The organism is Anaerococcus sp. NML200537 (assembly GCF_026131715.1).
Taxonomy (GTDB): Bacteria; Bacillota; Clostridia; order Tissierellales; family Peptoniphilaceae; genus Anaerococcus; species Anaerococcus kampingae.
In genome coordinates, this window is the sequence record NZ_JAMXSL010000018.1 from 1 (window position 1) to 40,922 (window position 40,922).

Consider the following 40,922-nt stretch of genomic DNA (forward strand, 5'->3'; position numbering starts at 1 on the left):
ATATTACTTTCATAAAAATCATACATTAAAAATATTACTAAGATTAAATTTACTGTCTGTAAAATATAAACAAGTGCCTTTATAATAGATGATAAGAAGATTTTAAGCTTCAAAAACTTACATTTATCTATAAAAAACATAGCTTTGTCAAATCTATTCTTCATAAGCCATATCATCTCCTAATCTATTAAAATATTCTCTATATTCACTTGAAATATTTATTAGCTCTTCATGATTACCCGAATAGATAATCTGTCCGCCTTCCATATAAGATATTTCATCAAAGTCTTTTATGGTTTCTAATCTATGTGCTGTTTGAATTACAGTTCTTCCCTTGAACAATTCTTCTAAATTAGAGATTATTCTAAACTCATTTTCTCTATCAAGTGAGCTTGTAGGTTCATCTAGTAAAATTATAGAGGCATCTCTTAAAAAAGCTCTTGCTATTGCAATTCTGCTTTTCTGTCCACCTGATAGTTCAAAGCCCCCTTCTCCTACTTTTGTATAAATTCCATCGCTTAATGAAGATATAAAATCGTAAATGTTAGCCTTTTTCAAAGCATCTATAACTTCATCCTCAGTAGCATTTTTCTTAGATATTCTTATATTTTCAAATACTGAGTTGCTAAATATATGATTTTTTTGCAAAATAATACACATTTTGCTTTTTATTTCCTTTAAATTACCTGTCGCCGCTAAATCCAATCCAAATACAAAAGCTTCACCTTGAAAATTATTTAAAAATCCACTAAGGCATTTTATTATTGTGCTTTTACCAGAGCCACTGCTCCCAATTAGAGCTAACTTATGTCCCTCTTTTATTCTTAGATTAATATTTTTAAGAACACTATCTTTGCTTTGAGGATATTTGTAAGATAAATCCTCGGTAAAAACAATATAATCTGAATCAGAAATAATTTTATCTGTTTTATCTAAACTTCTATAATCTTCAGAACACTTGATATAAGTCGAAATTTTTTCCTTGTATACCTTTGCCTTTGCCATTTTTAAAAATGACCCATGAAGTGTGCTTATTGAGTTGTAAATAATAAACAATATGAATGCATTTGTAGCAACTATATTCATATCAAATTTCTTAATTATCATATATCTAAATAAAATTATTAATGATAGTAATTTTATTATGTTCATTACTACGTCTTTAAATAATTGTGATAAAGTCGTAAGATGAACAAAGCCCATGGATGCTTGTTTAAGCAATTTAGATTTATTTTTAAGTTTAGATTTGTAAAAATCTACACCATTTAAAGACTTTAATGTTTCTGATCCATTCAATGCTTCCATCGACATCATAGAGTATTCTTCATTGATTTGCCCTTCCTTTTGGCTGCTTTTGGAAATTAGTGGGTCAAATAACTTCTCAAGTAAAAAGATAATTGTTAGCGTTGCAACAAATAACAAGGCAAGTTTGTAATTTACATAAAGCATATACACAATCCCACATATTAAAAGAGTTAGCTTAAATATTAGATCTGGCAAGGCTTCAAAATAATAAACCCCCATCCATTCTATGCCCATCCATAAGTCAGTGGTTAGTTCTCCAGTATGCTTTGAATCATCAATGTTCTTAGTAAGAAAAATAGCCTCAATAAATTCTCTTCTAATCTTATTTTTGAATTTTCCGTGCAAATCTTCATTTTTTCTTTTAAGATAGAATATGAGTACATATAAAGATGCTTTTAATATTAAAATATACATTAACATCTTAGTATTGGCAGAATTATTGCTCCAAACTAGATCGTAAGAGATATTAATAACAGCTATATTTAAAATGCAGTCCAAAATCAAAGACAATAAATATAAAATCATTAATATATTTTTGCTACTTTTTTTCAAAATCTTCATATTACACCTAATGAGGGTAATCACCTAAAAACAAATCTGTATATTTAACTCCCTCATCTGAATATCCCATAATTTTTTTAAATTTTAACATTCTATTACTTGGGCATAATAGAGGTTCAGACACTATTTGTATATCACCAGTTACTACTACTTTTACTGAAGGAATTCCTCCTAGATTTTGATTTGTTAAATCAACAAAAAGAACATCTCCATTGGTCGCTTTATTTACTTTTGAAACAACAAAATTTAATGTTTCTTCTAATGTTTCAAATTTACTTTGTTTGAACTCATCCATGCTTTTCATTTTTTCTGAATTAAGATCCATATCTTTGAATTTAAAATACCCTAAATTAAAGATACTATCTCTGCTATTAATCAAGCCTGTAAGGTTTTTCCTCCCATACTCTGTAATTCTAGATTGAATAGGTGGTAATTTACCTTGGACAGCTTCAGTAATAGATCTCTCTAACGCAATCTCCGGATCTATAGATGATCCAAATCCATTTGTTGCATACTCTATATAATTATTTTCATCAATAATCCATGTTCGTATTGTAGGTATATCTATATCATTGGTATAGTCTCTACTTATAATTCTAAATCCTTCATTCTGTATTTTGCTGATAAGATCTTTTGTAGTTTCTTTTTTTACAGTAGAATAATCTATTATTGGTAATTTTATAATATTTGATTGTCCAATACACCAAGCATCATGTTCTATAACTTCAAAAAGTCCTTGTAATATTGCATCTTCAATAGTGACTCCAGAGGATAATCCTGATGAACCGACTGGAACAAAGTCTCCTTTGAACTTAACTCCAGTTAAGAAGACTCTTGAAGCAGGTATAAGTTTAGGCTGATTGCTTATTAATGACTGCCCCCATACCCAATCTACTTCCATATTTTCATCATAGTCTTCATATCTATCATATATTTGCTTAATTTGATTTGTTGTAGATGAAATATCTATAATATGATTTTTAATATCACTTGGTTTTGCTCGTAGTAAAGGTATATCACCATAATAATGAGAGCTTAATCTTTCCATAAGCTCAAACGTGCACGAAAACAAAGCTTGCTGCTCTGTTATTCCCTTGCCAAATGAACGCTGATATTGAATAAAATAAGGAGTGTTATTCTTATGTGTTACATCCACATTTGCTCTATATACTGGAAGTATATTTTTTAATTTGTTATTAACTCGTGTAAGGTTAATATTAATATTTATTTTATTTAATGCTTTCTCTATAGTATTTTGTGTTTCTTCAGGACTTACGCTTCTAAGACCACCTTTAAAATATTTTATCTCTTTACTGCTATCACTAAATAATTTAATTGATCTAGGAACTACTACGTTTTTACTTTTATCAATCTCTATTAATTCTCTTGTCATTCCATTACAAGCACTACAATTAGTCGTTGGATAGTATACGCATGTTTTAAGCTCTTTACTTTTCAGATCCCAGATTTCTTCTTTTTGGAAATAATAAAAGTTAACTTTATTCTTTCTTAAATTAAGAATATCGCTTTCTATTTTATTTAAACATAAATTAAATAAAGTTTTGTTGCTATAAAAATCTAGATTTTTAGACACATAAAGATTTTTTATGTTTTCTATGCTTATTTTATTTTCAGAATTTTCATTTAATCTATCTATATGGTGTTGTATAATGCACTCATAACAGGCACTTTTCATTGGGAATATAAATGGCCCACTAATTAAATTAACTCCATCATTTCTTAAAATTACAAAAGGAATATTAGCATTAATCAATAATTTATTTAACCATATTACATCTTTATATTTAATATTTGATTTTATTAAAAAAACACAATCAAAATCAGATGATTTTATTGCTTTTTCTACTGCGTATACATCATTTATAACATCAACATCGATTTTGGAAACAAAAAAATCTTTGATTTCTTTGTTTATCTCTGTATCAGAAATAAGTAAAATATGAGATTTATCATAATCGTGTGTCGAATTAAGTTCTTTGGAATTCAATAGAATGCCCTCAGTAATCAACACGTCAATAAATTGATCTATTTCCTCAATCGAATAATATTTGCCAAATTTCTTGTATATTTCTTCTCTATTGCCAAATTCTTTTACTAAATGTAGTATCTCATTCAGTATTTCGTAATCGCATTCAAGGGTTTTGAAACAATTATCTTGATAAATAGTGATTTGATTATTGTTAATTTTAGATACCGAAATTGTATCATTTACTTTAAGATTCACATCTAACCTCCTAATATGATAGTTAATTTGTGGCATTTAAGATTTAATTTTTATTAATTAGATCTCAGTGTGTGAGAACAAGAATCAACGCTTGATTGATTATAGTTAACATTTTTTTCGCTGTTCACTTTTATTGTCATTCCCGCATACCTCCTTTATTAAATTACAAGTATTATTTTAAATAATAGTATCTACATTTGTTTTTATTAATCTTAAATGCCACATTTATATTTGGTTAAATGAATGATACTATCATTTAATTATAGATTATAGCATATTTCGCTCCTGATATCAATAATTATTATCATTTAATAAATTTTATGAATTAATCTCTCTTCACGAATATTAGTTATGATCCTGATTTTTATCTGCAATTTGCTATTTATCCCAATAATATCTATTCTTCTCTAATTTGAAAACTATCAACTGATAGAAAAGCACACTCATCTAAGGGTTATGAAGTCTGGTCAAGAAAACATAATATCAAAACAATGGCTGATTCAATAATAAAATTAAGAGAACAAGGAATTAATTCAATTACCCAACTCGATGATCTAATAAAAAAATCTGCCGATGATAGACAAGACTTGTTAGATAAAATAAAGGCAGTCCGAAGACTGCCGATATTTACCTCTCTGCACCTTTGCTATGTTCTTTCTTATTAGACTTAGTTTTGTCATCTATACTTAAAGCTTTTTATTTTACCAGTCCCTTGATCAACATTTTCTTTAGCTTCATCAAATCCTAATACTAATTTCGCATAATCCATAACTTGAACTTCTGTCCCTAAAGTCATTTACTATTCCTCTTCACTAAAATTGTCTTCAAAACTTATAATATCATTAGGCGTACAAGATAGAGCCTTACATATTCTTTCTAAATTTTTAAATGTAATTGGTTTATCCTTTCCCATTTGTGCCATAACATTTGTTGTAAGTCCTGCCATAGCTATTACATCTGTTTTCTTTAGTCCTTTTTTTGCTAACTGTATCCATAATGGTTTATAGTTAAGTGCCATAATATCCCTCTTTTTTTCTTTATTAGATTTATTTAATTATAGCATAAATATTGATTTCATTCAATCTTACATTGATTAAGCGATTTGTTTTAGAGAATTTGTTGTGTTATTCCGTCCTTATTTTGCCATAAATTGCTTAATACCTTGAGATTTAGCACCAGATAGTGATAGGTAATCCTTTGATGTTATCTCCGGATTTTCCCCCACTTCACACCGTGCATGCGACTTTCACCGCACACGGCGTTCCATCACAAGAAAGATTTTCACGTTTTAACTAAGACTTACACACTTCGTAACAAATTATTTTTTTCTAAATTAGTGGCAATCCTGCCATTTTTCTAAGCTTATTACATTTCTCGATCTGCTTGACCGTTAAGCCAAGCTCTTTTATATATTTTTGGATTGTATCTTCTTTTGTTGCATGGATAAGTATATGAACTGCTTCTGTAACAAGAATTAAGTTGCTATAACTGTCTGTACCGCCTTGTTCAAGCGGTATCTTGTGATGGCAATGTATATCGTTTGGTGTAAGTTTTACACCTGTTACCCCACATCTGCCATATTGAGCTGCAAAGAGCGAAATTCTGTTGTCTGCAAACTCTATACTCTTATCAAGTACAGGATGTCTCATCAACCAAACAAGTGTATCTACATCAATTTGCAGATTTTTATGAATAAAAGCTCTGCCCTTTACAGTGTATTTATTTACAACCTTTTTCTTGTGTTTTGCGTCCTTTGTCCTAATATATCCAACTGGAATTAGCGGATGTCCATTAAGGAAGCGAAGCTGTTTACTTTTTCCATATTTTTCTTTGATAAATCCTTTGTTTAGCGTTCCACTGGTTTTAATATCAAGTCTGTTGTTCATCTGCTTTTTAATGTGAAAGGCTATTTTAGCAAAGTCCAAACTTACATTTGTTGCTATTTGGTAGTAATTATGCAAGCCTGAAACAGTGGCATTATACTTGGCTATTGCTTTGTACTGTTCCTTTTTGTTTGCAGGTCTTTTTATATCCGCAACACATTTAGAAATATCTTCTTTTGCATTTTTCAGTGCCTTATCACTTATATGCGACTGTACAACAAACTTTTTGCCTTTTGGTTTAACCTTCAGCTTGAAACCTAAGAACTCCGAATACTTTTGTTTTAGATTTGTTATTTTAGATTTTTCTTCACTTACATTTAGTTTTAATCTGTCTTGCAACCATTTTGTAACTGCCTGATAGGTTCTTTTTGCATCGTAGTAATTACGGCAAAATATCTTAAAATCATCAGCATACCTTACAATGTATATTTCTTTTAGGTTGCTTGTTCTTAAAGCTCTGTAGGTATGGCTTTTTATCTCTGTTCCTTGACTGTTCGTTCTCTGTTTATATGGATAATGCGTGGGCATTGTCAGCCATTGAGAAGAAACCCACCAATCTAATTCGTTCAAGACTACATTAGATAGTAGCGGTGATAATATACCGCCTTGTGGTGTTCCCTTTGTTGGTGTAATTACCTTTTTATCGGGCATAACTATGTCTGCTTTCAGCATTTCCTTAATGATACAAAGTAACTTTTTGTCATGGATTCCTAAATTCCAAAGCTGCCTTATGAGCTTTGCATGATATACGTTATCGAAAAATCCTTGTATATCAATATCGACTACATAGTGTAAGTGCTGTATCTGCATTAGTCTTGCACATTCTGCAATAGCGTGTTCCGTACTCCTGTTAGGTCGAAACCCATAGGAACTGTCATGAAACTTAGCTTCACATATCGGCTCTAATATTTGCAAGATACATTGTTGTACAATTCTATCTACAATAGTTGGTATTCCTAAAGGTCTAATTTTCCCATTAGGCTTTCGCATTTCCACTCTCTTTACAGGGCGTGGCTTATACCAATGAAACTGTTTTTGTATGAGAGAAATGTATTCTTCTTCATTTAGCCTTGATAGATGTTTTATTGTTCTGCCATCTACCCCAGCCGTATGACTTCCTTTGTTCCCTTTTATACTACGATAGGCAAGTTTAATATTTTCTCTTGAAGTTATCAACTCCATTAAATTTGAAAATACTTTATTATTACCGCTATCTTCATATAAATCATCAAGGACTTTTTGCAAGTCATAGTATTCCGTATAACGGATTTTGCTTTGTTTCAGTGTTTGTTTCGAAGTGGACACAGTCACCATCTCCTTTCGGATTTGATTTTCTTTGTCATACTCGAAGCTGTGTTTGTCTTAATTTCAGTTCTTGTACTTTCATGTGACTGGTGGCTATCCCTCCACGAACTTATTATTTTCGCTTCATAGGTACTGTGCCACCACTTTCACCGAGATAAAGAATGGTTATATGCTGTTTTTTTCAGTCATTTTCCCATTCAACACTTCATTAGCATTAGACTGCTTCCATGCTCTTGGCTTACCACGTTCCGACAATCTTATCTTTGAATACGTTTAGGTTCTTCCTCTAAGCCTGTGTTTAGTTTTCACCATATCGCCTGTAACGATATATGGATTTTCATAACAACCATTCTTACTCATCCACAAACACCCCATCTTTGATGGGAATTGCCGTTAGGCAAATTCAAACGTTTAGACCCTTACATTCGGAAGTACGTCAGTGCTTTGGTATACACATTCTCACCATGCGTATTCGACACCCGACATATAGGTAGCACCGTCCACCTCTGAACAGCTTTCGTGTCTGATGTTAATATCAGTCTTACGGCTACTCTCTGCCGACTTCACCGAGCTTTTGACAATGAAATAGTCTAATATTCATTGCCAATCGGAGTATCAGTGTAGGCATTTCAGGGCGTTACCCCGTCATTCTACCTATCAGATTGCCAGTTCTCCTAAGTTTTGAACTTTCAGTCCTTCGACTTAGTGCATAAGCTTTTCACTTATGAACGTGTCGCACGGTTATCATTACCATAACCTTCCATCAAGTTAATAACTCCCCATGCTCCTAAACCTGCACCAATTGCAGTTACAAGTGTCTTTAAAACTCCAACTCCAGCTGTAAAAAATTCCATATTATTCCTCCTCGTTTTCTTTCTTATTTTCTATTTTGTTTAGTGATTTAACTATAAAATTCTTGTAGACCTTATCTCCTTTTTTGTTTTCTTTGAAATATCCAAAGACATGGATTAGATCTCCTTTTTTAAATTCTTTTACAATTTCTACCTTTTCTCCATATACTGAGCAATTTGTATATTCCTTGCCCTTTCCATAATTTTTAACAAGAGCAAAATTTGCTACTTGAACACTTTCTCCATCTTTTTCAAATTCTGAAAATTCAGCTTCCTTAACTAAATTTGCATTAATATTTATCATTTCTCTATCCATTAATTTCTTCTCCTTAATCTATAAATTTCAATTAAAAAAGCGACTGAACCTATGATTCAATCGCTAAATGCCTAATATATTAAATTGTTTTAAGTGGGACTTCTTATCCTTACCATTTAAACCTCCTAATTTTGAGTATAAAAAAAGGCGATAGAGTTTTTAATTTCTATCGCCTATCAACACTTTATTTCTAGTCTTCTAAAATCGATACTTCAAGGTCTATCGCTTTAAATGTAACAGTTATTCCTACTTCTTCTTTTACTATTTTTTCAAATAGCTCAGCTATATCATATGGGGACATATCGTATATATCTTCATACCATTCATTACTTTCATCGTACATTGTCTCACATATTGCTTCAATATAATTTTTCTTATCCCTTGTAAGTTCTGTATAACTTTCTAGAATAAACTGCTCTCCATTTATATTTAATATAATTAAAGATGATTTTCTATTTTCACACATTTTGCTTTCTCCATAAACTCAAATGTTTAACCTATTTATCTTATAACTTGATTTTAACTTTACCTTATCTCTATTTGTTAAATACTCTTCCACATCAAACAAGTTTTTCTTATCATAATCTTCCAACAACTTGTAATTCTTATGCTTTGTAATATCGAATTTATCAGATAGAAAAGGTCTTACTCCTCTTAACTGATAAATACACTTACCGCCATCCATTACAGTTATTTCATCTTGACTCATAAGTTCCTTGCCAGTTTTTTGGTAATTTAGACCAAAAGATTTTTGATTGGATCTTGTTTCTGATGTGTTATATAGGTCTATGGTTTCTTTTCCTAAGGTTTCAGATAATTCTTTTACTGTTGTTTTTTCTTTTCCTCCTAAAAAGAGTGTAGAGTCGCAGTTACCAACTATTGTATCTGCATGGTCTTTATAGATTGCTTTTAATTGAGATTGTGCTTGCAGTATTATGCTTGCCGATATTTCTCTTGAACGAATTGTTGCAATCAATTTTTCAAATTTAGGAATTAATCCTATATTTGCAAACTCATCAAGTAGACACCTAACATGAACTGGAAGTCTTCCACCATACACATCATCTGCCTTATCACATAGAAGATTAAATAGTTGAGAATACATTATTGAAACTACAAAGTTAAAGGTATCATCTGTATCTGATATTATTACGAATAAAGCAGTTTTTCTATCTCCAATTTTATCAAGCTCTAATTCATCTTCGCTCATTAGTTCTCTAAGCTCTCTTATATCAAAAGGTGCAAGTCTTGCTCCACAAGATATTAGAATTGACTTGGCAGTTTTTCCTGCTGCCAGTTTATATTTCTTATATTGCTTAACTGCAAAATGACTTGGATCTTTCTTTTCAAGAGCTTCAAAGAGCCTATCAATTGGGTTCATATAGGTTTCGTCATCTTCTCTGACTTCACTTGCGTCAATCATATCCAAAAGTGTCTTAAAGTTCTTTTCTTCTTCTGGTGCTTCATAATAGATATAACCGACAAGGGCAGTGTAATATAACTTCTCAGCCTTTACCCAGAAATCTTCTCCTGCCTTTACTCCATCTCCCTTGGTGTTAGCAATTATTGTTTGCACAAGTTTTAAAATATCTTTTTCACTTCTCAAATAAGCAAAGGGATTGTATTTCATAGATTTTTTAAAGTTTATTGTATTTAAAATCTTTATGTCATATCCATTTTCATAAAGCATTTTCCCACACTCTAACACAAGTGTCCCCTTAGGGTCTGTTACTACATAAGAAGAGTGCATTTGCATTAGATTTGGCTTTACATAAAATCTTGTCTTACCTGATCCAGAACCACCAATTACTAATACATTTTTATTTCTAGCATATTTAGGATTTTTAGGTCTTGAGTTCATTGTAAGTCTTTCGGTATTAGTTATTAGTACATTGTTTTCAAACTTAGGGTCAATATATGGAGCAATATCCTTACTTTCTCCCCATCTTGCAGAACCATATTCCTTACCTTGCCTATATTTCTTTTTATTTTTACCTTTAATATAAACAATTAGCTTAACAAGACCAGCAACTGAAATACCTACTAACAAGTCCCTTGGATTAAGGCTTGGTATATAGGATAAAGTTCCTATATCAGAAATTCCCACCATTATTCTATCTATAATATCTCCTCCTACATAAGAATTGATGTGTTTAGAAAATATATTACCAATATAGAAAAATGATAGATAAGGAATGTTTGATAATATAAATTTCTTTGGGTTGTCTATTTTAATTAAGTTTTTAATATCAGAAAGAATAGCTTCCAATATCTTATTCATCGTAGAAACCTTCGCTATCTAATAAAATTAGTAGGTAGTGTCTTCCCTTTGGTGTTATAAATGTTTGTATACCTACAAGTGTACCTAGTGGATCAACCCATTCTTTTACTTCAAAATATCCCTTATTCTTATCTGCATAAGGTAAGAGTTTCTTTTTCTTATCTCTGTAAATTAATCCTTTATCTATTAAAAAACTTATAAATTGATTTTGTGGTATTCCTAACTCTTTGGCAGTATTTCTAAAGTTTGTAAGTAGGTTATAATCTACTAATTTGTCATAATAATCTGCCTTTGGTCTTAATTCTTCAATTTCTTCTTCTCTTTCAGCAATAATTCTATTGGCTACAAGAATTGCATCTGCAAGTAGATCTTCATTAGTTTTCTTTTCTTGCCCTACTATATATCCTCCGTTTTTTCTAATACTTGGTAAGACTTCTCTAGTTACCCAAGCTTTGAATATTTTTGCTTGTGGTAGTTTTGATGAGAGGATAAGTGAATACAATCCTGATTCGTTAATTATTGAAATATTCTGTATTCCTCCAGGGGTGTTCCATTTCGTTACACCCTTATCTTCTTCGTCTACATGGTCATAAATAGCTTTTCTGGGATTGACATATCCTAGCATAGTTGCTACTTCATTTGCTATAAAGAAAAACTCACCATCTTTTTCAATAACAGTGAGTTTCCCAAAATTCTTATTTTCAAATGTTTTTAGATTACTTATCATAAGCTTTGCTCCTTATGTTTATTTTTAACTTTATCTTTACTAATGGTGTCCTTAGCCATATCTTTAAACTTATTTATAGTCTTCGTTATTGAATCTTTTCTATCGGCCTTTTTTTCAGAAGCCTTAACTGCTTTTTTAAAGGCGTGTTCCATTACTTTTATATCCTTAGATTGAAAAAACACAGAGTGGTTACCAGTTTCCTTATCTTTCATAACAGAAAACTTCACTCCGTGTTTGTTTAAAATTTTCTTTAATTCTTTTAACTCAGGATCTTTTAGATTAATTTCTTCTAACTGTCCCTTTTTAACCATATCTTTTAGTTTTACTTCTTCTCCATTATTTTTTATTACATTTTTCAAGCCTCCTTGATCTTCTATTTGCTTGTGAACTTTCTTTAAGGCATCAAGAATTGCTTTACTTGTTGCTTTTGCAAGCCTTACTTCAAGGTTAAGACTCGACCTAGATACTTCTTCATTAATCATCTATTCCACCTCCATATAAAAGTAACTCTTTGTATTTTCTTAACTTCTCTTGATGGATTTTTCTTCTAAAATCTTCTCCCGTAACTTTAACTGGTATTGTCATTTCAAGTATTCTTGAATATATCCTCTGATACTCAAGTTCAATATTAGGATTTTGAATAATTTCCAATGATAAGTTTGTAGTAAAAATTGTCGGCCTACCTTTTAAGTATCTTGAGTTTATAATGTTATATACTTGTTCTCTTGCATAAGATGTATCCCTTTCAATTCCAAGATCATCTAAAATTAACAACGGAATGTTTGATAGGTTATCTATAATTTCATTTGAATCTAGCTTAAATGCTGATTTTTGTATTTGATTTATAACCTGAGATAAATTCATAATCTTAACTTTAACTTGTTCTCTTTCAATTAATTCATTTGCAATAGAACAAGCAAGATAAGTCTTTCCACTGCCAACATCTCCATGAAATAAAAGTCCAACATTGTCTTCCTTCATTTGTTCAAAGCTTTTAGCATAATTGTAAGCAACCTTGTAAGCTTGACCTTTTTCATTTAAGAATCTCTCAAAATTATATTGGTGTTGGAGTGGCGATGAGAAACAATCTCTTTTTAGCGATGATATTTTCATTAGTCTTTCTCTTTCTTCATTTTCCTTATCTCTTTTTATTTCACATTCACATTTAATTCTGGGAATAAACTTTGTAAAGCCAAGGTCAAGTAATTCTCCATCGACTCTTTTATCACATACCTTACAATAAATATGTCCATTTCTTTCAATATCATTTTCTCTTAATACAAAATCTTTTAAGTTCTTCATAAACTCTCTCCTATATCGTAATTCATTTTCCTTGTTGTATTATCATTAATGTTTTTTGCCTGATCATTAAGATACCAGTTAATTATTGTTGCCTTGTGATCTTGATACACTCTGTTATTTGCTTTCATATACGACGACAATCTATCAATGTATTCATTAATTCTACTTCCTAACTCATTTGTTAAGTCCTTATATTCTTCATCAGTCAAAAATATGTTTTTATATATTCCATAAGATTTTTGCCCTTTACTAAAATCATTATTTCTTAACTCATTATTATTAATATTGTTATAGTTACCTTCCGATTTTCGAAAATCTTGACTTTCGATATTCGAATCTCTTGAATTTCGATTATCGAACTTCTGGAATTTTGTTTTTCGAACTTCTTGATTTTTTAATTCCATATTATTAAATATGCTCATAAAGTCTTTAACATAAATTCTGTTAGGCTTTCCCAGTCCTTGTCTTTTCTTTTCAATCAGTCCTATTCCTGATTTAATATCAAGCTCAGCTATTAATTTATTCGCTTTTTCACTTGCACAATTAAATTGATCTTTTATGCTTTCAATTGTGTAATAAATAAAGACTTTTCCGTCTTCATCTATCCAGCCATTTTTATATGAAAGACCCATTCGATTAAGCATATATGAATACAAAACTTTAGCTTCAATGGAAATGCTCTCAAAAATCTCATCTTCCATTAATACCATAGGTAACCTAATGAAGTTATACATCTCAGATTGCCTATTATAAAAATAATCAAAATTCATTCCTGCCTCCTTTCTTTGAAATAAAAAAGACGACAGAATTATTACTTTCTATCGTCTGAGATTTGCATATTAAATTTTCATCACAAAATAAGACTCTTTAAAGAATCCTTTGTTTTATTGGTATGCTATTTACAATACCCATTGTTAAAATGGATACTCTAAGCAGCACACCAACTATTTATTTTTTGAGTTTTAAACTTTGGTAGAAGTCTTGAACTCCTTATATTTACATAACTATTTGCCTCTATCACTATTATGACACGAAACCCGCAGGCTGGGTCTACGATTATATCATCTGCATTAGGTTTTGTTATGGCTACCATCATTTTGATGATGTGTCTTGGGGTACGGAATTGACCATTGGTGCCTGATGTGGCTAGTTTTGATAGGAGGTATTCGTAGATGTCTCCCTTGATATCGTTGTCTGTTGTTGGTAGGTCGTCTATGGCTGTGACTACCTTTTGGAGGGTTTGGGCCTTGTTTATGTTGAAAGTTGCATCTTTCATGTATTTGGAGAAGGCTGCATCTTCATCATTTGCCTTGAGATTTTTGATGAAGGAAAATATTTCTGCTTGCATGAGGTCAAACATCTTGCCTGCATCTCCTATGTTTTTGAAGACGTGCCACCTGTATTCTGGCTTATCTTCAGGAAAGATTGATTCATGGCTTAGGCCTAGGAGGTTTGAGTCTTCTTCTTTGGCTAGTTCGCTTTCGTCTAATCCTTTCATGAATAGTAGGTAGGTTATTTGTTCTATATTTACAAGGGGCTGGGTAGATCCTTCTGTCCATAGGGTTGTCCATATGGAATCGACCTTGTTTCGTAATTCTCCTGTTAGCATTGTTTCTCCTTATTTATTCGCTGGTGTTTAATTATTAACATTATACGTTTTAGCTTTATTTTTTCATTTGCTTACTATATACAATGACAAATGCTTTGGTCAAGAAAAAAAGCTTGAGTCTTGCTCAAGCTCTGGTGCTAAAATATATCAAACTTCTCAACATGGAGGTCGTTTTCTAGGAAGGTGATGAAGTTGTTTAGTTCTTCCTTATCTTTTGGGTAGATGTTGAAGTTGAGGATGAATTTGTCATCTTTGAATCTTAGGTTGTAGCCTTTTTTGTGGAGCTTGTTTTCTTCGACGTAGGTGTCGATTTTTTCTAGGATTTTGGAGTCTTTTGATTCTATTAGGGCGGTGTATTGGGTGTGTCTTTGGAAGATTTCTCCTTTGAACATATAGGATTGGAAGAAGACTATGAAGCCTGTGGCTATGATTCCTATGAAATACATACCGGCTCCAAAGGCCATGCCTATGATGGATGTGGTCCATATGCCTGCTGCTGTGGTTAGTCCTGTGACTCCGTAGTTTTTTACAAAGATGAGGCCTGCTCCTAAGAACCCTACTCCTGATACGATTTGGGCTGCGACTCTTGCTGCATCGAAGTGTTTGACATCGTAGAAGCCGTATTTGGATATTATCATGGCTAGGCATGCTCCTAGGCAGACTAGGGTGTGGGTTCTGGATCCTGCTGATTTATTTTTGTTTTCTCTTTCTGTTCCTATTATGAAACCTGATGCCAGGGCGAGTGTCATTCTTGCTAGGAGGTATAGGTTGAAGATATATGATTTGTCCATGGTGCCTTCCTTTATTTTTTAATAAAAAAATTTTCTAATAAGAAAAGCTTGAGTTTTTGCTCAAGCCTTTTGTTTTTTAGTTTTCACCTTCTATATGGTAGCCAGTGTGGGTTTTTACTGGTTCTACTGTTAGTCTAGCTATATTGTAGGCGTGGTCTCCGATTCTTTCCATAGTTGATAGGATGTCGTTGAAGACGTAGCTTGCCATTGTTGTGATGTCTAGACCTTGTTTTAGTCTCTTGTAGTGGGACTTTCTTAGCTTTACTTCCATTAGGTCAAGGGCGGCTTCGTCTTCTTTTAGCTTGTTATATTTGGCTAAGTCTTTTAGCTCGAAGACTTCTACTGCGCTTGCTATGTTGTTTATTACTAGATCGTAGATTTCGTTTAGGTCTGCTACCGCTTCTTCATTGTAGGATGAACCTGATTCTAGGATTTCGTTGAAGTATTCTGCTAGATTTTCTCCTAGGTCTGATATTCTTTCGACGTTGATTTGGACTTGTAGGTAGGATTGTAGCTCTGCTTCTATGTCTACTGGAGCCTGGTTTTGGGCAAAGTTTAGTAGGTAGGCTTGGATTTTGGTGTCCATATCGTTGACCATTGACTCAGCTTCTTTGACTGTTTGGTAGTATTTTTTGTCTTTGGTGTTTAGGTATTCCTTGCTGGCCTTGATTGTTTCTAGGGCTACTACTGATTCCTGGATGATGGCTGTCCTTATTTGATCTAGGGCTGCCGCTGGGAATTTTTCGATTAGCATTTCATCAAGTTCTAGGTTGCCTAGGTCGGTTAGGATTGAATCCTTGCCTGGTATTATGTGTCTTAAGAGCCTTGCTGTTTGGCTGATTAGTGGTAAGAAGACTACCATACCTATGAAGTTGAAGGTGAAGTGTCCTACCGCTATGGTCATGAGCTTGTTGGCTCCTATGGCCCCTGCTATGTGCTCTACTAGTATTTTGTATGGGTTTAGGAAGATTAAGAAAATCAATGATACTGACACATTAAAGAGGATGTGAAAGAGTGATGTTCTTTTTGCTGATAGGGATCCTCCCAGACTTGCTAATATTGCTGTGATACAGGTACCTATGTTTGCACCAAACATGAGGGCTAGGGCGACGTTTAGGTCGATTGCCCCTGATGCAAAGAGGGACTGGGCTATACCGATGAAGGCTGATGATGATTGGATTAGGGCTGTAAGGGCCGCACCGATTATTACTGCTATTATTGGGTTTTGGGCCATATTTGCTACTACATCTTCAAATCCTGGCACATCCTTTAGTGCTGTGAGAGATCCTCCCATCATTTCTAGACCTATGAATAATAGACCAAAACCGACTAAGATTTCTCCTATGTATTTATTTTTTCTTCTGGCTGAGAACATGAAGATACCTACACCGATTAGGGCTATGAAGTAGGCGAAATATCCTAGATCAAAACCTATTAAGATTGATGTGACTGTGGTACCTATGTTTGCTCCAAGGGTTATACCTATGGCTTGTTCTAGGCTCATGATGCCTGCTCTTACGAAGCTTATGGCTATTACTGTTGTTGCTGATGATGATTGGATAAGTCCTGTTATAAAGATTCCGACAAAGACACCCTTGATTGGATTTGAGGTGTATTTTTCTACATAGCCTCTTAATTTTGGGCCTGCAAAGTTGGTTAGGGCATCACCCATTAAACTTATACCAAATAAGAATATGGCTAGCCCACCTGCGATTAGGTTCCATTCTAGGCTAGACAGTGACGATAATTGCATATTTCCTCCAAAAAAAATTTTGCGATTTTCGCTAAGGACTTTTGAATCTGGTCCACTAAATAAAAAATGTTTAGATTATCTTAATAAACTATACTTCTAATATATCATAATTTAGCCCTAAAACCAAAGATTTTATCAAATTTTTTGATAAGATTTCATATTTTTTTAAAAATTCTTTACAAAGGGCTTGGTTCTATGATTTATAAGTCCTGTAAATGTTGACAAATTCCTATTTTCTATTATAATCCTTATGTTAAAGACCACTAGTCAAAGTAGTGGATAATCACTAATTTTATAAGGAGGAATGATGGCAAGTACAATAGCAGCTATATCTACTCCAGCAGGGACTGGTGGGATATCAATTGTCAGAATGAGTGGGGATAAGTCCCTAGAGATTATTAATAAGATTTTTAGGCCTATTAACAATAGGCCAGTTGACCCTGATAAGGACAATAGGTATTTGCGTTATGGAAATATCGTAAATAAGGGTGGGGATGTTATAGATGAGGTGATGGTGGCCTTTATGAAGGGGCCTGGCACCTATACTAGAGAAGATGTGTGCGAGATTAATTGTCACGGATCTTTTATTTCTGTAAGAGAGATTTTAAACCTGCTCTTAGATGAGGGCTGCGTACTTGCAGAGCCTGGTGAATTTACTAAGAGGGCCTTTCTTAATGGAAGGATTGATCTTTCTCAAGCTGAGGCTGTTCTTGATATAATTAATTCGACCAATAAGCTTTCAGCAAGTCAAGGTGTCAGCCACTTGCAAGGCTCTCTTAGTAAGAAGATAGAAGATATTAGAAATGACCTAAAGGAGGGCCTTGCCCGTCTAGAATATTCTATTAATTTTACTGAAGATGGGGAAGATTTGCCTGTATCAGATATAGAAGCCTATTTGATTAAAGCTAAGGATAAGATTGATGAGCTTTCCTCAACTTCTAATAAGGGTAAGCTTGTGAAAGATGGTATAAATACTACAATTATCGGTAAGCCAAATGTGGGCAAGTCCTCTCTTATGAATGTCCTTCTTGATGAGAATAGGGCTATTGTTACAGATATACCAGGCACTACCCGTGACCTTATTACAGAATATATTTCCCTGGGAGATTTTACCCTTAAGATAAACGACACGGCAGGTATTAGGGATACTGATGATTTGGTTGAAAAAATCGGAGTTGATAAGTCAATTGACTTGGTAGATAAGTCTGACCTTATCCTTGCGATTTTTGACCTATCTAGGGATTTTGATGAAGAAGACCAAAAGATTTTAGACCTTATCAAGGATAAGAACGCTATAATTATCCTCAATAAGACTGACCTTGACCCTGTTTTTGATGAGAAAGTTTTTGATCTAAATCTACCAATCATTAGGACATCTATGACCGATTTTTTGGGTATAAAGGAATTGGAAGATACAATTAGAGATATTTTTGATACCAAGGATTTAAATAGGGAATCAGTCCTTATTACCAATACTAGACATGAAAGGCTCCTAGCTTCTGCTAGAGAAAAGCTTGCTTCATCCCTTCACGATATGCAGATGGGAGTGCCTATAGATGCTTGTGAGGTGGACCTATCTTCTGCCTATGAAGATCTGGGTCTAATAATTGGTGAGAGTGTATCAGGAGAGATAATGGATAAAGTATTTAAGGAGTTTTGCGTTGGAAAATAGAAAATATAAGGCTGGATCCTACGATGTAGTTGTCGTTGGGGCTGGCCATGCAGGATGTGAAGCGGCGCTTTCCGCAGCTAGACTCGGCATGAAGACCCTTGTCCTTACCACATCTATGGAATCAGTGGCAGATATGCCTTGCAATCCAAATATAGGTGGTACCGGCAAGGGCCATATAGTTAGAGAAATCGATGCTCTAGGAGGGGAGATGGCAATAAATATTGACAAGACCTTCATCCAATCAAGGATGCTCAATACCTCAAAGGGACCTGCTGTTCATTCGCTTAGGGTCCAGGCTGATAAAAGACGCTACCACGAAGAGATGAAAAAGGTCTTAGAAGATGAGCCAAACCTTGATTTATTTGAGCAGGAAGTAGATAAGATTAATTATGAAGACGGAAAAATTGTTTCATGTGAAACAGTTCAAGGGGCAATCTTTGAAACAAAGGCTCTTATAATTTGTACAGGCACCTACCTTAATGGAACAATATTAATCGGTGATTATGCTAAAGTAAGTGGTCCTCATGGCTTATCAGCAGCGACTTACTTAAGCGATTCCTTAAAGGAAATGGGATTTTATATCCGCAGATTTAAGACAGGAACACCAGCTAGAATTCATAGGTCTTCCGTAAATTATGAAAAGACTACAGTCCAAGCGGGCGATAGCGAAGTAATATCATTTTCCTTTATAAATGAAGGCAAGGACTTTTCTGATAGGCAGCAAGAAAATTGCTTCCTTACCTATACCACAGAAAAGACCAAAGAGATCATCATGGATAATCTTGAAAGGTCACCAATTTATGGGGGCAAGGTCAAGGGAATTGGTCCTAGGTATTGTCCGTCAATTGAAGATAAGATGGTAAGATTCCCAGATAGGGATATCCACCAAGTCTTCATCGAACCAGAAAGCCTTTCGACAAATGAGATGTATGTTCAAGGGGTATCTTCATCCCTTCCACAGGAGGTTCAGGAAGAATTTTACAGGACAATTATCGGTCTTGAAGATGTAAAGATAATGAGACCTGCCTATGCTATTGAATATGACATGATCGATACCAGACAGCTAAAGAGAACCTTGGAATCAAAAGACTATGACGGCCTATATTTTGCAGGCCAAATCAATGGCTCATCAGGATATGAGGAAGCTGCAGGCCAGGGCCTTGTGGCAGGGATCAATGCAGCCCTTAAGATAAAGGGTGAAGATGAATTTATCCTAGATAGGTCAGATGCCTATATAGGGGTCCTAATTGATGACCTAGTCACAGAAGGAACTAACGAGCCTTATAGGATGATGACTTCAAGATGCGAGTACAGGCTCACCATGAGACAGGACAATGCCGACCAAAGATTATCCAAAAAGGGCCACGACATAGGCCTTGTATCTGATGAACGCTATCAAAAGATGCTTGATAAGAGGGCTATGATAGAAAATGAGATTGATAGGCTTAAAAACGTCCACATTACTCCAAAAGATGAAACAAACAAGGCCCTAGAAGAAATGGGTTCTACTGTTCTTAATAAGGGCCTAAGCTTATATGAGCTTATAAAAAGACCTGAAATCACCTATCAGATGACAGAAATTTTTGACCAAGAAAGGCCAGACCTTCCTAAGTATATAAAAATCCAAGTTCAAACAGAAATCAAATACGAAGGCTATATCAAAAAGCAAATGGCAGATATAGAAAAATTCAAAAAGCTAGAAGGTCATAAATTATCAGCAGATATCGACTACAGCCAAATAAAAGGACTTAAGAAGGAATCAGCAGAAAAGCTTAACGAAATCAAGCCAGAATCAATCGGCCAAGCTAGCCGTATATCTGGAGTAAGCCCAGCTGATGTTAACGTGCTTTTGATTAGACTAAAGACAGGAGAGCTTTATGGATAAGAAGTATCAAATCTATACAGACTATCTTTTGGAAGTCAATTCCCACACCAACCTAACAACAATCACAGACCCGGATGAAATTGAGCTAAAGCATTTCAAGGATTCCCTTACAGTTATAGACTATATTAAGGAAGGTGACAAGGTCCTTGACATAGGTGCTGGGGCTGGTTTTCCTGGTATACCACTAAGGATTGAAAAGGACTTTGACCTTACTCTAATAGATTCTGTGAACAAAAAGGTCAATTTTATGAACCAAGTAATAGAAAAGCTTGACTTAAAAAATGCTAGGGCCATCCACACCAGAGCAGAAGATTTTGCCAAGGACCATAGGGAGGGCTTTGACCTTGTCGTATCCCGTGCTGTGGCAAATATGGCAACCCTATCAGAGTTATGCTTGCCTTTCGTCAAGGTCGGTGGACTTTTTATTGCCCTTAAGGGGCCAAAGGCAGATGAAGAAGTGAAAAACGCATCTCGTGCCCTTGAGATATTGGGCGGAGAAGTTATAAAAATGGATCAGCTAAACCTTGCTGGCAATGAGAGGGTAAATGTCATTGTCAAAAAGGTAAGATCTTGCAAGAAAAGCTACCCAAGGGGACAAAATCTCCCAAAGAGAAAACCCCTTTAATGTTTCATATGAAACAAAGGAGTAAATATGAAATTTTTAAAATCATTCCTTGTTATAGTATTATTTCTAGCCTTTAATATAGTAATAGATGCTCTTACAGGTGTCTTTATTCCAGGCCTTATAGCAGTCCTAAAAACAGGAGACTTCCTTAAGTCTGCTAATTATATGGTCTACGGGCTCTTGGCAGGGCAATTAGTAAAGCTCACCATCCTTGCCATATATATGGATAAGCGTGATAAGACATTTTATAGAAATTTTACTCAAAGGTATATAAAAAATGAAAAACTTGAAAGGCCTCTAAGATTTGTAGGAATCGGCTTAGGTACAGTTGGCTTTGGTCTACTCTTAACGAATATTATAATGAAGGCCATGGCGGGTACAGAACTACTTACATCAGCCCTAAACCTTATGGAAAATGCCTTCAATGCTCAGACTAATCTTGATGGTCTAGTATTAATACTTACAGTTGCTGTTGGGGCACCAATAGTCGAAGAGCTTCTTTTTAGGGGAGTCCTCTTTGAAGAGCTTAATAGGTTTGTTTCTGTAAAGACAACAATCTTTCTAACAGCGTTGATTTTTAGTTTGTATCATTTTAATATACTCCAGTCCCCAAATACTTTTGTTATGGGTTTGGTACTGGCATGGACCTATTATAAGACCAGATCCATAAAAGCTTCTATTATAATCCACGCTACAAATAATATCCTAGCCTTGATACCGATAATCGACCAAGGTCTTAGCCCAATAGGCATTGGTATTTATATAATATTTATGGTCATAGGAATATATTCACTTACAACACTTAGGCATAAGGCCTAGGTGTTTTTTGTTTCACAAAATTAGATTTTATAAGCTTATGAAGTAAAATATAAGTATAAAAGTTTCACGTGAAACATTAAGGTGGTTATAATGAAAGCTATAATTTATTCGGTAGGTACAGAAATCCTACTAGGATCAATATTAGATACAAATTCTAAATTTATTGCAGAAAGGCTCCAGGACCTGGGCATAAATTTATATAAGATGGAAACCATAGGTGATAATCCGGATAGACTTTATCAAGGGCTTAAGGAAGCTGATGGAGTCTATGACTATATATTTATAACAGGTGGCCTTGGACCGACAGAAGATGACATTACAAAAGAAGTGGCAGTAAAAGTCTGCGGGCTTGAAGATGAGATGGTCCTTGACCCATATTCCTATGAAGAACTTAGGAGATATTTTGAAAATAAAAATAAGGCTATGGAAGTTAATAGAAAACAAGCCGTATTTCCTAAGTCAGCGGTGATTTTAAAAAATACCCAAGGGACAGCACCAGGTTGCATCTTAGAATCAAAAAATAAGTCTAAGTACATACTTATGCCTGGGCCACCAAACAAGATGAGAAATATGTTTGATACGGAAGTAACACCGAAGCTTGTAACAGATAGGCATATAAGGTCTATAAACTGCAAGATAGGTCTTCTTGGAGAATGGGATGTGGCTAGCAGGATTGACCTTTCTGGAACTGACCCAACCATAAGCCCTTATGCCAAGAGTAGCGGTGTAGAGCTAAGGATAACAGCTTCTGGTCCTGATGAAGAAAGCCTAAATAAGTCTTTAGAAAGAGGACTAAAAAGTGTGAAAGATGCTTTTGAAGGCCTAGTTATAACTACTGATGATAGGGCTCGTGAATCAGTCTTAATAGATGAGCTGAGAAATAAGAGAGAGACAGTCTCAACTGCTGAATCAATAACGGGAGGCTTAATTGCAAGCTCTATTATAGATATAAGCGGGGCAAGCGATGTGCTTAAGGAATCTTTTGTGACTTATTCTAATGAAGCTAAGCATAGAATATTAGGTGTTTCATATGAAACAATCGACAAGTACGACGTGGTGAGCAAGGAAGTTGTAAGCGAGATGCTCGATGGACTTGATTCTGACCTAAGAATAGCCACATCTGGTTACGCTCATTTGGGAGTAGCCTATGTAGGAGTCTCCTATAAAGGAAAAAAATATATAAAGCAGGTAAAGGTCAAGGGTGAACGTAACAAGGTAAGACGTGTGTGCAAGAATAAAGCCATTGACATGAGTATTTTAATAGTAAGAGGTGTATATGAAGATTATATCAGTTTTTAATCAAAAGGGAGGAGTAGGAAAAACTACTACAGTTGTAAACCTGGCAGTAGCCCTTGCCTACCTAGACAAGAAGGTTTTAGTAATAGATATGGATCCCCAAGCCAATGCCACAACAGGCTTGGGAATAGATAAAAATAAGGTTGAGACATCTATCTATGACTTGTTTTATTTTACAAGTCCTGAAGATGAAAAAGCAGAAGTGACCGCAGGTGATATAGCAGAAGATAATACTGAAGAAGAAAAAACAGTTGAAGAAAATCCAGAAGAGTCTTTAGAAAATATAGATAAGTATATAATAAAGACAAAATCTGGCGTAGACTTAATTCCTTCAGAAAATTCTCTTTCAGGTCTTGAAGTTGAGCTTGTAGAGCTTGACCCAGTAGAAAGAACCCAGAAGCTTAAGACAATTTTAGGGGCTATAAAGACCGAGTATGACTTTATCCTCATAGACTTACCACCTTCTCTAGGACTCTTATCAATAAATGCTCTAGTAGGATCAAATTCTATAATAATTCCAATACAGACAGAATACTATGCTCTTGAGGGAGTAAGCGAACTTATGAATACTTTTGAGCTTGTGAAAGAATCTCTAAATAAGGACTTATATGTAGAAGGAGTCCTACTATCTATGTTTGATAAGAGAACAAAACTTGCTTATGAAGTAGTTGAAGAAGTAAAGAAATATTTCAAAAATAGGGTCTTTATGACAATGATACCTAGAAATGTAAAACTTGCTGAAGCCCCATCCCATGGCAAGTCAGCGGTAGAATATGATCCAAAAAGCCAGGGAGCTATGGCCTACATCAGCCTAGCTCAAGAAATATCGGAGGACGTATGAATAAGAAAAGAAGCCTAGGCAGGGGCCTATCATCTCTTATACCTGATGCTAAAGATACAAATCATGAAGGCAGGATAATAAAGGTCTCTCTTGATAAGATTAAGGCTAGGGAAGGCCAGCCAAGAAAAACTTTTGACCAAAAGGGTCTGGAAGATTTGGCAAGGTCAATAAAGGAATATGGCCTTTTAAATCCAATAAGCCTATCAAAAGCTGGTGACCATTACGAAATTCTAGCAGGAGAGCGTAGGTATAGGGCAAGCATATTAAATGGAGCTACTGAAATAGAAGCCATAATCAAAGACTATGAAGATAAGGATATAGAAATTTTATCACTTATAGAAAATGTCCAAAGGGAAGATTTATCTTCTATAGAAGAAGCCACAGCTTACAAGAAGCTTTATGAAACATATAACTTAACCCAAGATCAGATAGCAGAAAAGATGGGTAAGTCCAGGTCCTATATAGCAAATACCATGAGGCTATTAAAGCTAGAAGATTCTGAAAAAGAAGCTCTAAATAAGGGTGAAATTTCATCATCACAAGCCAGAAGCCTTCTTTCTTTAAAAGATGAGGATGATAGAAAAAAGGCTCTTGAAGATTATAAAAATAACAAAACTGTCGTAAGGGAAGTAGAAGAACTATCCAGAGCGAAGGCTGATAAGCCTAGTAAAGAAGAAAGTCCAAAAACTATAGAAAACGAAAAGCACAAGGGTAAATATTTAGACCTAAGCAAGGATACTAAAGATACTAAGGAAGAAAAGCTACCAAACCTTGACCAACTCCTCTTTGATGACTTTGAAGAAAAATTCATGGATAAGCTTTCAACCAAAGTATCTATAAAGAAGGATAAGGATACTTATAGGCTAGTAATAGATTGCTATTCTATAGAAGATTTGGAAAATATTTATAAGAGGCTTGGTGAAGATGATTAATTCTTATTCGATTGAGAAACTCTTAGGAGAGATTAGAAGGCCAAGTGCAAACCCAGGCGGTGGAGCTCTTGTAATAATGATTGCTAATATGGCAGTAAATCTAATCTTTATGATGGATAAGAAGGACTACGGGGCTAAGAATGATCAGGCAAATGTTTCACGTGAAACATTAAATCATATCTCAGACCTACTAACAGACCTTGCTGATGAAGATATAAAATATGCGACAATCTTGGTAGATAAGTGCATAAAAGAAAAAAATGTCGATGAAAAATATTTTATAGATGCTGCAAGGCCACAAATTAAGCTAAATACCCTAATCTTAGAGGCTATGAAGCATTTAGGATTTTTTCTAGAAAATGGAAAATCTTATACAATTTCAGATGGGGAGATTGCAAATATCCTCCTTAAGGCTGCAATTGATGCAAGCCTACCAACAATTGATATAAATTTAAATCAAACAAATTTTAAGTATAATATAGATGAAGTAAAAAGTGAAGCTGAAAAGCTTTATGTAAAAAATCTAATTATCATAGAAAGAAGGAAATCTTGACAGGATTATATATAGGAATGGGATGCTTGGCACTTGTCGTAGTCATACAATTTGCCATGATTAAGTCCCTACAAAATAGAACACGCAGACAAAAACAAAGATACGATCACCTCCTAAGAGGTAATGATCCAGATGTAAACATAGAAGAGCTATTAAATAGGCTAAATGACCAGATAGAATCATCCCACAAGGAGCTAAAAAATATAAATAAAACAGCAGCAGATGCAAAAGATACAACAATGGGCGCTGTAAGCAATATATCTACAGTTCACTTCGATGCCTTTGAAGGACAAAGCAGAGAACTTTCTTTCTGTTTATGTATGCTTGATAATTTTCATAATGGAATTATCCTAACTAGTCTATATGGAGATAACACTTCAAACGTCTATTTAAAGGAAGTTGTAAGCGGTAAGGCTAGGGAGGAATTATCTGAGGCTGAAGAAGAGGCTTTAAAAAAGGCTAAAAGATAAAAAATAACTAGCAATTTAATATATTTTACAATATAATATTAGTAATAAAATTAAGTATAAAAATTAGGAGGACTTAATGGCACAAGTAGGTATTTTAGATCAAGCGATAAAAACTATAGAAGGAAAAAACCTTACCATTGTCTTACCAGAAGGTAAAGACGAGAGAGTTTTGGAAGCAGCTATTAGACACCAAGAAGAAGGTTTATTACAACCAATCGTATTAGGTGACCAAGGAGAAATCCAAAAAACAGCCGACAAATTAGGCAAGAGCATATCTAATATAAAGATATTAAATCCAGAAACATTTGAAAAATTTGATGAATTGGTTGATTCTTTTGCAGAAATTAGAAAAGGAAAAATAGACAGAGAAGAAGCAGAATTTATCCTAAGAAGAGATTTAAACTACTTCGGTGTTATGCTTGTTAAATCAGGTTATGCAGATGGTCTTGTATCAGGTGCAATCCATACAACAGCAGACACTATTAGACCTGCCCTACAAATTATAAGAACCAAACCTGGTCAAAAGAGAGTATCAGGTGTTATGGTAATGTTAGGACCAAACGGTGAACAATTAGTATTTGCAGATACTGCAGTAAATATAACCCTAGAAGCTGATGAGCTTGCAGAAGTTGCAGTAGAAACAAGCCACACTGCTAAATCATTTGGTATCGACCCATATGTAGCACTTTTATCATTCTCAACCCTAGGCTCTGCTCACCATGACCTAGCTACAAAGGTTGCAAGAGCTACAGCAATAGCAAGAGACCTTGACCCAGAATTAAGAGTAGAAGGAGAAATCCAATTTGATGCAGCAATAGATCCAAAAACAGCTGCTAATAAGGCACCAAAATCAGATGTAGCTGGTAAGTGTAATGTATTTATCTTCCCAGACCTACAAGCAGGAAACATCGGTTATAAAATAGCACAAAGACTTGGCGGTTACAAAGCCCTAGGACCAATACTCCAAGGACTAAATGCACCAGTTAACGACCTTTCAAGAGGTTGTTCAGCTCAAGATGTATATGAAATAGCTATTATAACAGCAATGCAAGCATCAGAAAGAGCAAGAGAAGCAGCAGAAAGAGCCGCTTCAAGCAAATAAGAAAATATATAAGGGCAATCTTTTTGGATTGCTCTTTTTTTATAAACATTTAAAGAAGAAAGGTGAGGATTATATTTTTAGAAGAAATTAAAAACACATCCAAGTCCGTAATACCCATAGCCATCCTAGTAGTGGTCCTGAACCTCTTTGTGGGAGTGGAAACTAAGCTACTAATCAACTTTTTTATAGGATGTATGGGAGTAATTCTTGGCCTGGGAGTATTTCTAACAGGAGTAGAGATTTCAATTTCAGAAATTGGATCTATGATGGGAGATTTTATAGCAAGGTTTGATAAGATAGCAAAAGTGGTTATCTTTGGTATTTTTATTGGCTTTACAATTTCAGTTGCAGAACCTGATTTGCTGATTCTTGCTAATGAAGTAACAAGTGCTGTGGGAATTTCTGCCCAAATTATTGTTATGATCATATCCTTGGGAGTGGGAATGATGATTTCCCTAGGCTTATTTAGGATATTTAAGGAAATAAGCTTATCAAATATGATGTGGGCATTATATATTACAGTCTTCGTCCTAATGATATTTACAGATGATGTGGGTCATGCAATTGCCTTTGATGCATCAGGGGCTACAACAGGAGCTATGACCACACCCTTTATAATTGCCCTAGGCCTAGGGGTGGCATCCCTTAAGGGCGAGAGGACTGAGGATGATTCCTTTGGCCTAGTAGGTCTTGCATCAACAGGTCCTATACTTGCAGGACTTATCATGAGTTTATTTTCTAAGGGAGGAGATGTCCTAATCGAAGAAGCTGCTCATAGGTCGGCCCTATATAGTGGTTTTATTAATTCTACCTTTGCTATAGTGCCAATTGCTCTCGTCTTTTATATAATGAATTTTTTATATTTTAAGGTAGAAAAAGATGAGCTCAGAAGAATCAGCATAGGAATGCTTTATACCTATCTTGGCCTTATAGTATTTTTGACAAGTGTTGAAGGCGGCTTTATGGAGCTTGCAAGAGTCATGGGCGAAGGCCTTGCCGATTCCAAATTCCTCCCTCTAATAGGTTTTGTACTTGGGCTTTTGGTAGTCTTGGCAGAGCCAGCCGTATCCGTTCTTGCCGAGCAGGTAGAGGATGTAACTGGTGGTTCTATACCAAGGAAAAATATCCTAGTAGCCCTATCTATAGGGGTTGCCTTTGCGGTGATGCTTGTCATCTTTAGGATAAGAATCGATGGTTTTGCCCTATGGATGCTAATTGTACCAGGCTTTTTACTTTCCCTAATCCTATCAAGGAGGGTTGACCAAATCTTTGTTGGTATAGCCTTTGACTCAGGCGGGGTAGCCTCAGGGCCAATGACAGCCACCTTTATTTTGGCCTTTTGCCAGGGAGTTGCTGGAAATATAGCTGATGGCTTCGGGGTAATCGCCTTTGTAGCCATGATGCCGGTTTTGACCATTATGATAATGGGTAACTTATATAGGAGATAAGATGCAATTTTTAAGAATAGTTCTTCCGAGAGGGAAGGGATCAGGATTTATGAAAATTCTACAAGACCATGGGGCAAGTGCTATTTCATGTTTTTATGGAGAAGGATCAGCACCAAGCCACATCCTAAATTCCCTAGCCATTGATAAGACCAAGAAGGAAGTAGTGGTCGGTCTAATAGAGGAAGATATAGCAGGTAAAATTATTGAGAAAATTTCAGATAAGCTTAAGTCTGTAAATACAGCTATAGCTTATTCGACAGCTTTAGAGGGAGAAAATAAGATGGAATATGTATGTTTGTATGTCATAGTGGATAGACATATGGGCCAAAAAGCCATCCACATAGCTCAGGACAATGGAGCAAGGGGTGCAACTGTCATCCATGGCAGGGGCGCAGGAGAAGAAATAAAGGGCAGGATATTCTTTAATATGAATATAGAGCCTGAAAAAGACATGGTAGTAATGCTAATTAAAAAAGACCTTGAAGAAAAAATTACAGCAGAAATATATAAGCAGATGGATTTGGAAGTACCTGGAAAGGGTATAATATATTCTGTACCAGTAAACCACGTAGCAGGACTAGTGGAACAAAACAATTAAGGAGCAATAATGAAACAATTAGATACATTTGAATTTAGAGAGCATGTAGAAAATGGAAGTGGCCTTTGCCTAGTAGATTTTTCTGCAACTTGGTGTGGCCCATGCAAGATGCAAACACCAATCCTTGAAGAATTGGCAGATGAGGTTGACTATAAAATATATAAGCTAGATGTGGATGAATCTAACGAAATAGCTGCCCAATACAATGTAAATGCTGTACCAAGCCTTTTTATATTTAAAGATGGTATCCTAAAACAAAACCTAGTGGGCTTTCACACCAAAGATGCCATAATAGAGGAAATGAGTAAATTCATATAATGAGATATGATATTGCAATAATCGGCGCAGGTCCTGCAGGACTTAGCGCCGCTTTAAATTCTAAGGTGAGAAACAAGTCAGTAATAATTTTTGGGACCGATTCAAAAAAAATTACACAGACTAGGTCCATCAGAAATTACCTGGGCTTTGGGGAAATAAGTGGCAAAGACTTAAATGAAAATTTCAAAAAGTCCCTTGCGGGATATCCTTTAGAAAGGTCGAGTAAGAGAGTAAAAACAGTCTATGCCATGGGCAAGTATTTTGCGCTAGAGATAGAAAATGAAGATATGATGATAGAAGCATCATCTGTAATAATTGCCACAGGCATAGAGCTTGCAAGAGATTTAGAAAATGAAGAGAAATTTTTTGCAAGGGGTGTCAATTATTGTGCAACCTGCGATGCAGCTTTATATAGAGGCAAGAAAGTTGTAATAATAGGCTACAACCAAGAATCGATTGAAGATGCAAATTTTACATCAGAAATAGTTGGAAAAGTAACCTTTGTTAACATGACAAAAAATGAAGTAAAACTTAATGATTCTATAGAAGTTATAGAAGGAGAAATCCCATTAGGCTTTGAGGGAGAAGATCATGCAGATAAGCTCATCTTTAAGTCAGGCAAGGAAATTGAGGCAGATGGATTTTTTATAATAAAAGACTCATCCAAGCCTGAAAGACTTATCCCATCAATAAAGCTAGATGGAAACCACATCCTGGTAAATAGGGACCTTGAGACAAGTATCAAGGGGCTTTTTGCAGCAGGAGATATCACTGGCAAGCCTTATCAAATAGCCAAGGCTGTAGGTGAGGGCCAGATAGCAGGCCTTAATGCAGCAAGCTATCTTTCAAGCTTATAAGACTCTCTATGATATTAAATGTAAAATATAGACTTTTTATAAAAAAGCAGTTTAATATAGGTAGTGAAAACACTGTAAAAAGAAATGGAGGAGAACGTGGCAACAGAACACATAGATTTTTTTGAATTTAACAATACAATCTTCTCTTTGATTAGAGAGATTTCACATAAAATAGACCTACTATTGACAGAAACAGCAAATAAGCTAGATCTTACTCCCCTACAGATTAAGATCATAATCGCCCTATTTTCAAGCGATCAAGACGTATCCATTGGCAGCCTTGGCAAGACTATAGGAGTAACTGGGGGCAATATCTCAAATATTTGCAAAAAATTAGAGAAAAAAGGCTTTGTTGTTAGAAAAAGAAGCGAAGCTGATGAAAGAGTAGTAAACGTTGAGCTAACTGAAGAGGGAATCAAGGCAAGCCATGTGGTTGGCGAATATTTTGATAAAATCAGAAAAGATTTCCCAGATGATATGGTAGATTTAAACCTTGAAACCATAGTCTCAGAGCTTAGAGAATTAGACGTATTACTTGATAAGTATATATCAAGGAGAAGTATATGAATCAAAAAGGAAAGAAAAATAGACCCTTAATCTACTATTGGATAGGGGCTTTAATAGTATATTTTATTTTTAGTTTCCTCTTTAATCCGATTGCCAAAAACGACGGAGCTAAGGAAGTAAACTACAGTCAATTTGTATCAATGATCGAAAATGATCAGGTAACAGAAGTAAGCAAGGATAATTTAAAATACACCTTCAAGGCTAAGGTAGATGGCAAAGAAAAAACCTACCAAACAGGTCTTTGGGAAGATACAGACCTAACAGAAAGACTCCTTGCAGCCAAAAAAAGAAATGATAAGCTAGAGTTTGGAAAAGACATAGAAACAAGGATGAACCCTTACCTAGCAGTCTTCCTCCAAAGTATCCTTCCGCTTATCTTTATAATGGTAATCTTCTACTTCGCATCAAGGTCTTTATCAAAGACTATGGGTGGCAGAGGTGGAGCTGATTTCATGAACTTTGGCAAGTCCAATGCTAAGGTCTACATGGAAAATGAAACAGGCAAGACCTTTAAGGATGTGGCAGGCCAGGAAGAAGCCAAAGAAAGCCTAAGCGAAATAGTAGACTTCTTGCACAATCCTAGAAAATACAAGGAAATTGGAGCTAGAGTTCCAAAGGGAGTTCTTTTAGTAGGCCCTCCAGGAACAGGTAAGACCCTCCTTGCCCAAGCAGTAGCAGGTGAGGCCAAGGTACCATTCTTCTCTATATCAGGATCTGAATTTGTAGAGATGTTTGTAGGTATGGGAGCATCTAAGGTAAGAGACTTATTCAAGCAAGCCAAGGAAAAGGCCCCATGTATAGTCTTTATAGATGAGATAGATGCCATAGGTAAAAAGCGTGATGTTTCAGGATATTCAGGCAATGACGAACGTGAACAAACCCTAAACCAACTCCTAAACGAGATGGATGGTTTTGATGCGACAGAGGGAGTAGTATTACTTGCTGCAACCAACAGACCAGAAATCCTAGACCCAGCCCTAAAAAGACCGGGAAGGTTTGATAGGCAAGTCCAAGTAGAACTTCCAGACCTAAAGGGCCGTGAAGACATCCTAAAAGTCCACGCAAAGAAAATTAAAAAAGAAGAAAATATCGATTACGAAGAAATAGCAAAAAGAACTGCTGGAACATCCGGAGCAGATCTTGCAAATATAGTAAACGAAGGTGCCCTAAGAGCTGTAAGAGAAGGCAGAAACAAGCTAAGCCAAGAAGACCTAGAAGAATCAATCGAAACAGTAATAGCAGGAATGCAAAAGAAAAATGCTGTAATTTCAGATGATCAAAAGAAAATCATAGCCTACCATGAAGTGGGCCATGCCCTAGTAGCAGCCATCCAAACCCACAAGACACCAGTCACAAAGATAACCATAGTCCCAAGAACAGGCGGGGCCCTAGGTTATACCATGACAGTAGATAAGGATGAGAAATATATTATGACCAAGCAAGAGCTATTTGATGAAATAGTAACCCTTGCAGGAGGTAGGTCAGCAGAAGAGCTAATCTTTAACACCAAGACAACAGGTGCCTCAAATGATATAGAAAGAGCTACAGCTATAGCTAGAAACATGGTAACAATCTATGGTATGGATGAAGACTTTGACTTCATGCAACTAGAACAAATCCAAGGCCGCTACCTAGGTGGTCAAAGAGCCATGATAGTATCAAATGGTACAGGCAATAAGATAGATGAAAAGGTAGGAATAATAATAGCAAATGCTCACATGAGAGCTATAGAAATCCTAAAAGATAACATCGACAAACTCCACGAAATCTCAGACTTCTTATTAAAAGAAGAAACCATCACAGGTGAAGAATTCATGGAAATCTTAGAAGGAAAGAAAAATAAAGAAGTAAGCGAAGAAAAAATCGCAGACAATACCGATGTAGATGTCAAAGACTTAGAAAATTCTAAAGAGAATATAAAAGAAGAAAATCCACAAGAAGGTCCAAAAGAGGATGAAAAAGTGGAAGAAGATAAGGAAAATAAGAGATTTATAGACTTATCAGGCGATGAAGAATAAGAAAAACCGGCCATTTGGTCGGTTTTTTGCTTGGAAAATTACTTTTAATGATTTAAAATTTTAAAAATTAACAGGGTTAATAGATTTCTATAAGTTAAATTTATTTAATTGAGATAAGAGGAAGTTCTCAGATTCTCTAGATTATAATTTTATAGAAAATATTTCATCAAAAAAAATTAACAAGCAAAAAGAGCTGTTATCAAGCCAGCTCTTTTACAAATCCTTTCAACCAATAACCTTAAAAACCAAAGTATAATTAAGAGAAGCATAGGATGACCATTTTTCATTGGTTACTGGGACTATCTGAACGAGTTCCCAGCCTTCCTTTGCTTTTTCATTGATGATTTCCTTGCATTTTTCAAAGGTATCTGTCTTTCCTGCCTTAAGGCCTCCCTCAAAAGGGACTTCGATAAATTCGTATCTCATAAGCTGCCTCCTAGTATTTTTATACCCACTTATAGGTATTTTAGGATGTCGTAGGCTTCTTTTAGGGAGATATTTTCATCTTTTGCTAGGGTCTTGGCGGATTCGTATTCTGGATAGGTGAAGATTTTATCTTTATAGCTAACTTGCTTTGCAAGGTAGTCCTTGCCCTTATAAGAGATTTTGATAATTTCTCTATCTAAAACTGTCCTGTCTAGGTCAAATTTCCTTACACCGATGCTTGTGGTTTGGGTAAAGATTATATCTTCTATAGCTTCTTCATCCTCTGCCTTATAAATTACTGATAATTTATAGGCTGGGCGGTTTTTCTTCATAAAGATTGGAGAAAAGTAGCAATCAAGTGCCACTTCCATAATTTTTTCTAAGGTGAATGCCAAAAGCTCCCCGCTTTGGTCATCTATATTTGTTTCAAGCAGTTTTACAGTTTTTTTTTATCTATTTCAATTTCCATGACCCTTAGGATATTGGTTGACTTTTCAAAGTCTTTGTTGCCAGCTCCTAGGCCGATTTTTTTGATTTTAAAGCTTGTTGGGGCTTTTTTATAGAAATATTTGACTATGGCAGCTCCAGTTGGGGTTATGTGTTCGCCCTCTTCTCCTATAAAATTAAGATTTATATCAGAATCAGCTAGGATATTTGCCACAGCTGGTACAGGTATTGGCATTGGGCCGTGGGCACACATTTGGTAGCCGGAACCCTCATAGAGGTCTGAGAAGTAAATATTTTCTACTCCCAGGTCATCAAGAAGGATTGCTACTCCTACTATATCTATGATTGAATCAACAGCTCCGACTTCGTGGAAGTGGACCTCTGTTTTATCAATGCCGTGGGCCACAGCTTCTGCATCTGCTATTATATCAAAGATACCGAGGGTATTTTTCTTGATATTATCATTGAGGTCTGAGTCTTCTATGATTTTTCTAATATCTTCTATATTTCTGTGGACGTGGTCGTGGTGATGGTGGTGGTCATGTGTGTGTTCGTGGTCATGATCGTGATGGTGGTGATGGTCGTTATCGCCATGATGATGATCATGGTGGTGACCTTCTAGGATGACATCAAAATTATAGGCATCTATGCCATTTTTCTTGACTCTTTCAAAGACAAGTTCGTAGCCATCAAGCTTTAGAGATTTGATGCCTTCGACTAATTTTTCCTTGCTAGCTCCCAAATCTAGGAGGGCTCCTATGGTCATGTCTCCTGCTATGCCTGAATACATTTCAAAATATAGGTCCATTTTAATTTCCTTTCGCTATTAATTTATTTATTTGACAGGCTGCGTAGGCTGCTCCGTAGCCATTGTCTATATTTACAACGCTAACTCCCTCTGCACAAGAATTTATCATGGAAAGAAGGGCGGTGATTCCGCCAAGATTTGCCCCATATCCAACTGAGGTTGGGACAGCTATGATTGGCTTATCTACAAGGCCTGCAAGGACTGTAGCCAGGGCTGCTTCCATGCCGGCTATGGCTATTATAACATTGGCTTTTTTTATATCTTCTATCTTATCAAGGAGCCTGTGAATGCCTGCAACACCCACATCTGTGTAGGTTTTAACCCTTGCTCCCAAAAATTTTGCTGTAATTTCTGCCTCAAGGAGGACTGGCAAATCGCTTGTGCCTGCACAAACTATGGCAATTTCACCGATTTTTTCTTCTTCCTTACTAAAATCTAGGGAGATAATCCTTGCAAGTTCGTTGTAGGTGACATCATCTACCTTGGCCTTAACTAGGTCAAATTGGTCTTTGCTTGCCCTGGTTCCTATTACAGATTCTTTTTTCTTGGCAAAGGCTTCAAAAATTCTTACCAGGCTTTCATCATCTTTTGATGCACAATAGATGGCCTCAGGAAAGCCCCTTCGAGATTTTCTAGAAAAGTCTATCTTGACAGCATCGCCTACATCTTCATAGCCCTTGTCATTTAGGATTTCAAGAGCTTCTTCATCGCTTATTTTGCCATTTTTTATATCATCAATTAGTTGTTTCTTATCAATCATAGGCTGTACTTATCCTTTTCTTCCTTGGAGAGCTTTATATCCATTGAACCAGACCTAAAACCCTCCATATCAAGGCATATATAGGAATACCCAAGGTCTTTTAGTTTTTTAACAACAAGGTCGTATTCCTTAAAGAACTTAGGGAAGTCTACCTTTTGTATTTCAAGCCTTGCAAGGTCATCGTGGTCCCTTAGTCTAAATTTTTCATAGCCAAGACTTCTTATAAAGCCTTCTGCCGTCTCTAACCTATCTAGATTTTCTTTTTTGATTTGTGTCCCATAAGGAAATCTAGTTAAAAGACAAGGGGCTGATGGCTTTTTGGCCACCCTAAGATCAAGTTCTTCTGCAAGGCGTCTGACATCTGCCTTAGAAAAGCCCGCCTGATTTAGGGGACTTAGAACTCCCAAATCTCTTAGGGCCATAAGTCCTGGCCTATAAACCTTGTGATCGTCTGTATTGGTCCCATCGACAACAGCCCCATAACCTTTCTCTTCCCTTAGCTTTAGGGCTTCGCTAAAGAGGGTTTTCTTGCAATGGTAGCACCTGTCCTTGGAATTGTGGGCGATTTTCTCATTGGTGAGTATGTCAACCTCCCTTATAACTAGGTCTACACCCATTTCTTTGGCTAGCTTTATGGCATTTTCTTCTTCTTCCTTTGTGGTGGACAGGGCCTTAAAAAACATAGCCCTAACATCGTTTTCACATTCCCTATAAAGGCTTGCAAGTTTCATGATGAGGGCTGAATCAACTCCGCCAGAAAAGGCGAGGATAAATTTATCTTTCAAGAGGTCTTTTATGATTTGAATTAGTTTCTCTTTTTTTTCAATATATTTCATAAGTATCCTTTATAAAAAAATAATTAAGCTATATTTTCAGAAAAAATACAGCTTAATTTATGTAGATAGGTCCACATGGACCTATACATAACAATGTAATCGAGTGTTAACGATAATTGTGATGTATATTCATTGTACTTAAAGCTTTTCAAATTGCAATTAACTTGCTTAAGTCTTGATTTGTTTGGGGTATAATAATTCTAGTTAAGATTGAAATATAAAGGAGTTTTTATGAAAAATAACGCAAAAAGATGGATAGCAGTAGGCCTTGCAATTCTTGTCCTAGTCGCTTCCATGTTTATGAAGGACACTAGTGAGAAAAATGAGGCTAAGGGCCTATCTTACCTTAAAGATTTGGGCAAGTCTCAACTTTTTGATCAAGAAATAATCCAAGGAACAAATCCTAGCCAAAAGATAAGAAAAATTTCCCTAGAAGGGGTAATCCAAGGCGATGACAATAGTCAATTTGTAATTGACCAGCTTAAGGAAGCAGCAGATGACCCAACTACAAAGGGAGTAATTCTTGCTGTAAATTCACCAGGTGGTTCTGTCTATGTTTCAGAAAAAATTGCCAAGGAAATTAAAAAACTTAAAGAGATGAAAATCCCGGTTTATTCTGTAATGGAAGAGATGGCTGCATCTGGAGGTTATTATATATCTGCCCCTACAGATAGGATATATGCTTCAAATGAGACCCTCACAGGATCAATCGGTGTAATAATGGGTGGACGTTCCTTCCAAGGTCTTTTTGAAAAATACGGAATCAAGGAGCAAAACGTGGTTTCTGGCAAGATGAAGGACACAGGCACCATGGGTAGAGATTTAAATGATGAAGAAAAAGCCTACCTCCAAGGCCTTGTAGATTCAGCCTTTGGTCGATTTGTAAAAATTGTCTCTGAAGGAAGGAAAATGAGTGAGGCAGATGTTAGAAAGCTTGCCGATGGTAGAGTGTATGATGGTTCTCAAGCTGTTAAAAATGGTCTAGTAGATAAGATTGGCGACATTGACATGGCATTAGATGATATGATTAAGGAAAACAAGCTAGATGACCCACAAGTAGTCGAAAGCTCATTTGCCAACTTTTCTTTCAGACAACTTTTCCAAAAGGTGGAAGACCTTAAGAAATCCTCTTCTGATCTTGCCATCCTAAAGGAATTAATGGAAGAAAATAGACAAGCTCCTATGTATATCTATGGGGGAGTCTATGGAAAATAAGAAGATATATAAGGAAAGAGATTTTGCCTACGCTTACTCATCCTTTGGTATAAGGCTACTTGCCTATATCATCGATATGATGATCGTATCTGCTCTTTTCACCATAATTAAATTTTTCATCCCTCTTGGAGAAGATGCAAAATTCATGGGATTAGGACTTTTGGCAGGTCTTAATACAATCATAAGCCTAGCCTATTTTACAATCACATCCCTAATCACAAGAGGACAATCCCTAGGTAAGATTATAACTGGCCTTAGGGTGGTATCTTTAGATGGTTTTGGCCTATCAAATAGTCAAATACTCATAAGGGAAATTGCAGGAAGATATGTCCAAAATAAATTGATTTTCCTATATGCCCTAGCCCTTTTCACACCCAAAAAGCAAACTTTAATCGACCTTTTCACAGACACAGCTGTCGTGAGGGAAGATGCCTATAGGGATTTATATGCAAAAGAAATTTAGATAAATTTACTTTTTGGGAAATTTATTACTAATAAAACAATAAAAATCATTAAAATAGCACAAAGATAAGCTTTGACGACCTTTGTGCTTTTTTTATCTATATTTCGCACTAGCCACCATATAAGGTATGGTAAGTATAGATTTTGAGAAAATACCACTACATCTAGTAGTTAGTTTGGAGATACAATGAAGATAATTAAAAGAGACGGATCAAAGGTTGACTTCGAGATAGAAAAAATCAAAAGAGCCATAGCAAAGGCATTTATCTCGGTAGACTCATTCATAAGCGATGAGAAATTAGACAGCATAGCCCAAAAAATAAGGGATACCATCAAGAAGAAATTCCCAAAAGACCACACAGTTACAGTAGAAGAAGTCCAAGATCTAGTAGAGCTTGGTCTTATTGATGAAAACTACTACAGAGAGGTAAAATCTTTTATCCTCTACCGTGCCAAGCACAACATGGATAGAAAAGTAATCTACGATTTTAAGGAATATATAGACGATAAGGACCTTATGGAAATAATAGCCAAGGTCCAAAGAGAATTTGATAGCCAAAGATATCCTATAGAAAGTTTGTATTTTAAATTTGAATCATTCACAAAACCAGACATGAATGAAAAACAAATCCTAGAGGCCATCATAAGGGCTGCAAGCGAATTAACAAGCAAGGAAGCTCCAGATTGGGAAATGATTGCAGCCAGATTTTTAGCCTACAAGATGAACCTAGAAATCAAAGAATATGAAGAAAGATATGAGCTTTATGATTTCAAATCAAAGATCAAATTCCTTACAGAAAAGGGTCTTTACGGGTCATACATGCTTAAAAATTACACATCTGATCAAATAGATGAATTAGAAGCCTACCTAGATTATAAAAGAGATGACATCTTTACCTACTCAGGCCTAGACCTAGTAAGGAAGAGATATCTGATAAGAAGCCATGATGGCCATCTCATTGAAAATATCCAGGAAATGTTTATGGGTATTGCCATGCACCTAGCCATTCCAGAAAAGGATAAGATTGGCTTTGCCAAAAGACTCTACGATATATTGTCAAGCCTAAAGGCAACCATGGCCACACCTACTATGACCAATGCTAGAAAGCCATTTAACCAGCTTTCATCATGCTTTATAGAAACTGTTCCAGATACACTTAAGGGCATCTACAGGTCCATAACCAACTTTGCCGAAGTTTCCAAACACGGAGGCGGCATGGGCATGTATTTTGGAAAAGTCAGAGCATCAGGCTCGGACATAAGAGGCTTTGAAGGAGTAGCAGGTGGAGTAATCCGCTGGATAAGACTTGCCAATGACACAGCAGTAGCAGTAGACCAACTTGGAGTAAGGCAGGGAGCAGTTGCAGTTTATCTAGATATTTGGCACAAGGATATGCCAGAATTTTTAGGACTCAGAACAAACAACGGCGATGACAGGATGAAAGCCCACGACGTCTTCCCAGGAGTTTGCGTGCCAGACCTCTTTTGGAGAGAAGTAAGGGATAATATGGAAGGCGATTGGCATATGTTTGACCCACACGAAGTGGAGAAAAAATATGGCAAGGCCATAGAAGATACCTACGGCGAAGAATTTGAAGAATTTTACCATAAGCTAGTAGCTGACAAGGATATATCAAGAAGAATCATGCCAATCAAAGATATGGTAAGATTACTAATCAAATCTTGGTCAGAAACAGGCACTCCATTTATTTTCAATAGAGATCTAGTAAATAAGGCCAATCCAAACAAGCACGCAGGAATGATTTATTCATCAAACCTCTGCACAGAAATTGCCCAAAACATGAGCCCATCAGAAACCATCTCCCAAGAGATAGTCACAGAAAATGGGGAAAAAGTCATAGTAAATAAGACAAGGCCAGGCGACTTTGTAGAATGTAACCTAGCAAGCCTAACCCTAGGAAAGCTTGATGTAAATAATGACCAAGAGCTTGAAGAAACAGTAAGAACAGTAGTAAGGGCCCTAGACAATGTAATAGACCTAAACTACTACCCAACCCCATATGCCCAAGTTACAAACAAAAAATACAGGGCCATAGGCCTAGGCACAAGTGGCTATCACCATATGCTCGTTAAAAACGACATAAGCTGGTCAGATGAAGAAAAACATGCAGCCCTAGCAGATAGGGTCTATGAAGATATAAACTATTATGCCATCAAAGAAAGTGTAGAAATTGCCAAAGAAAAGGGATCATACGAAGTATTTGAAGGCAGTGATTGGCAAAATGGCAACTACTTCACAGACAGAGATTACACAAGCGAAAGATGGATAAAATTAGCCAAAGAAGTAAGGGAAAATGGCCTAAGAAATGGCTACCTAATGGCAGTAGCCCCAACAGGATCAACATCAATAATCTCAGGTACATCAGCCGGAGTAGACCCAATTATGAGTCGCTACTTCCTAGAAGAAAAAAAGGGAGCCATAGTACCAAGAGTAGCCCCAGGCCTAACAACAAAAACCTTCTGGCTCTATGAAAATGCCCACGATATAGACCAAAACATCTCCATGAGAATGGCAGGAGTAAGACAAAGACACATGGACCAAGCCCAATCTGTCAATATCTATATCACAACAGAATACACCATGAGACAAATCCTAAATATCTACATTACAGCTTGGGAAAGTGGAGTAAAAAGCATCTACTATGTAAGAGGTAAATCTCTTGAAGTGGAAGAGTGTGATACCTGCTCCGCTTAGGATTTATCCAAGATAAATATATTTTAGGGGATGATCCCCTAAGACCCTATTTGGGATATGTTTTTTTATGGAAGGGCTCCCAAAAGCCCTCTCTTTTTTTATGCAATATAAATTATTTTTTTTATTATCCAAGATAATATTATTATTTACTTTAATTCTTCGTTACTTTATCACTTAATAAATTATATTTATTTACTATTGAATCTTCGTACCTAGGGGGAACCCAAGGGGGCGGCAGATGCCCCTGTAGGACTCCCCAAAAGTTGTAGCTAGAAAAGAGGCTGCAATGAAAAAATATAGTTTAGAATTAAAGAAAAAAGTA

At 35.6% G+C, this 40,922-nt stretch carries 38 protein-coding genes and 2 pseudogenes; 20 read left to right on the top strand and 20 right to left on the bottom strand.

What is annotated here, in order from left to right; translation table 11 throughout:
• Positions 1-153 precede the first annotated feature (153 nt).
• Entirely contained in the window at positions 154-1,866 is a 1,713-nt protein-coding gene (locus NH288_RS06315; RefSeq protein ID WP_265213985.1) for an ABC transporter ATP-binding protein, read from the bottom strand.
• A gap of 7 nt (positions 1,867-1,873) precedes the next feature.
• On the bottom strand, positions 1,874-4,111 hold the full coding sequence (locus tag NH288_RS06320) for a YcaO-like family protein (RefSeq protein WP_265213987.1): 2,238 nt from the start codon (positions 4,109-4,111) through the stop codon (positions 1,874-1,876).
• Between the two features lie 419 nt (positions 4,112-4,530).
• Here NH288_RS06320 and NH288_RS06325 point away from each other — a divergent pair.
• A pseudogene (locus NH288_RS06325) lies at positions 4,531-4,722 on the top strand (endonuclease); the annotation flags it as partial.
• 188 nt (positions 4,723-4,910) lie between these two features.
• Here the strand turns inward: NH288_RS06325 and NH288_RS06330 are convergent.
• The 13 genes and pseudogenes from NH288_RS06330 to NH288_RS06390 all read right to left on the bottom strand — a co-directional run bounded on the left by NH288_RS06330 (position 4,911) and on the right by NH288_RS06390 (position 16,929).
• Positions 4,911-5,129 (bottom strand): helix-turn-helix domain-containing protein, encoded by a 219-nt coding sequence (locus NH288_RS06330; RefSeq protein WP_004829719.1) that lies wholly within the window; start codon positions 5,127-5,129, stop codon positions 4,911-4,913.
• A 310-nt stretch (positions 5,130-5,439) separates the two neighbouring features.
• On the bottom strand, positions 5,440-7,299 hold the full coding sequence (gene ltrA / locus NH288_RS06335; RefSeq protein WP_265213991.1) for a group II intron reverse transcriptase/maturase: 1,860 nt from the start codon (positions 7,297-7,299) through the stop codon (positions 5,440-5,442).
• Between the two features lie 725 nt (positions 7,300-8,024).
• A pseudogene (locus tag NH288_RS06340) lies at positions 8,025-8,153 on the bottom strand (Maff2 family mobile element protein); the annotation flags it as partial.
• A gap of 1 nt (position 8,154) precedes the next feature.
• Positions 8,155-8,466, bottom strand: a complete 312-nt coding sequence (locus tag NH288_RS06345; RefSeq protein ID WP_265213998.1) for a single-stranded DNA-binding protein — start codon at positions 8,464-8,466, stop codon at positions 8,155-8,157.
• A 190-nt stretch (positions 8,467-8,656) separates the two neighbouring features.
• Entirely contained in the window at positions 8,657-8,932 is a 276-nt protein-coding gene (locus NH288_RS06350) for a hypothetical protein (RefSeq protein ID WP_265214000.1), read from the bottom strand.
• An 18-nt stretch (positions 8,933-8,950) separates the two neighbouring features.
• Positions 8,951-10,747: a VirD4-like conjugal transfer protein, CD1115 family gene (locus NH288_RS06355; protein ID WP_265214002.1), complete on the bottom strand. Its 1,797-nt coding sequence runs from the start codon at positions 10,745-10,747 to the stop codon at positions 8,951-8,953.
• Positions 10,740-11,474, bottom strand: coding sequence for a BRO family protein (locus tag NH288_RS06360; RefSeq protein WP_265214004.1), 735 nt, complete (start codon positions 11,472-11,474; stop codon positions 10,740-10,742). Before NH288_RS06360 ends, NH288_RS06355 begins: the two co-directional genes overlap by 8 nt.
• A complete protein-coding gene (locus NH288_RS06365; RefSeq protein WP_000606597.1) occupies positions 11,471-11,956 on the bottom strand; it encodes a PcfB family protein in 486 nt (161 codons plus the stop codon). Before NH288_RS06365 ends, NH288_RS06360 begins: the two co-directional genes overlap by 4 nt.
• Positions 11,949-12,776, bottom strand: a complete 828-nt coding sequence (locus tag NH288_RS06370; protein WP_000793094.1) for an ATP-binding protein — start codon at positions 12,774-12,776, stop codon at positions 11,949-11,951. Before NH288_RS06370 ends, NH288_RS06365 begins: the two co-directional genes overlap by 8 nt.
• Entirely contained in the window at positions 12,773-13,546 is a 774-nt protein-coding gene (locus tag NH288_RS06375; protein ID WP_265214012.1) for a replication initiator protein A, read from the bottom strand. Before NH288_RS06375 ends, NH288_RS06370 begins: the two co-directional genes overlap by 4 nt.
• Positions 13,547-13,704: 158 nt before the next feature.
• Positions 13,705-14,385 (bottom strand): type I restriction-modification system subunit M N-terminal domain-containing protein, encoded by a 681-nt coding sequence (locus NH288_RS06380; RefSeq protein WP_265214014.1) that lies wholly within the window; start codon positions 14,383-14,385, stop codon positions 13,705-13,707.
• Between the two features lie 137 nt (positions 14,386-14,522).
• Entirely contained in the window at positions 14,523-15,176 is a 654-nt protein-coding gene (locus tag NH288_RS06385; RefSeq protein ID WP_265214016.1) for an MgtC/SapB family protein, read from the bottom strand.
• Between the two features lie 76 nt (positions 15,177-15,252).
• Positions 15,253-16,929 carry a Na/Pi cotransporter family protein gene (locus tag NH288_RS06390; RefSeq protein ID WP_106461256.1) on the bottom strand — a complete coding sequence of 559 codons (1,677 nt, stop codon included), beginning with the start codon at positions 16,927-16,929 and terminating at the stop codon, positions 15,253-15,255.
• 307 nt (positions 16,930-17,236) lie between these two features.
• Here NH288_RS06390 and mnmE point away from each other — a divergent pair, with 307 nt between their 5' ends.
• The 16 genes from mnmE (at position 17,237) to ftsH (ending at position 32,930) form a co-directional block, all read left to right on the top strand.
• Entirely contained in the window at positions 17,237-18,601 is a 1,365-nt protein-coding gene (gene mnmE, locus NH288_RS06395) for a tRNA uridine-5-carboxymethylaminomethyl(34) synthesis GTPase MnmE (RefSeq protein ID WP_265214019.1), read from the top strand.
• Entirely contained in the window at positions 18,591-20,486 is a 1,896-nt protein-coding gene (gene mnmG / locus NH288_RS06400) for a tRNA uridine-5-carboxymethylaminomethyl(34) synthesis enzyme MnmG (RefSeq protein WP_265214021.1), read from the top strand. Before mnmE ends, mnmG begins: the two co-directional genes overlap by 11 nt.
• Entirely contained in the window at positions 20,479-21,111 is a 633-nt protein-coding gene (gene rsmG / locus NH288_RS06405) for a 16S rRNA (guanine(527)-N(7))-methyltransferase RsmG (RefSeq protein WP_265214023.1), read from the top strand. Before mnmG ends, rsmG begins: the two co-directional genes overlap by 8 nt.
• Positions 21,112-21,138: 27 nt before the next feature.
• Positions 21,139-21,930 (top strand): CPBP family intramembrane glutamic endopeptidase, encoded by a 792-nt coding sequence (locus NH288_RS06410; RefSeq protein ID WP_265214025.1) that lies wholly within the window; start codon positions 21,139-21,141, stop codon positions 21,928-21,930.
• A gap of 90 nt (positions 21,931-22,020) precedes the next feature.
• Positions 22,021-23,229 (top strand): CinA family nicotinamide mononucleotide deamidase-related protein, encoded by a 1,209-nt coding sequence (locus NH288_RS06415; protein ID WP_265214027.1) that lies wholly within the window; start codon positions 22,021-22,023, stop codon positions 23,227-23,229.
• Positions 23,207-24,067 carry a ParA family protein gene (locus NH288_RS06420; protein ID WP_265214029.1) on the top strand — a complete coding sequence of 287 codons (861 nt, stop codon included), beginning with the start codon at positions 23,207-23,209 and terminating at the stop codon, positions 24,065-24,067. Before NH288_RS06415 ends, NH288_RS06420 begins: the two co-directional genes overlap by 23 nt.
• Positions 24,064-24,999, top strand: a complete 936-nt coding sequence (locus tag NH288_RS06425) for a ParB/RepB/Spo0J family partition protein (RefSeq protein WP_265214030.1) — start codon at positions 24,064-24,066, stop codon at positions 24,997-24,999. The genes NH288_RS06420 and NH288_RS06425 overlap by 4 nt, the downstream gene beginning before the upstream one ends.
• A complete protein-coding gene (locus NH288_RS06430; RefSeq protein ID WP_265214055.1) occupies positions 24,992-25,552 on the top strand; it encodes a cyclodeaminase/cyclohydrolase family protein in 561 nt (186 codons plus the stop codon). Before NH288_RS06425 ends, NH288_RS06430 begins: the two co-directional genes overlap by 8 nt.
• The gene (locus tag NH288_RS06435; RefSeq protein WP_265214032.1) at positions 25,549-26,022 is read left to right on the top strand and encodes a DUF4446 family protein; all 474 of its coding nucleotides are present in this window, start codon (positions 25,549-25,551) and stop codon (positions 26,020-26,022) included. Before NH288_RS06430 ends, NH288_RS06435 begins: the two co-directional genes overlap by 4 nt.
• Before the next feature lie 76 nt (positions 26,023-26,098).
• On the top strand, positions 26,099-27,124 hold the full coding sequence (gene pta / locus NH288_RS06440; protein ID WP_265214034.1) for a phosphate acetyltransferase: 1,026 nt from the start codon (positions 26,099-26,101) through the stop codon (positions 27,122-27,124).
• A 62-nt stretch (positions 27,125-27,186) separates the two neighbouring features.
• Positions 27,187-28,572, top strand: coding sequence for a DUF1538 domain-containing protein (locus tag NH288_RS06445; protein ID WP_265214036.1), 1,386 nt, complete (start codon positions 27,187-27,189; stop codon positions 28,570-28,572).
• A 1-nt stretch (position 28,573) separates the two neighbouring features.
• Positions 28,574-29,170, top strand: coding sequence for a transcriptional regulator (locus NH288_RS06450; protein WP_265214037.1), 597 nt, complete (start codon positions 28,574-28,576; stop codon positions 29,168-29,170).
• 9 nt (positions 29,171-29,179) lie between these two features.
• Positions 29,180-29,488 carry a thioredoxin gene (gene trxA, locus NH288_RS06455; RefSeq protein ID WP_265214039.1) on the top strand — a complete coding sequence of 103 codons (309 nt, stop codon included), beginning with the start codon at positions 29,180-29,182 and terminating at the stop codon, positions 29,486-29,488.
• A complete protein-coding gene (locus tag NH288_RS06460; RefSeq protein ID WP_265214040.1) occupies positions 29,488-30,345 on the top strand; it encodes an NAD(P)/FAD-dependent oxidoreductase in 858 nt (285 codons plus the stop codon). Before trxA ends, NH288_RS06460 begins: the two co-directional genes overlap by 1 nt.
• Positions 30,346-30,441: 96 nt before the next feature.
• Positions 30,442-30,912 (top strand): MarR family winged helix-turn-helix transcriptional regulator, encoded by a 471-nt coding sequence (locus NH288_RS06465; RefSeq protein WP_106461269.1) that lies wholly within the window; start codon positions 30,442-30,444, stop codon positions 30,910-30,912.
• On the top strand, positions 30,909-32,930 hold the full coding sequence (ftsH, locus tag NH288_RS06470; RefSeq protein WP_265214043.1) for an ATP-dependent zinc metalloprotease FtsH: 2,022 nt from the start codon (positions 30,909-30,911) through the stop codon (positions 32,928-32,930). Before NH288_RS06465 ends, ftsH begins: the two co-directional genes overlap by 4 nt.
• Before the next feature lie 225 nt (positions 32,931-33,155).
• Here ftsH and NH288_RS06475 read toward each other — a convergent pair whose 3' ends face one another.
• The 5 genes from NH288_RS06475 to larE are packed head-to-tail and all read right to left on the bottom strand — an operon-like array spanning position 33,156 to position 36,207.
• The gene (locus tag NH288_RS06475) at positions 33,156-33,356 is read right to left on the bottom strand and encodes a DUF4177 domain-containing protein (RefSeq protein WP_265214044.1); all 201 of its coding nucleotides are present in this window, start codon (positions 33,354-33,356) and stop codon (positions 33,156-33,158) included.
• A 29-nt stretch (positions 33,357-33,385) separates the two neighbouring features.
• Positions 33,386-33,751: a LarC family nickel insertion protein gene (locus NH288_RS06480; protein WP_265214045.1), complete on the bottom strand. Its 366-nt coding sequence runs from the start codon at positions 33,749-33,751 to the stop codon at positions 33,386-33,388.
• Positions 33,752-33,792: 41 nt separating this feature from the next.
• Positions 33,793-34,611: a LarC family nickel insertion protein gene (locus NH288_RS06485; RefSeq protein ID WP_265214046.1), complete on the bottom strand. Its 819-nt coding sequence runs from the start codon at positions 34,609-34,611 to the stop codon at positions 33,793-33,795.
• A gap of 1 nt (position 34,612) precedes the next feature.
• The gene (larB, locus tag NH288_RS06490; protein WP_265214047.1) at positions 34,613-35,371 is read right to left on the bottom strand and encodes a nickel pincer cofactor biosynthesis protein LarB; all 759 of its coding nucleotides are present in this window, start codon (positions 35,369-35,371) and stop codon (positions 34,613-34,615) included.
• A complete protein-coding gene (gene larE, locus NH288_RS06495; RefSeq protein WP_265214049.1) occupies positions 35,368-36,207 on the bottom strand; it encodes an ATP-dependent sacrificial sulfur transferase LarE in 840 nt (279 codons plus the stop codon). Before larE ends, larB begins: the two co-directional genes overlap by 4 nt.
• 231 nt (positions 36,208-36,438) lie before the next feature.
• On the opposite strand from larE, the gene sppA reads away from it, so the two are divergent.
• The 3 genes from sppA (at position 36,439) to NH288_RS06510 (ending at position 40,600) form a co-directional block, all read left to right on the top strand.
• On the top strand, positions 36,439-37,422 hold the full coding sequence (gene sppA / locus NH288_RS06500) for a signal peptide peptidase SppA (RefSeq protein WP_265214051.1): 984 nt from the start codon (positions 36,439-36,441) through the stop codon (positions 37,420-37,422).
• Complete coding sequence (locus NH288_RS06505; protein ID WP_265214052.1) at positions 37,412-37,885, top strand: RDD family protein; 474 nt, start codon at positions 37,412-37,414, stop codon at positions 37,883-37,885. The genes sppA and NH288_RS06505 overlap by 11 nt, the downstream gene beginning before the upstream one ends.
• A gap of 186 nt (positions 37,886-38,071) precedes the next feature.
• Positions 38,072-40,600, top strand: coding sequence for a ribonucleoside-diphosphate reductase subunit alpha (locus NH288_RS06510; RefSeq protein ID WP_265214053.1), 2,529 nt, complete (start codon positions 38,072-38,074; stop codon positions 40,598-40,600).
• The last annotated feature ends 322 nt before the right edge of the window (positions 40,601-40,922 follow it).

Coding starts and splice junctions, on each gene's coding strand:
- NH288_RS06505 (WP_265214052.1), top strand. CDS start 37,412: ATGGAAAATAAGAAGATATATAAGGAAAGAGATTTTGCCTACGCTTAC.
- NH288_RS06345 (WP_265213998.1), bottom strand. CDS start 8,466: ATGGATAGAGAAATGATAAATATTAATGCAAATTTAGTTAAGGAAGCT.
- NH288_RS06410 (WP_265214025.1), top strand. CDS start 21,139: ATGAAATTTTTAAAATCATTCCTTGTTATAGTATTATTTCTAGCCTTT.
- trxA (WP_265214039.1), top strand. CDS start 29,180: ATGAAACAATTAGATACATTTGAATTTAGAGAGCATGTAGAAAATGGA.
- rsmG (WP_265214023.1), top strand. CDS start 20,479: ATGGATAAGAAGTATCAAATCTATACAGACTATCTTTTGGAAGTCAAT.
- NH288_RS06415 (WP_265214027.1), top strand. CDS start 22,021: ATGAAAGCTATAATTTATTCGGTAGGTACAGAAATCCTACTAGGATCA.
- NH288_RS06425 (WP_265214030.1), top strand. CDS start 24,064: ATGAATAAGAAAAGAAGCCTAGGCAGGGGCCTATCATCTCTTATACCT.
- NH288_RS06460 (WP_265214040.1), top strand. CDS start 29,488: ATGAGATATGATATTGCAATAATCGGCGCAGGTCCTGCAGGACTTAGC.
- NH288_RS06360 (WP_265214004.1), bottom strand. CDS start 11,474: ATGATAAGTAATCTAAAAACATTTGAAAATAAGAATTTTGGGAAACTC.
- NH288_RS06485 (WP_265214046.1), bottom strand. CDS start 34,611: ATGGACCTATATTTTGAAATGTATTCAGGCATAGCAGGAGACATGACC.
- larB (WP_265214047.1), bottom strand. CDS start 35,371: ATGATTGATAAGAAACAACTAATTGATGATATAAAAAATGGCAAAATA.
- sppA (WP_265214051.1), top strand. CDS start 36,439: ATGAAAAATAACGCAAAAAGATGGATAGCAGTAGGCCTTGCAATTCTT.
- NH288_RS06355 (WP_265214002.1), bottom strand. CDS start 10,747: ATGAATAAGATATTGGAAGCTATTCTTTCTGATATTAAAAACTTAATT.
- NH288_RS06475 (WP_265214044.1), bottom strand. CDS start 33,356: ATGAGATACGAATTTATCGAAGTCCCTTTTGAGGGAGGCCTTAAGGCA.
- mnmE (WP_265214019.1), top strand. CDS start 17,237: ATGGCAAGTACAATAGCAGCTATATCTACTCCAGCAGGGACTGGTGGG.
- NH288_RS06430 (WP_265214055.1), top strand. CDS start 24,992: ATGATTAATTCTTATTCGATTGAGAAACTCTTAGGAGAGATTAGAAGG.
- NH288_RS06365 (WP_000606597.1), bottom strand. CDS start 11,956: ATGATTAATGAAGAAGTATCTAGGTCGAGTCTTAACCTTGAAGTAAGG.
- NH288_RS06375 (WP_265214012.1), bottom strand. CDS start 13,546: ATGAATTTTGATTATTTTTATAATAGGCAATCTGAGATGTATAACTTC.
- NH288_RS06385 (WP_265214016.1), bottom strand. CDS start 15,176: ATGGACAAATCATATATCTTCAACCTATACCTCCTAGCAAGAATGACA.
- ftsH (WP_265214043.1), top strand. CDS start 30,909: ATGAATCAAAAAGGAAAGAAAAATAGACCCTTAATCTACTATTGGATA.
- NH288_RS06380 (WP_265214014.1), bottom strand. CDS start 14,385: ATGCTAACAGGAGAATTACGAAACAAGGTCGATTCCATATGGACAACC.
- NH288_RS06390 (WP_106461256.1), bottom strand. CDS start 16,929: ATGCAATTATCGTCACTGTCTAGCCTAGAATGGAACCTAATCGCAGGT.
- NH288_RS06370 (WP_000793094.1), bottom strand. CDS start 12,776: ATGAAGAACTTAAAAGATTTTGTATTAAGAGAAAATGATATTGAAAGA.
- NH288_RS06510 (WP_265214053.1), top strand. CDS start 38,072: ATGAAGATAATTAAAAGAGACGGATCAAAGGTTGACTTCGAGATAGAA.
- NH288_RS06330 (WP_004829719.1), bottom strand. CDS start 5,129: ATGGCACTTAACTATAAACCATTATGGATACAGTTAGCAAAAAAAGGA.
- NH288_RS06350 (WP_265214000.1), bottom strand. CDS start 8,932: ATGTGTGAAAATAGAAAATCATCTTTAATTATATTAAATATAAATGGA.
- pta (WP_265214034.1), top strand. CDS start 26,099: ATGGCACAAGTAGGTATTTTAGATCAAGCGATAAAAACTATAGAAGGA.
- NH288_RS06315 (WP_265213985.1), bottom strand. CDS start 1,866: ATGAAGATTTTGAAAAAAAGTAGCAAAAATATATTAATGATTTTATAT.
- NH288_RS06450 (WP_265214037.1), top strand. CDS start 28,574: ATGCAATTTTTAAGAATAGTTCTTCCGAGAGGGAAGGGATCAGGATTT.
- larE (WP_265214049.1), bottom strand. CDS start 36,207: ATGAAATATATTGAAAAAAAAGAGAAACTAATTCAAATCATAAAAGAC.
- NH288_RS06420 (WP_265214029.1), top strand. CDS start 23,207: ATGAAGATTATATCAGTTTTTAATCAAAAGGGAGGAGTAGGAAAAACT.